Raw genomic sequence first — 57,671 nt, forward strand, 5'->3', positions numbered from 1 at the left:
ATCCGAAAATTCCCTGCGGTGCAGGAATAGGGTTTGTCCGGAAAGAGCCGCGGCTCTTTCTGGAAGTGTTCGATGTCGCCTCCGGCAAAGTCCTCTACCGCTACGAAGCAAAAGGAAACCCCCGCTGCCCGGAACAGGTACGGGAAAGCTCTGACGTATCCGCCTCTGCCCTTGCCGCATTCCGGAACATGATGAACGACTGGCACACCCACCTTGCCGACCCCGTGAAAGAACTTCTGCACTGCACCGACAGTGACGGCGCGTTCATCACCGAACTTGCCGCGATCAATGTTGTCATGACCATCAACAAACAGACCGGCCGCGAAGTGTACCGCATCATCGACGAGTTTCCCGAATACTGACAACATTTCCTGCAACCCGGTACCCGGCTGCTATCGACATAATTTTCATCTGTTCATCCCAACAATTGTACATCAATGGCCGTCGAAACTACAATGATGGGACTGTTTCTGCTGCTTGCCGCAACCCTTGTGGTACTGTTTATCAGCAGCAAAATTCATCTGCCGACGATCATCGGTTTTTTTGTGACAGGTATTCTTATCGGGCCGTCATGCCTGCATCTGTTCACCTATGACCAGGTCAGCCTGGTTGCCGAGTTCGGACTGATTCTTCTGATGTTTACGATAGGCCTTGAGATATCTCTCAAAAATCTTCTTGCAATGAAACGGCTTGTACTGATTGCCGGCGGAGTACAGATTCTTCTGACGACGTTTGTCGTGTGGCTGATTCTGAATGCGGCCGGTATCGCGTCGGGGACAGCGCTGCTGCTCGGGTTCATGGTGGCTTCCTCTTCGACGGCGATAGTACTGAACCTGTATCAGAACAACGGCCAGATCGATACCCGTCACGGAAAACTGATCCTGGCCATCCTGATCTGCCAGGATATTGCGGTCATTCCCATTATGCTTCTGCTTCCGGTTATTGCCGGGGTCGGCGGCAATGTAGTCTCCTCGCTGATGACGCTCGGAACAGATATTATAGCGCTGGTGGTGGTTCTGGGGATTGCCCTTGTGGTGGTTCCCCGCATTCTGGACGTCGTTGCCGCCCGCAGAAACCGGGAACTGTTCATCATCTCGGTGGTGACGATCTGTATCGGAGTTGCCTGGATTCTGTCACTTGCCGGTGTGTCAACGTCTCTTGGGGCATTCCTTGCGGGTGTGGCGATTGCCGGTTCTGAGTACAACCACGAGGTGCTCGGAATCATTATGCCGATCCGTGACCTGATGACGAGTGTGTTCTTCATCTCGGTCGGTATGATGCTGTCGGTCGCGTTCATGCTGGACCATATCCTGTTCATTCTGGCACTGGTTGCAGTGCTGTTCCTGGGAAAGATGGTGATTACCACTGCCGCGGGACTGCTTTCCGGAGCGGCAGCGGGTGCGGCAGTTATCGGCGGTGTGGGTCTTGCGCATATCGGTGAGTTTTCGTTTGTGCTGGGGGCGGCGGGAATGTCGCTCGGGCTGCTGAACGATACGATTTATCAGGTGTTTCTTGCGGTGGCGATTCTGTCGATGACGATTGCGCCGTTTGCGGTGGATGCTGCCCCGAAGGTGTCGCGGATGGTGATCTGTTCGCCGCTGGTCAGCCGCCGCTGTTCTCCCGGGACGGGAGAACAGGAGACGGCCGGGGAGACGGAGACAGAAGATGACCATGAGTATGTGATTGTGGTCGGGTTTGGTCCGGCAGGGAAGTACGTGGTCCGGGCACTGAAGCGGGTTGGCCGCGAGTATATTATTCTTGAGATGAATCCGGAGACGGTTGCAGCCGAACGGGCAAAAGGAGAGAACATTGCCTACGGCGATGCCTCGCTTGAACCGATTCTCCGGTATGCGGGAATTGAGCGGGCGAAGACGCTGGTAATTACGATTCCCGATTCCGCTGCGGTTCGGGGAATTGTGTCAGCCGCACGGCGGATGAATCCGCGGACAACGATTATTACGCGGACCCGCTACACGGGGGAGAGTCCGACGCTGTTTAAGATCGGGGTGGATGAGGTGATCGCAGACGAACGTGAGGCAGGTCTTGCGATGACGCGGCGGGTGTTTGCGAGCGAGAGTGTTCCGGCAAAGGATCTGGATCAGTATGTACGGGAGGTGCGTGCGGAGATCTTTTCGGAACGTGAAGAGGCGATGGCGCAGAAGGCGGAGGAGAGCCGGCTGCGGAGACTGTCGGCAACGCTTGAGCCTGCGGCAAAGACGGAGTTTGTGCATGTGCCGGTACATCCGGAGTCGGAATCGGCCGGAAAGGTTCTGTCCGATCTGCATCTGCGAAAACGGTTCCATGTATCGATTGTGTCGCTGCGTCGGGAGTCGGGGGAGGTCATCCTGACGCCGGACGGAACGACCGTCCTGCTGCCGCATGATATGGTGCTTCTGTCGGGAAGCCGCGAGGATGTTTCCGCAGTTCAGCGTCTGTTCGGGAAAAAGCAGGAGTAATCTGTGCGGTTTCCCTCCCGCAGATATTTTTGGGGATAATCATACAGTCGTTGTGGTAATTAATATTTTGCATCCTGTCCGGGAGTTTGGGAGAGGGGCGGACATATCCAGAATAATTATATGCTTTGAAGTACATTTTCATCGAATAACCCGTTTTGGGAGGAATATGAATATGGCCCCAAAAAAGAGACAGAAGGATTTACTGAAACTGTTTTCTGACATTACGCAGAAAACAAAGATTGTGGAGCCCATGAAGCAGCTTCACGGTACGCTGCGGGATCAGGATGCGGTTGAGCGTGAGATCGCTCTGATTATGCGGGAGATTCAGGAGCGTGGATTTTTTAAGACGAAACTGGAGCCGATTCAGCTGGCACGGCTGATTACGGCGTTCCATGCAGGCAAGAATGATACGGAGATTGCCCGCGAACTGGGCGATGAGAAGCTGTCAAAGACGGTTGCCCGCGCCCGCGTGCGGCTGAAGCTGTTCCGCGATCTTGATTTTAATATGCCGTTCGATCAGGCGCAGATGAAGACGCTGATGAGTACGGATAAGACGATGCGGGAGATTTCAGAAGAGCTCGGCATCAGTCCGACAACCCTTCGCGAGTACCGGCACGTAATTGAGCAGCGGGAGGATACGACGCTGGATCCGTATCTGGAACGTATCCGCGATGTGATGGAGGATCGGGATCTGACGGAGAAGATGGCGTCGGGTCTGCAGGAGGATACGCTCGGCGAGGCTATCGATGTCTCGGAGTCGGACAGTATCGAGATCAACTGATATTTTCTTTTTTTTTGCTGTCCGGCGGTTGATGCTTTTTTTCTTTCTGATGCAGAAAAATGCAACTCCTTCCGGATCAATTTGTATTTATACGGCGAAAGGGAAGTATATGATATGTATATCCGCTATATTGGTCATTCCTGTTTTTCGCTGGAAGGATCGAAGAAAGTTCTGATCGATCCCATGCCTGCCGAAGCCGCTGAGATTGCTGCGGATCTGGTGCTGGTGACCCACGGTCACGGAGATCATCTGGGGATCACGGTTGATCTGAAGAAACCCACGGTAGCAATTCATGAGCTTGCGCAGTATCTGTCGCGAAAAGGTGTTCCGGCAACCGGGATGAATCTCGGCGGGACGTGGGTGTCTGACGGGGTGAAGGTGACTATGGTTCCTGCTTTGCATTCCTCCTCGGTGACGGAGAATGATGTTGAGCTGTATATGGGAACTGCCGCCGGGCTCGTGGTGGAGATGGACGGGATTGTGGTGTATCATGCGGGCGATACGGCGCTGTTTTCGGATATGAAACTGATTCATGAGCTCTATCATCCGGACGTTGCGCTGCTGCCGGTCGGGGACCATTATACGATGGGACCTGCCGAGGCGATGATTGCTGCGGAGTGGGTCGGGGCACCGCTGGTGATTCCGATGCACTATAATACGTTCCCGGCAATTGCGCAGGATCTGACGGAGTTTAAGCATGCAATTGAGGCAACGACGTCGATGCGGGTGGATGTGGTGAATCCGGGCGACGGAGTCGAGGTCTCACCGCAGCAGTGAAACTCCCTGCGGCAGCTCTTTTTTTCTGTCGGGGACACTCTCAGCGTCCCCCGGTATTTCCAAACAGATTTATGTCCGTGTGTGTAATCTGAGATAAGAACCGGTCGTTTGTGGAGACGGACCGGCTGGTGTTGGGTATGGTGTCACTGGAGAGTTTGTTTCATCTGAAAGCCGAAAACACGACGGTATCCCGCGAAGTTACGGCAGGTCTCACGACCTTTTTTGCGATGGCCTACATTATTATTGTAAACCCTGCCATCCTGAGCGAAGCCGGGATGGAATGGGGAGCCGTGTTTCTGGCGACCATTCTTGCGGCGATTGCGGGCACCCTGATTATCGGGCTGTATGCGAATGTGCCTTTTGCCCAGGCGCCCGGCATGGGACTGAACACCTTTTTTGTGTACACGATCTGCTTTGTGCTGGGGTTCACCTGGCAGCAGGCATTATCGATGGTGTTTTTGTGTGGAATTCTGAATGTACTCATGACGGTAACGAGCGTCCGCAAACAGCTGATCATCTCTATTCCTCCGTCGCTTCAGGCAGCGATCGGGGGAGGAATCGGGGTGTTTGTGGCATATATCGGTCTCCTGAATGTAGGACTGATTGAGTTCTCGGCAGGTGTTCCTGCCCTCGCCTCCCTGCACCAGCCGGTTATCTGGGTGTTTCTGATCGGGTTTGCGGTGACGCTTCTGCTGCTGGTCAAGCAGGTGAAAGGGGCACTGCTGATCGGAATCGGGATTGCCGCGGTTGCCGGAATCCCGTTCGGGGTAACGGGGATTGGGGAAACGATCAGTTTCTCGGAGGCATGTGCGGCTCTGCCGTCCACGTTCGGGGTTATCTTTACCGATGCGGGGCTGGTCTCACTGTTTACGGATCCGACACGGCTGCCTCTGGTGCTGGTGACGGTTCTGGCGTTTGGTCTGTGTGATATGTTTGACACGATCGGGACACTGGTGGGTACGGGACGCAGGAGCGGGATCTTCTCGGATGAGGATATGCGGACAATGACGGAGAGCAAAGGGATGAAGAGTAAGATGGAACGGGCACTGTTTGCGGATGCGGCCGCAACGACGATCGGATCGGTGATGGGAACGTCAAATGTGATTACCTATGTGGAGAGTGCAACCGGAATTGCCGCGGGCGGACGAACAGGGCTGACGAGTGTGGTGGTTGCGGTCTGTTTTGGAGTGAGTACGTTTTTTGCGGGCGTGGTGAGTGCGGTGCCGCTTGCGGCGACATCACCTGTTCTGGTAATTGTAGGGATTATGATGGCGGCATCGTTTGCGGATGTGGCGTGGCGGGAGTTCGAGGTTGCGGCTCCGTGTTTTTTTACGGCGGTGTTTATGGCGCTGTGCTATAACATTTCGTACGGGATTGCGGCGGGTTTTCTGACGTACTGTCTGATCCGGATCTATAAGGGAGAGGCCCGGCAGGTGCACCCGCTGATGTGGATCTTTACGGGTCTGTTTGTGGTGAACTTTGTGATGCTAGCATTGATTTAAGGGCATCAGCTCCCGAGAAGAGCCCTTGGGGTCTCCGGCAAAAAAAAGAGTGTATGAGAGAAAAATTATTTCAGCAGAGCGATCGCTTCTGCGACGCTCTTGTTTTCCACCGTGATTGCATAAATCGCGTTGCAGAACTTCACGGCCTCGTCAAGAGATTTCTGGTGAATGTTTCTGCCGGTTGCGTTGCCGGATGCACCGCCGATGTGAATCTGGTCGTAGAGTTCGGCGAGGAATTTTTCTTCCGAGACCGATGAGCCTCCCGCACAGACGAGTTTTGTCCGGCCTGCTGCTTTGACTGCTTCCTGAAGAAGTTCTGCGGATGCGGCTCCTTCCTTCTTCGGTGCGTTCACTTTGACAAAGTCGCTGCCGAGACATGCGGCAACACCTGCTGCGCCTGCGATTAAGTGCGGGTCTTTTTCGTCCTTGACTGCTTTGCCGCGGGGGTAGATCCACAGAACGGTTACCATACCGTACTGGTGCGCTGTGTTGATCAGCTGGGCGGCTTCGGCCAGCATGTCTGCTTCCTCTTCGCTGCCGAGGTAGATCGTGTAGCCGATGCCGGCGATCTTAATGCCGCGGTCGGCGATCTCAGCAATCTGATCGACCGTCCACAGCTGGGGGCTGACCGGGTCCTTCTGGGATACGCCGACGAGGTGGGTCTTGGAGTTCATCTTGACAAGATAGGGAACCTCGGGGTAGTCCATGGCGTAGCGGGCGATAAGGCCCAGCTGGGCGGCAAGAACGCCGATCTTTGCCTTTGATGCAATGCGGAAAAGGTGTTCGGGGTCGGCGTCGTCAGCAGGGATGCCCGATCCGCAGAAGTCGTCGTTGAGATGCTCAATCTTCTGATCGCCTGCAAACAGCATCAGGCGGCCGGAACCTCCGGTGATCAGGTTGTAGTTTTCGGTGTATTGTTCCCGCATACATTCGGGAACGTCGAGCGGTACCTTCACATCAGTCATTGTGTATTAGTTGCCCTCTGAGATTGTTAAGGTTGCGAGTTTTCCGGCGTTGTACCGAAATTCGTTATGGACTCCGCATGATCATCATTGATCAAATTTTGGCCCGCGATTCGCACGGGCTCTGCCGTGCTCGCCGCTCCGCGGGAAGCCGCGAAACACGTGTGTCTCCGGACTGGATGGACAACGCCTCCTGCTGCGAAACCCTTATAGAGATCCCCGGCAGACATTCTCTCTGGAAAAATGCCGCCCGCATCCCCTCTCATCTACCTCAACAATGCTGCCACCAGCTGGCCCAAACCCTCCTGCGTGACCGAAGCGGTTGCCGCAGCTCTTGCTCTTCCTCCCTTCGGTTCCGGTCGGACGACCGGAACCGAAGGCCAGGATTACGCAACCCTCGCCCGCGAACGGCTCGCACATCTCCTCGGCGTCCCGGAACCCGGACACCTCATCTTCACCCACAACGCAACCGATTCGCTGAACATACTGATTCCGGGATTTCTTGCCGGTCACCCGGACAAACCTCACGTCCTCACCACCGCCCTTGACCACAACTCCGTACTTCGCCCCCTGCACGAATACGCCCGGGCCGGCCGCATCCGGCTTGATATCGTCCCGTTCACCAACGCCTGCGTCACTCCCGAAGCGGTGGAGGCCGCCATCCGGCCCGACACAAAACTCATGGTCATGACCCACGCAAGTAACGTACTCGGTTCTGTTCAGAACATCCGGGCAATCGGTGAACTCCTCCACGATCACGGCATCTTCTTCCTCGTGGACGGAGCACAGACGGCAGGCCACGTACCGGTAACGCTGCGGGATCTGCCGGTCGATGCCTTCGTGTTTACCGGTCACAAAGGACTCTTCGGCATTCCCGGCACCGGAGGATTCTATCTGCGGGACCCGGACGCAGTCGAACCCGTTCGGTTCGGAGGAACGGGAACCAACTCCGTCTCGCTGTATCAGCCTCGGGAAATGCCGGACAGATTTGAATCCGGAACGCACAACTACCCCGGTCTTGCAGCACTTGCCGCAGGGGTTGCGTTTCTGGAACAGGAAGGAATTTCTGCCGTCGCCGAAAAGGCAAAACGCCAGACGGCGGCCATCATTGCAGGTCTTGCGGACGCGGAAAACATCATCATCTACCACAAAACGCCCGACATCCCCGTAATAGCCGTAAACATTCAGGGGCTGGACAACGACGCGGCAGGATTCATCCTCGCCAGAGCCTATAATATTATTGTGCGGACCGGCCTCCACTGTGCCCCACTCGTACACAAAACAATCGATGACGGTCAGGGCTGTATCCGCCTGAGTCTGTCCTATTTTACTACGGATGCCGAGTGTGAATCGGCAGTAAACGCACTTTTGGAGGTGGCAGAACATGCGCATTCTTCGTTCCATTCAGCATAAGTACTGCGCGGACGGCTCGTTTATGAAAGAGTACCAGCTCAGCGAACCGGTAACCGCCGGATTTTTCCGGTATCTGGGTAACTTCGGAAAAGTGGAGTCGATGCCGGGTCTCGGCGGGGGATTTTATTCGTTCGAGCGGCCGGACTGGTTTTCGATCAAGGGGTTTGCGGGGGATACGACGGTCGAAGTCAGGTTTAAACCACAGTCGATGGATATGACGGGGGATTTTCTGTTCTTTTTGTTCTCGTCATATCATGAGGAGGGAGTGGATCTGACGGTTCTCAAGCGGCGGGAGCAGTCGCTTGCCGAACGGGTGCGGGTACATTTGTACGGGAAGTAAAACAAACCCATCATGACCGCCGCGATCCTTTCTCCACTCTCCGCAGCGCCGCCGTCATTCCGCTGCCGTACTGCATCGCCTTTTTTGGTTTCCACGCCAGATCCTCCGGAAGATACTTCGCCGCAACTTTGCGCAGCGCAATTTTTCGCAGATCGCCTGCGACCAGCTCATCCGCGGATAACCGCCGCGACGCCCGTACCACCCGCTCATCCATATAGGGCATCGAGTACCACACCCCGGAAATCCCGGCAGCTGTGGAATCACGGACACGCTGTGCCGCAAGCCCCGCAAAATCCGCATCCAGATCCGCACGGAGATCTACACTTCTGCCGTACCGGGAGTACCCGCCGAACAGCTCATCTGCTGCCTGACCGGTCAGAACCCGCTCCGCCCCGCAGGCTTTTGCGGTTCTGCCGATGAAGTACCCGGTCAGCGCAAGCTCCGTATCCATCCGCGACGCACCCGGCAGTGCCGCACGGACGAGCGGCAGCGCCTCGCAGAGATCCTCCTCCGTAATCTCGCAGACCGTAAGCGAAAGACCCAGCCGGTCGGCTGCATCCGCAGCAGCACAGAGATCATGCGACCCGGCAAACCCCACGGCAATGCAGGGAAGATCCGCAAAAACCGCAATCAGCGTTGAATCCACCCCGCCGGAAAGCGTGACGACCGAAGCTGTGCTTTGGTCGTCACACCGGAGACGGACAGCCTCCCGGATAGCATCTTCGAGCGGAAGATCCGGCACGTCCGGCACAATCCGCCACTCCTGTTCCGAAGAACGGATAACTCCCGGCGGAATATCTCCCGGCATGATACCGTACCGGTCGCGGGCAGTGAACCGATCGGTTCCAAGAACAAACTCACCCCCGCAGCGGCAGAGCCGCTCAGGGGTGAGTTCTGCAATCTCGTCGGCTCCGAGAACACGTCCCTGCTCCTCGACCCAGCCGCGGAACTGCATCAATACCCCCGCGAAAGAACTTCCAGCTCATCACGGATACAGCTGCGGATCATCTTCTCAAGGGCTTTGGGATCAAGCGGCTTTTCTGAACTCTGCTGTGCGGTAATCCGGGCATTCATCGCACGGATACCCTCACTCACCGTTTTCCCGTACTGTAAACAGAGGGCAATTGCATCCTCATCAACGCGGATAACTCTGGAAGGCATATGTGTACTTTCTTTCGGCGGTCAGAAGGGATATATGTTACAGATTGTAACATGCAGATCGGGAGGATGTTACAAATTGTAACGTAGTCGGAAAGGACTGTTACAAATTGTAACAGACAGGGGTGTCACTCTATGTTCAACATCTTCATTCCTTCTCCGACAATAGTACTTAGGCGGATCTGTGCAGCACCACGCAGCAGTACAGACGATAGAGCTGAAAACCCCAATGAACACCCATCGCTTACTATCCCTCTTCCCTCTCGGACTGATTACCGCCGCCGTACTCCTGAAAAACACCATCCTCGGAATCCTCGGCTGTCTGTTCCTGCTGGCACTCATCCTCTTTCTTCAGACCAAACGACAGTCACCCTGCCTTCCCCCGTTCCCCGCTCCCGCCGACCCTGTCGAACTCCGCCGGACAATCCTCCGGACCCTGAACGCCGGAAAATCCGGCAGCATCCCGGAAGAAAACCTGGACGCCGCAATTCAGACAGTTCTGCAAACCTGGACCCCCATCCGGGAAAAACACCCCCTCACCTGTCAAATAAGCAGACACCTGCGGCAGCCGCAGATCACCCTCATCCTCCCCGGCAAAAAAACCAACCCTCTCATTCTCCCTGAATCAGAGGAAACCTCTGGGGAACCCCTCTTCCAAACCGCCGCTCTTCTGGCATCCTACCAGTACCGCAACGGAGAAAACCGCCTGACACTCCGGCAGGCACGAAAAAAACCTGCCCCCTACCTCCCGCTGCTCTGCGCAGCCACTGCCGGCATAACAGCCGGACTCCTCTGCCGGTACGGCCTCCCTGCCGAAACCGTCTCCGATCTCCGGAATCTCATTCTCACCCCCTTGTTCGACACCTTTCTTGAAATACTGATTGTCATCGCCCTGCCGATGATCTTCCTCTCCCTCATCGTAAGCCTTGCCGGCTTTGGGACCATCGAACGATTCCGCACAATTGGCACCACCATACTTACCCGGTATCTCCTGCGAATCATCCTCGCACTCGGAATTGCCCTGGTACTCTGCCTGCCGTTTGTCCCCCTCTCCCTTGGAAGCGGCTTGTCGGGCGGAGGAGAATTTCAGTCCCTCTTCGGTCTGTTCCTCTCGATCATTCCGTCCAGTCTGTTCACCCCCTTCACCGACCGGCATCCGCTCCAGATCATCTTCCTTGCACTCCTGTTCGGCTATGTGATTCTCCTGATCCACCGATCGATTCCTGCCATAATTACCCTTCTGGACCAGGCAGATCATCTGATGCAGCAGGTCATGACAAAAATTGTTCTGGTTCTGCCGGTCTTCATCTTCCTGAGTATGTTCCGGCTCATTCTGACCGATCAGGATTTTGGCGGGCTTGGCCTGCTGGTTCTCCTTATCCTGATCTGTCATGTGATTCATCTGGCCGTTATGGGCGCTGAAGTGTCGATCCTCCGAAAAATTTCCCCCCTGACATTGATCCGAAAACTGTTCCCGTCCTTTCTGATCTCCCTAACAACTGCATCTTCCGCTGCGGTATTGCCGATAAATATGCGGGTGTGTCAGGACCAGTGCGGGATTTCCCGCAAACTGGCGGACTTTGGTGTCCCGCTCGGCACGGCATTTTCCCGTGCCGGTATTGCGACCGAGTATTTCTGTGTGAGCCTGTTTATGGCAGCGTATTTTGGCGTGCCTATCTCAATTTCCTGGCTGATTATTGCGGTGATCGTCGTGTTTCTTGTTTCGATTGCAGGGGTTCCGGTTCCGTGCGGGAATCTGATTAATTATCCGATTGTGTTTTCCCAGCTGGGTATTCCCCTGGATGCTATGGCGTTTGCCATTGTGATTGCCGTGGTTATGGATTATATGAATACTGTCGTGAATATGGTTGCGGTACCGATCGATATGATCCAGTCAGCGGCAAAGCTGGATATGCTGGATGAGGGAAGACTGAAGGCTGATCGATAACTCCGGTATTTTTCCGGTCACCGCTCCTCCCAAAAAAAGAAAAGTTAGAGAGTACAGTAGGTCACCAGCTTGCGGATCAGATTGTCCACCTGAACCTCTGCAAGGCCGATATATGCATCCGGATTCAGCAGACTCACCAGCTCCTCTGCTGAGACATACTTCACCACATCCTGTTTTGCCGAAAGAATATCGGCCAGCGGTTTTCCTGCCGCAAGCGCTTCCATGCTGCTTTCGCGGATAATTTCGTGGGCGTCCTGCCGCGGCATACCGCGGCGGGTCAGTTCGATCATCACCGACTCTGCGAGAGTGATGCCGTGCAGCATCAGAAGATTCCGGCGTACGTTCTCCTCTTTGATCACCAGGTTTTCCAGAACATTTGTCATCAGTTTCAGGCAGTGATCGCAGAGGATCGTGGCTTCAGGGAAGGTGATTCGTTCGCAGGAGGAGTTCGTCAGATCCCGCTCGTCCCAGAGCGTGTTGTTCAGCAGTGCGGGTTCTACCATTGCCCGGACAATCCGGGAAAGACCGCCGACCTGTTCACTCTTGATCGGGTTTCTCTTGTGCGGCATGGTGGAGGATCCCACCTGTTTTTTGCCGAACGCTTCTTCCACTTCGCCGATCTCGGTACGCTGCAGCGACCGGATTTCGATACCGATCTTGTCCAGTGTGGTTGCGATGTTTGCCAGCATGAAGATGTACTCTGCATACCGGTCCCGGGCAATGACCTGGCTGGACACGTCAACCGATCCGATCTCCAGATACTTCATCATCGCGGCCTGGACTTCGATTCCATGGTCACCCATTGCGGCCATGGTGCCAACCGCTCCTGTCATCTGACCGACCACCGCACGCGGACGAATCTCCCGCAGACGGTCGATGTGGCGGGCAACTTCCGATGCCCAGATTGCAAACCGCAGACCATAGGTTGTGGGAACTCCCTGCTGGCCGTGGGTTCTTGCGGCGCAGACGAGGCTTTTTGTTGTTCCGGCACGGTCCAGCAGAACGGATACGAGGGCAACGAGTTTCTTTTCCAGGGTGTCAAACGCATCCTTCAGCTGTAAGCCGGTTGCGGTGTCCAGAATATCATTCGAGGTTGCACCATAGTGAATCCAGCGCCCGGCATCACCACAGACTTCGGAGATTGCTTTGATCATCGCCATGGTGTCATGGTTGATCTCGGCTTCGATCTCTTTGGCACGTACGAGGGAGGCGGAAAGAGCGTTCTGTTCGATGACTTTTGCATCTTCAGCTGGGATCATCCCGATCTCTGCTTCAGCATGGGCAAGTGCAATCTCTGCACGGACAAGACAGGTAAAACGATGCTCTTCACTCCAGATGCTGCGCATCTCCGGAGTACCATACCGGTAATCGATCGGATGAATTGCCATAAGTGAGAAAAGTATTGGTGCTGGGGAGATATGAAAGGTCTTATTCGGCGAATGTCTGAAAAAATTTTGTCTGACGGGATCAGAGTATCCATCGTCAAAACCCTCATGATGCCTGATGTCTATTGAGTGTGCTGGCAATTGAAAAAGAATGCTGAATCTGATCTCTTGAGAAGGGTTTGGTTTTGAAACAGTTTTTGTTTCAAAACTCTGCGGAAATTATGGGTGTTCGTCTTCGTTCTGCCGCGTGGTATTGTTCAGGAGTTTTTTGATGACTGCATCCTGCTGTTCGATTCGTTCCTGCAGGAGCCGGATGCGGGCGTCTTTTTCTTCAAGAATCCGGTCAAGATAGGTGATACGTTCCTCACAGTGTTTTTGGGAGTTCTCCAGCAGCTCTTCACGCAAAACGAGTTCTTTTCGGATTGTTTCGATCTGCTGCTGCATCTGTGCAGGGTTTCCGTCAACGGACATCCAGTAATCTATGGCGCTGCGGACAAAGTCGATTTTTTTCCCGCCGTGCTGATCCATGTAGTTATAAAAATTCTGAATATATTCTGATCCCAGACGGAAGTTCAGCTTTTCGGGCGGATATTTCTTGCGAGTTTCTCCTTCCATCTTTGTCTCGTGTACTCATTTAGAACCGGAATCTATATCTCTGTGGGTGTTGCATACATTCTTATTGGTGTCTAAAATACACCCAATAAACCCCCATATATGTGTTTAGTGGTACGTCGATATGTTGCGAGAAACTGCCGGAAACGGAAAAATAATGCTGCAACTCCCAAAACAGGAAACATGCGGCAGGGAAGACAGCTATGCGTGATGCAGTTTCTTTACCCAAAAGTCTCCTCAGACTTATGCGTCCGAAGCAGTGGGTGAAGAACGGATTTATTTTTGCGCCGCTGTTGTTTTCGGGCAGTTTGTTTGATCCGGATCTGTTTCTCCTCTGCTGTGTCGGCTGTGTTTTGTTCAGTCTTGCGGCAAGCTGTGTCTATATTCTGAATGATGTTGTGGACAGGGAAAAGGATCGTCTGCATCCGAAGAAGTGCCGGAGGCCGATTGCGAGTGGGGCTGTTTCTGTTACGCAGGCATGTCTGCTTCTTGGCGTGCTCGTTGGTATTTCCTTTGCAGTGAGTCTGTACCTGAACATTTTGTTTGCGCTGGTGCTTGCGACCTACTTCTGTTTCAATCTCGCGTACTCGTTTGTGCTGAAGCACATTCCGATTGTGGACGTGATGAGTGTTGCAGCGATGTACGTATTCCGGATTGTTGCGGGAGCAGTGATTATCGGATGTTATACGATCTCACCGTGGATTATTGTGTGTACATTTTTTGTTTCTCTGCTGATTGCGGTACAGAAACGGAAAGGAGAACTTGCCGCGGTGACCTCCGGAAAAGCTGAAGGGAGAACGGTTTTGCAGAAGTACACGCCGTCACTTCTCCGCGATATGGCCGTCACCTTAGGGGCGGTAACGATTACGGCGTACTGTTTGTACACCTTCCAGTCACAGACATCCCACTATATGCTGCTGACGATTCCTTTTGTGATCTTTGGTCTTCTCCGGTATCAGTTCCTGACAGGGACTACGGATGTGGGAGAGACACCGGAGGAGATTGTGCTGAAGGATAAGCCCATGGTTGCGGATCTGGGGTTGTGGGTTCTGGTCTGTATCGGCATTTTGTATCTGGTGTGAGAATGGCTGAGTCCCTGCATGTGTATGATTTTGATAAGACGGTATATGCGGGAGACTGCAGTCTTGACTTCTGGAAGTTCTGTATGAGACATTCACCGAAGATTCTTGTGTATCTGCCGAAGACTCTCTGGACGTTGGGGCTGTATTTGTTGGGTCTCCGGAATAAGGTTCAGTTTAAGGAATCCTTCTTTGGATTTCTTGCCGGCATCCCGGATAGTGAGGAGATGATTCAAAGGTTTTGGATGGTTTCTGAGAGGAAACTGAAGCCGTGGTTTCTTTCCGGGATCGATCCCCGAACACTGATCATTTCTGCGTCACCAGAGTTTCTGCTGCGGTCCGTTTCGGAGAAGCTGGGTGTCCGGCTGATTGCATCAAAGGTTGATCCGAATTCCGGAAAATTTCTTTCGGAGAACTGTTACGGCGAGGAGAAACTGCGCAGATTTTCTGCGGAGTTCCCTGATGCGGTGATAGAAACGTTTTATTCGGATTCACCTTCGGATGCCCCGCTTGCCGCGTGCGCACAGCAGGCGTTCCGGGTTGTCGGTGAGGAAAAAATTTTGTGGGAGGAGTATCGTCCGAGTGGTTTTACGAAGATGAAGGAGACATTTCTGTCAAAAGATTTTCTCCTGTTTTTGTTCTGCGGCGGGATGGGAACGCTGGCAAATTTTGTGTGTTCTCTTGCCATCTCCACACAGATCAATCCAACGCTTGCTTATGTCGTCGGATATGGGCTGAGTCTGTTTGTAGCTTACAGCTTAAACGCCCGCCTCATCTTCCACACATCACTGAAGGCCTCCTCGTTTGGAAAGTTCGTCATCTCGTACATTCCGAACTTTCTGATCCTCTTTACCTTCGTTAGTATCTTTCTCAATATTTTTTTGTGGAACAAGATTATCGTCTATGCCCTCGCCGCAGTGTTGGGACTGCCGGTAACATTTGTTCTGGTGAAACTTTTTGCATTTCGGACATCCTCGCAAAGAGGAGGCTAAGAGAGAGTAGTATGTCAAAATATTTCATAACCGGAGGTGCCGGTTTTCTCGGCATCAATTTGACCAGATATCTGCTGGAGAAAGGACACGACGTAGTTTCGTATGACATCTTGCAGGAGTACGCCTACCCGGAAAAAGATAATCCTGCCGTTACGGTTGTTTGCGGTGATATCCGTGAGTATGATTCCCTGCGTCACGCGATGTCCGGCTGTGATGTGGTGGTCCATACGGCAGCCGCTCTTCCGTTGTACTCAAAGGAGGACATCAGAAGTACGGACATTGATGGAAGCAGAAATGTTCTCCTTGCCGCACAGGCGAACGGGATCAAACGTGTAATTCAGATCTCGTCAACTGCGGTGTACGGGATTCCGGATCACCACCCGCTTCTGGAAACAGATAAACTGGATGGTGTCGGGCCGTATGGTGTTGCAAAGATTGAGGCAGAGAAGACCTGTGCCGAGTTCCGCAAAGAAGGGATGATCGTTCCGATCATCCGTCCGAAGTCCTTTATCGGACCCGAACGTCTGGGTGTGTTTGTGCTCCTCTATGACTGGGCACAGGACGGCAGAAATTTTCCGATGATCGGAAGTGGAAACAACCGGTATCAGCTGCTTGACGTGTATGATCTCTGTGCGGCAATTTATCTGTGTGCCACGCTGGATGAGAAGATCGTGAATGATACCTTCAATATCGGTGCTGAGGAGTTTACCACGATGCGGGAGGACTATCAGGCTGTTCTGGATGAAGCCGGTTTTGGAAAACGGATCATCGGGTTTCCCAAGGCGCCGGTTATCTGGACCCTGCGGGCATTGGAGTTCCTGCATTTGTCTCCCCTGTACAAGTGGGTGTATGAGACCGCAGGCGAAGACTCATTTGTATCCATTGAGAAGGCAAAGCGGCAGCTTGGCTGGCAGCCGGTGTACTCGAACAAAGATGCACTGCTGCGGAACTATGCCTGGTACCTTGTGCATCAGGATGAGTTCAAGGGAAAGCAAGGAGTGTCGCACCGTGTACCCTGGAAACAGGGGATTCTCGGAGTGGTGAAGAGATTATTTTAATTGGAGTATTTTATGACCGAACATCTGCAACTAATAAAACAGTATCTTCTGAACAATAAATACACGGTTATCGTGTGTGTACTTACCCTCGTGGCCTTATTCCTCCGTTTGTTCCATTTAGGATACAACTCACTCTGGGGAGATGAGATCGCAACAGTCCATTTTGTTTCCAATGGGTTGGAGGGAGTTTGGAATGTGATGTACATTGACGGAAGACCCACACCCCCATTGTACTATACGCTGGAGTCCATTACTCTCTCTTTCCTCGGTCATGGTGAATTTGCGGTGAGATTACTTTCAGCGATCTTCGGGGCATTTTCTATTCCACTGATCTATCTCCTTGGAAAGGAACTTCTTGATCAACGAACCGGAACTCTTGCAGCGGGAATATTAACCGTTCTCATCTATCATATCTACTACTCTCAGGAAGCCAGATGCTACACAATGCTGCTCTTTCTCTTCCTGATTGCAACTCTCGCATATATTCGGGCAATGAAAACCAATCAGACAAAATACTGGGGAATCTTTGCGTTATTCTCTGCACTGATTGTCTGGACACATTTTATAGGGTCTATTGGTGTTGGGATCTTACTCCTCCATGCAATTCTTACTATCCTCCTGACCCGCCAGTATGGGAATATACGAAATTTCCTTTTCTCTATTCTGGGAATACTGCTCCTTGTGTCTCCCCTGTTCTTCGTTCTGGTACAAGTGGGCTCAGATATTCCTTCGGCTGCAAGTGTGTATGGGCTTGGCGTTTTCTTTTTGCCTCAGGCCCTTCTCAAGATGTTTAATCCCAGTATTAATACCTATACAATACTTGGAGGATTGTTTGTTGTTGCTGCACTGATCTGCTGGATTATCGGAATGCGGAATCTGTATAAGACAGATAAGAATGCCCTGCTTCTTGTCGGTATGGTGTGTATACTTCCGCTGGTTTTTGGTGAGATAGTCAACATTTTAGGTTTTGATGTATGGTACAATCATTTCATCTTCATTCTTCCCTTCTTCCTGATCGGAATTGCAAACTGTATTAATTTCAGTCCAAATCCCTCAACAAAAAAGATCTTAACCGTACTGGTACTTATCGGTGTTTTGTTGTATGTCATCTGCGGATTTCCGGGATATTATGCTACATATACGAAAGATGACTGGAAAGGTACCGCTGATTTTCTTTCTAATCAAACATTAGAAGGAGATCATATTTTTGGGGGTGCGACATACTATTATAACGCAACAGCAGATAAGACAAGTCAATACAGTTTATCACTGGAGACACTGCAATCCATGTTGCCACATGATACAAATAGTACTGTCTCTGCATATCTGGTCTTCTCCTTTGATCTTTCTGAACCCAATGTTACCGAAATAGCGTCAAGCGGGAGCCCCTATCTTGATAAAATCATTGCCAAGATAGATACTGCAGGAAAAGGAGATACAGAGTTGATCAACTGGATTCTACAAAACACGGAAGAAATCGCTACCTTCTCTTCCAAAAGTCCGTATCATGAAATACATGTCCATAAGGTAATGGTAACATAATTCTGAGCAGAGCCTATTCTCCTCAAAAAGTGACTGATGTGGTTCAATCCAGTCCGTACCTCCACCATATCAGATTATGACAGGTTATTTTTGGAAGATATATTTGATTTCTTTTTCACCGAACACACGTGCTATTTCCTGTGGAATATCGAATATATGACGTTACGTTGTTTGCCATCCACAAATTTTTTTCATTCCTTCTCTGACACAAACTCATATATACCATACACCACCACATATGAATTGCAAAAACCGGAAGTAAAATACTGTAAAAACCGGAAGTAAAATACTGCAAAAGTCGGAAGTTAGCCGCGCCCGTGCACCATCATGACACCCGAATATATCCCCAGAATTGCCGATATTCTTCTTAAAGAGTCCTTAGCATCCTCCGGAGCTGTCCTCATTGAAGGACCGAAATGGTGTGGAAAAACATGGACTGCAAAACATGCCGCAAAAAGTGTCCTCTACCTTCAGGACCCCGATAAAACCTCCTCCTATCTTCAGATAGCCGACACCAAACCCTCTCTCCTGCTTAAAGGGGAAACCCCGCGCCTCCTTGATGAATGGCAGATGGCTCCCGTTCTCTGGGATGCCGTCCGTTTCACCGTAGATCAGCGACAGAAAACCGGACAGTTCATCTTAACCGGCTCTGCATCCCCGCAGGATAATCTCGTCCAACATACAGGAACCGGCAGAATATCACGGATATTCATGCGGCCTATGAGCCTCTTTGAATCCGGAGAATCGAATGGTACCGTCTCCCTCTCTTCCCTCTTTGCCCGGGAACCCAATATTGACAGCATATCCTCCCTGAGCATCGAAGACCTTGCCGCAGCAATCACCCGCGGTGGCTGGCCTGCATCCGTAACCGGTCCGGAAGAAACCGCATTCAAACGTGCAATCGACTACAGCGAAGCAGTCATTAACCACGACATCTCAAAAGTTGACGGCGTGGAAAAAAATCCGGCACGTGTGCGCTCACTCCTGCGTTCACTTGCCCGCAACACTGCATCAATGGCCACCATAACAACGATAAAAAATGACATGGCTCTTGACGAAGCCGGCCTCTCGGAAAAAACCATCTCAGGATATCTCAGCGCTCTCAAACGTATCTTCGTCATCGAAGACCAGCCTGCCTGGAGTCCCGCACTCCTATCCCGGACAGCCATTCGGACATCGGCCAAACGGCATTTCATTGATCCCTCCATTGCAGCAGCAGTCCTCCGGGCAACACCAAAACGACTCCTTGAGGACTTCAACACCTTTGGCATTTTATTTGAATCGCTCTGCATCCGTGATCTTCGCATCTATGCATCTCTACTTGATGGCGAAATCTTCCACTATCATGACAGAAATGATCTGGAAGCGGACGCCATCATCCAACTCCATGACGGCAGATGGGGAGCAGTCGAGATAAAACTCGGTTCCCGATCCATTGACGAAGCGGCAAACAATCTGCATAAACTAAAAAATAAAATTGACACAGGAAAAATGCAGGAGCCGTCATTCTTACTCGTACTTACCGGAGGAGAATTTGCGTACCGCAGGGATGACGGCGTGTATATTGTTCCTATCGGGTGCCTGAAGCCCTGACCGCACCGTTATCAGGAGTGCTTGACCTTCACCACCTCATCTTCATGAGAAAACAGCGTACACCCTCCGGTATGGGAGAAGCTCCCGTACTCTTCCCCAATGCCGGAATCAGTGCAGTGATAAAATGCCTGCCGCGGGCATCGTTGAGATAGTATCGAAAAACCGTACGAGCCATGGAGAAAATCCATACCTCCAGATATCTGTTCAGGTCCATCGACAGTTCACCGTCGGGAACTGATTTTTGTGTAGGTTATGTGTTCCCGCCATCCGGGATTCATCGTAAACCGTCCGGGTGCATACTCCACCGCATACCGGAGAGCTCCGTCTACAAACTCCTTCCCCCGCTCGACCGCCGCCGCCACCGGATACCCGAGCGCAATATACGAAGCAATTGCGGATGCAAAACAGCATCCCGAACCATGCACATCAGGAAACGGATACACATTCCCGGACAGCAGCCGCATCCCGTCCCGGTCCAGAAACACATCCACCCCTTTGCGGAACGCCGCGTGTCCGCCTTTGAGAACAACCGCCCCGGCCCCGCGGTCAAGGAACCAGCCGGCCGCATCCTCCATCGACGCTGCATCCGTAATCGCAATACCCGACAAACTCTCCGCCTCCGGAATGTTCGGCGTCACCACGCTTGCCCGCGGAACCAGCTCCTCCACCAGCGCCGCAGCGCCGGAATCATCCGTCAGCCGGTACTCGCGGGTCGCAATGAGAACAGGATCGACCACCAGCGGAACCCCGTCCGGCAGTGCCCCGGCAACCGCCCGGACCGTAGGAGCGTTCCCGAGCATCCCCGTCTTATAACAGGCGATCGGAAAATCCTCCTCCAGCGTCTTGATCTGGTTCTGCACAAACACAGGATCAACCTCCGCAATCGCCCGCACATGATTCGCATTCTGCGCGGTAAGCGCCGCAACAACCGTCATACCCCACACCCCGCAGGCAGTCATCGTCTTCAGATCGATCTGTAACCCAGCCCCCGCCGAAGGGTCTGAACCGGCAACTGATGCGGCAAATGCAATTCTCTTGAGATTTTCCCCCATAACAGTATCTATGGAGCGGGAAACATAAGAGGACTTGCATCCCGCCCAACCGGCTATCTTTATTGTCTGGCATCTCGCAAATTATGTATGGATGTTGAGGGCTATGTCCGCCGCAGCCTGCACAAAGAGATCCCCGAAGAAGAGATCCGGCAAAGGCTGCAGGAACGCATTCTCGAAATAAAAAATATTGACGAAACCTACGCCGCAGAACTTGCCCGTGCAGTCATCGACGAGGTGAAAACAACCGAGGGCCTCGCAGGCGATCTGTTCACGTACGAACATGCGGGTGTTACCATGGGAGAGTTTGGTGTGGGATCGCGGGGTTCGGGAGATTTTTATGCGCACCGGAAAATAGCCGAGGTCATCGGCAAAACCTCGGCGGACGTGGGCGTAGACCAGATGGATGACGGAGGCGTCGTGCGGGCGAACGGAACGTATGTCATCACCACCGTGGACGGCATGCACTCACGGCTTTCGGACTTTCCGTTCCTCGCGGGATTTCACGCAACACGGGCAACACTCCGCGACGTGTACGTGATGGGTGCACGGCCTGTCGGCCTCATCTCGGATGTCCACATCGCCGATGACGGCGACGTGGCAAAACTGTTCGACTACACGGCAGGCATTACTACAGTATCGGACGCTCTGCATGTACCGCTGATTGCCGGATCCACACTCCGCATCGGCGGCGATATGGTACTTGGCGACCGGATGACCGGGTGTGTGGGCGTGGGGGGGGGGGGGGGGCGTCCCCCCCCACGTCACCGCCCGTAAAGCCACCGCCCCGGGCGATGTTCTGCTGATGACCGAAGGTTCAGGCGGCGGAACAATTGCGACCGCCGCCCTCTACTCCGGCAACGCGGACGTCGTGGAAGAGACGATTAATCTCCACTTCCTCAAAGCCTGCGACGCCCTGATCAACTCCCCGGTCTTCCCGCACATTCACGCCATGACGGATGTAACGAACGGCGGTCTTCGCGGAGATGTGTTTGAGATGGCAGAGACCGCAAAGTGTACGGTCGTCGTCGATGATGCGCCGCTGCGGGGACTGGTTGCCCCGAAGGTTCTCGCACTGCTTGACAAACTCGGCATCGATTATCTCGGCGTAAGTCTTGACGCTCTCCTGGTGGTTGCCCCGCCCGAGTATGTGGATGAGATCATCGCGGTCGTCGCAAAAGCAGGCGTCAGAATGGAGAAGATAGGATTCGTCCGGGAAGGCCCCGGCGTCTCCCGCCTCATCCGGAACGGTACGGAAGGAGAGTTTATGCCGAAGTTCCGCGAAGCCCCCTACACGCCGCTGAAAAAAGTGGTAGACAGACCCGGCCGGGAGTTTGACGAGATGAAAAAAGGCATCGACCGTGCGGCAGCCGCCGCACGGGCGAAGAAGGATCGGGTCCTTGCAAAACTCCGGTAACTCCCGCAAAAATATTTTTTAACGTTTTCGTACCGGAATCGGTATCATCTCCGATCAGCAATGCAGACGGGACGAGAGGTTACCTCAGCAGTATTGTTCATGATTTTGACAGATCTTTTTTCAGCACCAGGACGAAATCTTCGTCTGGCGTGTTCTTCCGAGTGACAAATACGGCAGCGCCCGTTTCATCACGACACCGCAGCTGCGGAGAACAGCAGTGTCCCGTACACTCCGGGCTTTTCGTGTCTGCACAATCGCCTCGGCACTGACAGCACCGATACCGGGAACCCGCAGAAGCTCGGATTTGTCCGCAGTGTCAGGATTTATGAGCGGAAGATTCTGGGCGAGGAGGACTTTGGGGTCAGTGTTCAACAGCATTCCCTCCTCATCAAATGCAGGAGTCAGCTCCTTTTGGGTGTAGCCGTACAACCGAAGGAGTGCATCCATCTGATACCAGCGGTTTGCCCGCCAGACCGGCGTGTTCTCATGGGTCTCAAGGGGTGTGTTTGAAATCGCATAGAACGCCGAGTAGTACACCCTTGCAGGATGATACTTTTTATAGGAGGTTGCAACCGTCTCAAAGATATCCCTATCCGTCTCACCCGCTGCTCCCACCACGAACTGAGTGGAGTGGCGGTCCGGCATAATCTCGGCCAGCCACCGATGGCGGGTCAGGAGATCCGACTGGTAATTTTTTACCGTGGCAAGTTCCGCAAGATAGGAGGAGTTCGGAGCTTCCAGATTGATACTCAGGCGTGTTGCATACTTCGCAAGTTCGGTAATGTCGGATCGTTTTGCTCCCGGCAGTACCTTCAGATGCAGGTAACCGCGGTAACCGGAGGAACGAATCAGCCGGGCGGTCTCGATCAGGTTTTCCATGCCGAGATCCACATCACCGCGGGGAATCCCGGTGCTGAGCAGAAGACCGCCGACGCGTCCCTCATTATGCAGGGCAAGAAATCCGCGGGCAAGTTCCTGGGGTGTGAAATGTATGCCGTTCTTTTTTCCGCAGACACCGCAGTAGGCACAGTCAAAGGAACAGGTTCCCTCCAGAAGTATCCGCATAATTTTGCAGCATTTTCCCGAACCTTCGTTGCGGCCGGTCTGATCAAAGAACGTGGTACTGGTTGCCCGCTCGATCTTCTGCATCAACTCCGACATTACACATTATTGTCAGCAGGAGGACACTTAAACCCCCGACTGCGCGGTGTGAAAGTGCCCTGCCTCAGACACTCGGCAACTTCATTACCCCGCACTCACTAACATAACAGGTATCAATCATTCTGAGGTAATATCATATGGCAAATCTGAAAGGATCCAAAACCGAGGCAAATCTCCAGACTGCATTTGCCGGCGAGTCCCAGGCAAGAAACAAGTATAACTACTACGCATCCAAGGCACGCAAGGATGGGTATGAGCAGATTGCCGAGCTCTTTGAAGAGACTGCAAACAACGAAAAAGAGCACGCAAAGATCTGGTTCAAACTCCTGCACGGCGGAGCTGTCCCCGACACCCTGACCAATCTTGCCGACGCTGCCGCAGGCGAGAACTATGAGTGGACCAACATGTATGCAGGCTTTGCAAAGGAAGCACACGCGGAAGGTTTTGAGGACATCGCCAGACTCTTTGAGATGGTTGCTGCAATCGAAAAGCACCATGAGGAGCGGTACCTCAAACTTCTGGCCAACATCAAAGAGGGCATCGTATTCTCCCGTGACGGTGATGCAATCTGGCAGTGCGGCAACTGCGGTCACCTGGTTATCGGAAAGGCAGCTCCTGAAGTCTGCCCGGTCTGTGACCACCCGAAGGCATACTTCCGGATTGAAGTCCGGAACTACTAACCTCTTTTTTGAAGAATTTTGTATGATCCAGTACATCTGCAGTATCTGCGGCAGACACTCCGTTTAACGATCTGGCAGAGTCCGGAATCTGTCCGGGGAGAATGCAATTGAGATCAAGATCGGTCAGGGAACAAAACCGGTATGGGTGGTCATCTGCCGGGCACAAAGGTTACGGAGGAGATCGCCCGCATCCGGGGTAAGCCGGTCGGGCAGGATATTGCAAGCCCGTCCCGTTTTCCCTGCATCACCATGCCTGCGGATCTGAAGAAACTGATTGACGAATGACGGAACCGCTGCGGAGGAAGACCGATCGGCGTGAAGATTGCGGCCGGCCATAACGAGGAGGATCTGGCAACAACCAGCAGCGAGATATCCGGTCATACGGATATCCGGCACACCTGATTTTTTTCATCCAAACCGGACCCCCGCCAAACGCCAACCCTCATCTATCATCACAGCCTATACTATTCCAGTATGACGCACGGAGCCTCCGTCAAAAATATGATGAGCTTAATGGCATCCCGTATCGATGCCATTGCCCAGATGATCGCGGGCGGCGAGATTGATGCATTTCTTGCCGCAATTCTGGATGCAAAACGTATCTACGTGATGGGTGCGGGTCGGTCCGGCCTGGTGGCAAAGTCCTTTGCCATGCGGCTGATGCATATGGGCATGACCTCGTATGTGGTCGGGGAGACGATCACTCCCGCTATCGGCGAAGGCGATCTGATCGTTGCTTTCTCCGGGTCGGGCAACACGAAGACAATCGGTGACATTGCCGAGACGGCAAAAAATCTCGGTGTCAAAGTTGCGCTGATCTCGTCAAACCCGGACTCCCGCATCGGAAAGATTGCCGACTATATCATCAGGATTGAGACGCAGCGGGACCCGGTTTCCTGCGACGCCCACGAGTATGAGATCCGCCAGATGCTGGGCGAACACCGTTCGTTTGCCCCGCTTGGAACGATCTTTGAGACCACCTCATTGATCTTCGGTGATGCGGTTATCTCCACATTAATGGATATGACCAAGACCGAAGAGAGCGATCTGAAGCGCCGCCACACCAATATTGAGTAACATGACGCAGTTTGCAAAACGTGTGCAGGCCATCGACATCTCCGGCATCAGAAAGATGTTTGAGGGAGCGGGACCGGATGCCATCAACATGGGTCTCGGGCAGCCCGACTTTGACACGCCGGAAAATATCAAGGCCGCAGCCGTTGCGGCCCTTGCGGCGGGAAAGACGGGATACACGAACAATGCCGGAATCGATGAACTGCGGGAAGCGGTCGCGGCGAAGCTGGTTCGCGAAAACAGCATTCCCTGCAAAGCAGGGAATGTAATCATCACGGCAGGCGGGTCCGGGGCGCTGAACATTGCGGTTCAGTCCCTCGTGGAGGACGGCGCAAAAGTTGTCTTCAATGATCCGGGATTTGTTTCGTACGGGGCACTGACAACACTTGCGGGCGGCGTTCCCGTTCCGGTCCGGCTCGGTTCCGATCTGCATCTGGATGTCGAGGCACTCAAAGAACAGTTCTCGGATCCGAAGACGAAGGTGTTTGTGCTGAACAATCCGGCAAACCCGACCGGGATGGTCGAGTCGCCGGAGACCGTCCGGGCAGTTGTAGAGTCGGCTGCGGATGCAGGGGTTACCGTTATCAGTGATGAGGTGTACGAGAAGTTCTGTTACGGGGATACGAAGTTCGTGAGTGCCGCAACCTTTGGCGATAACGTGATTACGATCAATGCAACGAGCAAGACGTATGCGATGACCGGATGGCGGATCGGGTTCCTTGCAGCAAGCGAGGAGATCATTCATGAAGTGGTAAAGGTGCAGCAGTACACGCTTGCCTGTCCGACCTCGATTGCCCAGTATGCGGCACTTGAGGCGTACACGGGACCGCAGGATTCGGTTGCGGCAATGAAGGCGGAGTATGAGGCACGCCGCGATCTTCTGATTGCAGGACTGCACAAGATGGGAGTTTCAGTGAACCGCCCGGACGGTGCGTTTTATGCGTTCCCGCAGATGGATGCGGACCTTGTCAGGAGAGTTGTGGATGCGGGCGTCATCATCACGCCCGGCACTGCCTTCGGCAGTGCGGGTGCAGGTTACGCCAGAATGAGTTACGCAACTTCGCAGGAAAATATCAAAGAAGCCCTTGCCCGGATGGCAAAGGTTATCGGGTGAATTATTATGGAAATAGCAGAAATCAGTGCATTATTACAGAAGCTGTCAAATGCCCACGGCATTTCCGGTTTTGAGTCGTCGGTTGCAAAGATCATCAGGGACGAGGTCGCACCCTATGTGGATGAGATCAAAACTGATAAGATGGGAAATCTTGTTGCGGTAAAGAAGGGCGATGATTTTTCAATCATGCTCGCAGCCCATATGGATGAGATCGGCCTGATGGTTCAGTACGTGGACGAGCACGGATTTATCCGGTTTATTGCGGTCGGCGGATGGTTTAATCCGGTTCTGGTGTCCCAGCGGGTTCTTCTGCACGGTGAAAAGGGAATCGTTCCGGGAGTTCTCGGCATGAAACCCCCGCACGTGATGAGTGACGAGGACCGTAAGAAGCCGGTAAGTCTTGCGGATATGTTCATCGATGTCGGGGCGACGAGTCCAGAAGAGGTTGAGGCTCTGGGTATTGAGATCGGAACACCGATTACGATCGATCGGGAGTTTGTGCCGCTTGCGGGAACATGTGTGACCGGCAAAGCGTTCGATAACCGTGCAGGCTGTGCGATGCTGATCGGTGCTCTCCGCGAGATGCAGACGAAACACACCGTGTATGCGGTGTTCACGGTTCAGGAGGAGGTCGGGCTGAAGGGTGCGAAGACGAGTTCGTTTGCGCTGAACCCGGACGTAGCTATCGCGACTGATGTGACGATCCCCGGAGACTCGCCGGGTATTGAACGCCGCAAGGCGCCGGTCTTTATGGGCAAAGGTCCTGTCGTGGTGGCGGTGTCTGCTTCAGGCCGCGGTCATATTGCGGATCCGCGGATCGTTTCCTGGCTGACGAAGACGGCGAAGAAGTTTGATATTCCGGTACAGGTGGAGATCGGCGACGGCGGGAATACGGATGCGTCTGCGATCAACTTTGAACGCGGCGGAATTCCAAGTGTGCCGGTCTCGGTTCCGGCACGGTATATTCATTCGCCGGTCGAGGTTATCGATCTGAAGGATGTGCAGGCGGGGATTGCGCTGCTTGCAAAAGCTGTCGGCACGAAGCCGAAGCTGAACTAATTTTTTTCTTTTTTTTGCAGGATCGGGAATCTGATCCGATTTTCACCGGAAAAATCCGGAAAGTCATCTCCGTGAAACGGACTCTCTGAAAAGCAAATCCCGGTTCCCGCCACATCAGAGGATTCATGAAGAACGGGACAGTCCCTTTTCAGCACAAACAATTATCTATTATTCTGGCTTAGTATATGTATCATGGAAGATTGTTGGGATGGAACAGGTACTGTTGAAACACCGTATTTGATTCAGTCGGCGGAAGATCTGCTGAAATTTGCGGAAGCGGTAAACTCCGGCATCTCGTATGCGGGAACCCATTTTCTCCTGACCGCGGATTTGGATCTTGACGGGAAGGTCTGGCAGCCGATCGGGGATCATGACCGGGAGTTTCCGTTCTCCGGCAGGTTTGACGGCGGGGGACATACAGTTCGCGGAGTGGCAGTATCTACCGAGAAAACGGACTGCGGATTCTTCGGCCAGGTGACGGGTGTTTCCCGTGCCGAACGTGCTGAAGTTGCCAATCTTACGGTGTCCGGCACCATCCGCGGGGAAAAAGCGGTTGGCGGGATTGTCGGATTTCTGCGGGGGGCAAATGTATCAGGCTGTACCTTTTCGGGCACAGTCACGGGAGACGCAGTTGTCGGAGGAATAGTCGGATCTGTTGTCGCAGGGATCGTGAGCAGATGCCGGGTGCATGGGGATATTTCAGGAAAACATGCCGGCGGGATTGCAGGACAGGGGAAGTACAGTACGATCTCCAACAGTTATTTTCTGGGGAATGTGGCAACCCCGCAAACGTATGCCGGAGGCATTGGCGGAAACCTGACCGGTATGACGATTGAGTACTGCTATGCAGCGGGAACTGTTTCCGGAGATAATTACGTTGGCGGGATTGCCGGGTTTGCGGAACAGGGGCGTTGGAAAGGTGTCCTGTCCCTGATGCAGTCAGTGAGCTGTCCGTCTCCGATGTGCGGCAGAATTGCCGGGATGATTCGCCGGGTAACGACACTGGACTGTCTGGCGTGGATGGGGATGAAAAATCCGGAAGGGAGATTTTCACAGTACGTTACAAATAATGGCGGGGATATTTCTTATTACCTGTTGTGGAACGGGTTTGAAAAGGGAGTGGGGCCCTGGAAGGGATGGGATCCTGCGATATGGAAGATCGATCCGGCATTTTCGTCCTACCGGCTGCCGGTACTGACAGGGCAGGAGCAGGAACCGGAAGGGGATTTTTCCTATCTTGCAGTAGATCTCCATAAGACGGACGCGAAAAAAACGTCGTGACCTGTTTTTCGGCAGTGCCGCAATCCAAACCCTTACTATTTTCCGGCGGCAACCATTTTTCCATGACAAAGTATCTGTGCATGACCTGCGGTTATCTGTATGACGAAGAAAAAGGTGCAGCCCCGGATGTTCCGGCAGGAACTCCGTTTGACAAAATCCCGGATACCTGGGTCTGTCCCATGTGCGGCGCATCGAAAAAATTCTTTTCAAAAAGAGGATAAGAACCCCTTATCCTTGTAACCCGACCATCTCTTTTGTGACACGACGCCGCGGCGAAACAAGCACTGCCGCTGCAAACACCACTGCAAACAGCATTGCCGAAAACGGTGCGACCGGCAGATTATACGTAAACGAAAGAAACGTCCCGCACAAACTGATCGCTGCCGCAATCACGGGGGAGGCGATCATCATCTGTTTCAGCGTTCCGCAGAACTGATATGCAATCGCCGCGGGCGCAACCAGCCATACATACAGCAGAAGCCCGCCCACAATCGGGAGCGTCAGCGCAACCATCAGCGCAATCATAAACAGCACCGCATACATCATGGGTTTGGTGCGGATACCGGTAATCTCCGCAATCTTACGGTGAAAGATCATCGCCGAGATCTCTTTGTAAAATACCGCGACAAACAGAATCACGATCACCATGATCGCAAGCAGACCGTAAATCTCCTCACGGTAGAGTGAGATCACACTGCCGAACAAAAGCGACGTCGCACCCGAACCTATTCCAAGCTGCTGCATCCACGCATAGAAAAAGATCGCAACCGCCATCATCGATCCGAACAGAACGCCGAGCGTCGTATCAATGGGCATCCGCGATTTATCTGACAGGGGACCCAGAACACAGGCCAGCAGGAAACTGCCGATAAGGGCGGCAATGGTCATCTCAATGCCGAAGAACATCCCGACCGCCGCACCGGCAAACGCCCCGTGCGCCATCGTAAACCCGATCGATGAGATCTTCATCTGCGTAATCAGAACCGCAAGAACCGCACAGCCGATTGAAGCAAACAGCATCGCCTCGGTCGCGTGGCAGACCATGTTGTTGGGGATCAGAAACTCAAGCATGCGTCTCCTCCGAAGTACGGCGAACCGTATCCTGTACCTGTTCCGGCGGGATAACGTTGTTCAGCACAATTCCGCCGTCCTTCATCACCACCACCCGCACATCGCGGGCCGGCAGGGCGTCAAATGCATGGGAAACGATCACCACCGTTACCCCCGCGTCCGCAATCCCGCAGAGCACGTCGCAGACGTGCTCGCGGGTTGCCAGATCGAGGTTGCTGAACGGTTCGTCCAGCAAAAGAACGTCCGGCTTTTTCACCAGATTGTGGGCAATCAGTACCTTCTGCTGCTGACCTCCGGAGAGTTTGCCGATATGGCTGGTACGAAGATCGGTAATTCCCATTCGTTCCAGCGATCGTTCAACCGCAGCAAAATCTTCAGCGCCCGGACGCTTGCAGAAGCCAAGCAGACCGTATCGTCCCATCAGCAGAACCTCGTCCACGGTGAACGGCGTATAGGGATCGAAGTCGAAGTTCTGAATCACGTATCCGAGTTTCTTTCGCATCTGCGGTCCCTGACGGACTGCGTCAAAGCCGCAGACCGAAACGGTACCGGAGACGACGGGCAGCAGTCCTGCAATAGTTTCGAGGAGCGTGGTCTTGCCCGCCCCGTTCGGCCCGCCGACGATCACAAACTCGCCGCGGCCGATCGAAAGATCGATATCGTGAATCACGGGATGGGCAGCACCTTCGTACGTCGTCGTCACGCCGTCCAACCGGATGATCGGCTCATCCATTCAGAGTTCCTCAACGACGAACAGCTCCTCGTCCGGCATGGAGTACATGGCCTCGGCAAAGTTTTCGAGGGCGAGTTCCTTGTCCACACCATCGAACTCGGCACGCCGCGCAAGGTACGATCCCTGTTTGAGAAGAATTGCCCCGCCGTCCGCATGCCGGAACATGACGGAGATGTACGGGGAGACGGACAGTTCGATGTTGCGTTTGCCGTATGTGCAGCCTGATCCGATCTGAACGCCGTCAATGAGGCAGGATTCCGGCGTCTGACCGGAACAGTAGACGGTCGCGAAGAGGGCAAAGGGGTTGTTGTCAAAGTGTTTGAGGGCGAACCTTCCCATGCGGTAACCGAGAACGATAAAGGGACCGAGATGTCCGTGGAACTTTGCCAGCTCTTCCACCGAGTACTCGCGGGGAAGCTCCATGTATCTGCAGGACTCATGCCATTTCATATGACATGATTTCTTTTTATGCGTTATAAAGTATGCAGAAGTTATATTTTCGTAGTAAAAAGAGGGAAGTCAGATTCTCCGGCAGAGGAGGGCTGCACCAAAGATTCCCGCAACTATCGCGAGAACTCCGAGCGGAGTCTGGGTGGGTACAGGCGTTGCGTCTGCCGAAGACAGGGAGAGGATCAGATTTTTGTTGTAGGCATAGTAATCAAGAATGCTGTCCACGTTCTCTGCCGATTTGGGGAGGTTTAAGAAGATCACCCGTTCGCAGGGAACGCCTGCATCTTTGAGCGCTTCGTGCACCCCGATTCCCATGTCAGGTCCGGCAACGATGTTTTCAATGACGATGATTTTACCAATCGAAGCGTTCTCTGCGATCGCTTTGTACTTTGCCGGGTCAGCGTGGATGTCATCGATGAGGTCCTTGACAGTTGTGGGCTGGGGGTAGGAGTCGATGCAGTTCATGCCGAGCCAGTTGACCGCCTGATTTTTGATCCGGAAGTGGCAGAGGATCGGAATGTCGGCGAGCGTGTCCTTCTCGGCAGCGGAGAGTTGTGTTGCGGCGGCAACTTTGGTGAGATAGGTCTGCAGGTTGTCCTGATAGACGGAGGCGTTGACCGGGTCGGCGGTGCCGAGAAGGTAGGCGACGGTCTCGCTGTATCCCCGAAGAGCGGCCGGGTTGTCGTAGGTGACGGTTGCATTCGGAACGGCTTCTTTGCTGACGTTACTCAGGAGCAGCCAGTTGGTGTCTTCACCGAAGTTTTTCGTGCGGAACTCGGTTACTTTGGTGATGACGGCACCGTCCATGCTTCCTCCCTGACCAAGGAATACGTCAGCGGTTTTGATGAATTCGCTGTTCTGCTGGAGGAGTGCGTCGATGGTATCGCCGGAGATGTGAACTGCGGCGGGAGGGGCAACGTACATGACGGTAACTGCGTCGCCGCCAATCTCGTCCGCAACGTTCCAGAGGTTTGGCATGGTTGTTACAACATTCAGCGCCGCAGCTCCCGGCACAAGCAGACCGAGAAGGAGCAGCATCACAAGAAGAGCCACCGATTTTTTCATACGTAGTGATGGGCACACCAGAGATATAAATGTATCAGACTTATTTTGAAACTTGTAATACGTTTGACAATGGATTTTTTGGCTGTGAATGATTTTCCCGTACAGCAGAGTAAATACCGGAGAAAAACAATCTGTATCCATGACCTACCGGCTTCAGGCAGTAACACTGCGGACGGATAATTCTTTGGAAGGAATGGAACGCATCGCCGCCGTCTGGCGGGATATTGTCAGCGGGAAACTGCCGCTGATGGCCGATAATGACGGCGTGATGCAAAGCGGACTCTCATCGGTTTCGCGGTACAGCAACTATGCAGAGGAGGAACGGGGACGGTATGATCTGACAATCATGACCGTTCCGGCAGAGTTCTTTGCGGAGATGGAGGAGAAGGTACAGGCAGGACTATACAAAAAATATGAGACAAGAGATGCGTGCGGCGATGTCGGCATCTGTGTAAAAGCCGCGTGGAATGCGGTCTGGACTGATCAGCAGAACGGCAGTCTCCGTCGTGCGTTCACTGAGGATTATGAAAGCACGGTGCCTCCGGCATTCACGAAGGACGGACAGGCGCACTGTTATCTGTACATCGCCGTGCGGTAAAAAAATTATACTCCTTTCCGATACAGGCTGTAGGAGTAGACGAACGGAATGCCCGCGACAAGGATCATGAGGATCACCAGTACCGGCAGGAACCAGACAGCAGGCAGGAATGCACAGAGAAGCAGCAGAACACCGCCAAAAATCCAGAGGTAGCCGGCGAGATGATGGGTTCTGTTCCAGTTCTCCTCACTGTTGAGCGTCCAGGGGAGACGGATGCCCACCGTATAACTCTGTTTTGACTTCGGCAGATAGTTCCCGATTGCAATCAGCAGGACGCCGAGAAAAATCGGTACGATAACCTGAACCGGAATTTCTACGCCCATACTGGCAAACAGCGTAACCGGCATGAGGATCAGCGTCAGCACGGGGATGATCCATTTGGAAAGAAGCACCAGCGTTTTTGAAGCGTTTTCAATCTTCGGGTCAGTCCGCAGACCAAACTGCAGAAACAGGTTCAAGCCGCACATGAGAAACGGAAGTCCGAAGACACCGATAGCTTTCGGTACGTAGCCGTTCGGCTCTCCCGCGGCATCCCAGTGAATAATCAGCTGGTCGGGCAGCTGGTCCCAGAGCAGAAGGCCGAAAATGATCGGCAGCAGGCAGACGACGGAGGTCGCAAGAGCAGTAACATTGTTTTGTTTCATTTGGGTTGTTCCTCCCGGAACTGGGCGAACCAGAACATCACCTCTTCGAAGACGGAGATGTTGAGTTCATAGTAGATGAAATTTTTTTCTTTGTGTTCCCGTATGAGGTCAGCCTTCTTCAGCTGCGCAAGATGATAGGAGATGGTGGCGTTCGTCATCGTAAAGCGGCCGGCAATCTCTCCGGCGGAGAGTTTGCCGTCTTTGAGCATAACGAGAATCTCCCGCCGCACGGGATCGGCGAGGGCTTTGAAGGTTTCCGGAAATCCCATTCCTCATCCCTATATTCTGTTGCCCGATCTATTTAGATGTTTTTCTAAATAGTTCAAACAGACCTCAGGATCCCTGACAGGCATGGTATCGCAGGATTTTTGCCGCATAAAAAAAGAATGTCAGACCATCTGTTCAGGCGAGCCCTGCATGTACTCGCGGCAGACAGTCGTTGCGTAGTGGCCGGGCGGAAGCGTGAACCGGAGCGTGACATCCGTTCCCGAAATTTCCGAGGCGACCTCGGTTCTGAGAACGATCTTTCGGTGGGCACCGTCGAAGTTTGTTCCGGTAAAGGCGGATGCGTTTGCGAAGCTCTGCATTGAGACACCGTCCTTCTCCATCAGGGCAAACATCTCCTCTTCCAGGGGTCCGGGCGTTACCGGCAGTGTTGCGCCGGGCATCCATGCAGCGACCGCACACCGACCGCGTTTCATGTGCTGGCGTGCAGTTGGAAGATTCTTTTCGGTGACGGTATCGATACGGTCGTTGGCGAAGATGAGATGTTCGCCCACGTTCGCATCACTGAGCGGGACGCCCGCCGCACAGCGTGCGGAGAGTGCCATGTTAAAGAGCCAGGACTGATAGGCCGAGACGAACATCGAGAGAAGCTTCGGCGGCATGGCCCGGAGTGCTGCGCCATACTCGCCGGGATGTTTTGCAAGGGAGTCGAGCATGATGCGTTCGTAGGAGAGTTTTGCCGGGAGGTCGTGCAGGGCGGCTTTGGCGTCGCCGGTCTCGGCGAACGCCGTCCGGGCAGCTTTGACCTCGTCGGATTCGTGAGGGAAAGCGTCGCCGACATAGATCTTCACTGCGTCCTCATACTCGCCGCGGAGAATGTGGAGGCCGACGCGGTGTGTGACCGGTTTTAATGCGCCGAATCGCTGGATTCCGTAATAGTTGGGGATGCCGGAGGAGAGAATATCGGCGGTGATTGCGGCGGTTCGTTCGGCGAGGCCTTCGGAGTCGCAGCTGCGAAGCGTGATTGCAAACCGGTTTCCTTCGAGATTGCCGAGACCGAGGTTGAACTGGTGGTGCGTGACGGGTTCTAAGACGATGTCTTTGAGGGAGACTTTTGCCAGGTCCTCCTCGGTGACGTCGTAGAGGGAGATGTACTGGGTTGTTACGGCATTGCGATCCTTGGTTCCTCCCCATCCGAGTCGTTTGGGGCTGATGGCGAGCCGTTTTGCGATCTCCCGCATGGCGTGCTGGTGTTCCCAGGAGGTTTTGGTGAGCTTTGCGATAAGGTAGGGGCCGGTTCCGGTAAAGGCGACCGGCAGTTCTTCGACGATGAAGTCCTGCGGGGTGCTACGGAGAACGCCGCCGATTCCCCGGGTGTCGGTTGCGTAGTAGGTCATGCCGAGGGACTGTTCGAGGGGATACGTGGAGGGTTTCATGGTTCAGAGAAGCGGGAGGCTGCCGGTGACTTTGTCGATGAGTTCGGCTTTTGCGGGACCGATGCCAAGGGCGGTAACGGTTCCGGGCGGTATTTCGGTGTAGCCTGCGTCGATAATGAGGGAGACGGGGAGTCCCTGTATTTCAGCGGTTGCTTTGAGTTCGTAGAGTGAGCGTTCGCCCTGGACTTTGAGGGCGACTTTTTTCTGGCCTTCCCGCATCCAGGCTTTTTTGTCGAGGAGGGAGGCTTTTTCAAAGGCGCCGATCGAGGCATGGGCTGCCTGGGCGCACATTTTGCCGCAGCTGAGTTTGAGGTCGGTCCGCAGGATGAGGCATTGTTTGTATTTGAAGACGTCTTCGCCGCCGGTCATGTGTGGGGATGTATTGGGCGGTAAAGAGGATAAAGAGAACGGGATGAATGAGGGGAGGTCAGAGCACTGCATCCGTCCAGAGTTCACACTGGCGGATAACCGTATTTACCGCATCCTCCATTCCTTCCGGCGGGTAATGATGTTCTTTGAGCAGACGTTTTACCAACCGCCGCATCCCTGCCCGTGCCGTCTCTTTTTTCTGCCAGTCGATGGTTTTGTTTTTCCGCAGGAGATCCGTCAGTTCGCGGGTAATTGCAATCAGTTCCTCATTTTCGTAGAAGTCTTTGACTGCCGCAGGTTTGGTCAGGGCATCATAGAATGCAGTTTCTTCAACCGTCAGTCCGAGCTTTTCTCCTGCGGCATGGGCAGAGATCATGTCCTTTGCCATGCCGAGAAGTTCTTCGATGACCTGTTCGTTGGTAAGCATGCCTTTCAGATACGAACTCATTGCACGGGAGAGAAGTTCGGAGAATCGTTCTGACTGTACAAGATTTGTCCGCTGGTAGACGGAGATCTGATCCGCCAGCAGTCTCTTCAGCAGTTCGACTGCGAGATTTTTCTCTTTCATCTTCGCAATGTCTTCAAGGAATTTTGGATCGAAGAGGGAGAACTCCTGCTTGATATCCGAGAAGAGGTTGATGACTCCTTCGCTTTGGATGCTCTGTTTCAGAAGTTCGTTGATACGGGCATTGAGTTCCCGAAGGGAAAGCTGTCCTTTGCTTTCAACGCGGGTCAGTAGTGTTCTGACTGCCTCGAAGTAGGCGGCAAGGAGCCGTTCATCCTGATGTAAGAGACTGCGGCAGAGCGAGAGAGCCTGCCGGAGAGCGAGGGATTCTTTGATGAAGATCTTTTTTGTTTCTTCCCGGGCCGGTGCGGAGAGGAAGTCCACACCTCCGCTGATGGCCCGCGCCCGATCGAGATCAGTACCTTGGGAAAAGCCGGAGTAGTCGTATCCGTGCAGAAGGTCGCGGCAGACTTCGAGTTTTTCATCAAACTTGGGTTTGGCAACTTTGCTGATGTCGGTGTCTCCGTAGTTGTGCCGGTCGCGGCGGGTGTAGTCGTGCATCGCCTGACGGAGATCGCGTGCGATTCCGACATAGTCTACCACGAGTCCTCCTTCTTTGTCGCCGAAGACGCGGTTGACCCGGGCGATTGCCTGCATGAGGTTGTGGCCGCTCATGGGTTTGTAGACGTACATGGTGGCGAGCGAGGGGACATCAAAGCCGGTGAGCCACATGTCGACAACGATTGCGATCTTCAGGGGGTCGGTGTTGTCCTTGAACTTTTTCGCCATCTCGTCACGGTACGCTTTGGTGCCGATAACCTGCCGCCACTCTTCGGGGTCGTTGTTTGCGGAGGTCATGACAACGCCGATCTTTTCCTGCCATGCGGGGCGGAGGTCGAGGATTTTGTGGTAGATCTTCATGGCAATGTCGCGGGAGTAGGCGACGATCATTGCTTTGCCGGTGAGTTCATACTGCCGGTTTGTTTCGTAGTGGGCTACAATGTCTGAACAGAGGGCGTCGATGGTCTGCGGGGCTGCGAGGATGCTTTCAAGTTTACTGAGTTCGTGTTTGCTTTTCTCGATGATGTACTCGGGGGCTTCTTCTGCAACGATGTCGTACTCTAAATCGATCTGATGGAGAATAGTCTCGTTTAAGTGGAGGTTGATGACCCGGCTTTCGTAGTAGACGGGGCGGGTTGCGCCATCTTCCACGGACTGGGTCATGTCGTAGATGTCGATGTAGTCACCGAAGATTTCGCGGGTGCTTCTATCTTTGGAGGAGATGGGGGTTCCGGTAAAGCCGATGTAGGTTGCGTTCGGGAGGCTGTCACGGATCTTTCGTGCGGTGCCGACCGAGATTTTTCCGGTTGTTGCGTTGATTTTTTCTTCGAGTCCGTACTGGCTGCGGTGTGCTTCGTCGGCGATGACGATGATGTTTCGCCGCAGGGAGAGCGGGTCGTCAGACTCTTCGAACTTCTGCATGGTGGTGAAGATGATGCCGTTTGCTTTCCGTCCGGCGAGGAGCTGTCTGAGGTCGGTGCGGCTTTCGGCCTGGATGGGGGTCTGACGGAGGTAGTCTTTGCAGTTGGAAAACTGGCTGAAGAGCTGGTTGTCGAGGTCGTTTCGGTCGGTGATGACGACGATGGTAGGACTTTCGAGGGCGGTCTGGAGCAGTTTTGCGTAGAAGACCATGGAGAGGGATTTTCCGCTGCCCTGTGTGTGCCAGAAGACGCCACCTTTTCCGTCGGTTTTTGTGGCGGTCTTGGTGGATTCAACGGCTTTTCGGACGGCGAAGTACTGGTGGTAGGCTGCGAGTATTTTGGTGTCGCTGTCTTCGGTCCGGGAGTAGCAGATGAAGTTTTTGAGGATGTCGATGAGGCGGTTTTTTTCCAGGATTCCTTCGAAGAGTACGTCGAATGCGGCGATTGAGGTGTTTTCGTAGTTGCCGTCGGTGGTTTTCCATTCCATGTACCGGTCTTCTTTGGCGGTGATGGTTCCGGCTTTGGAGGTGGCCTGGTCGCTCATGATGCAGAGGGCGTTGTAGATAAAGAGGGAGGGGATGTCATGGAGGTAGTTGCGGAGCTGGCGGTAGGCTTCGGAGACGTCGGTGTTTTCGCGGGATGGTGATTTGAGTTCGATGACGATTACGGGGATGCCGTTTACGAAGATGACGATGTCGGGGCGTTTTTCTGCGTTGTCGATGACCGTCCACTGGTTTATGACGGTGAAGGTGTTGTTTTCCGGGTTGTGGTGGTCGATGAGCCGGATGAGATCGGATCGTTCTTCACGACCGTCGAAGTATTTTACGGGGATACCGTTCTGGAGGTAGTCGGTTGCGATGATGTTTTTGTGGGTGAGGGTTGCGGCGTCGATGGTTTTGAGTCGGGTTACTGCTTCGGTGACGGCGGCGGCGGGTTTTTTGGGGTTGATTTTTTGGAGGGAGGGGAGGAGGTCGTCTTCGTAGAGGGGGTTGTGATAGTCGCGGGGGATGTCCGGGCCGTAGCGGTAGGTGTAGCCGAGGCTCTGGATGAGTTCAAGGACGGCGTTTTCGAAGTTGGCTTCGGTGAAGGACATGGATTATTTTTATTTTTGTTACTGATTTTATGCGGCAAGTTGCGGTATGATTGTTTCGAGGTTCTCATATGATATGGGCAGGATATCACAGGTATTACATACATCCTCGACGCCTCTGCTGAGTGGTTTGCTTGAACTGATGATTACATAGAGCCGGGAGTTTCTTACCTCCCGGATGTCATTCCATCTGAATGCCAGTGCCTCTATCTGTTGCAGCGTGAGGTTATTATATGTCTGTATGAGTCTTTCCGGGGTTGTTTCATCAGGGGAGGGTGGGATCACCATTTCAAATGAGTGCGTCATCCCTGATTTACCTGTGAGGGAGACTTTTGTGTTGAATCTGATTTTGTGTCTGGTGAGCCAGAGCTTCACATCTTCGGTGAACATCTGTCCGACGTTTTGTTTTGAGGTATAGGAAAGATCGTTTACAGCAAGGATTGCCTGTATGAGGTTGTGCTTTTTTTGGGGATAGGTTTGTTTGGAGGTGATTACCTGTAGTTCATTTTCTTCACTGAGATTGACACCAAGTCCTGAGAGTATTTCTTCAAGGAGTTCCTGACGTTTGTCTGTGTCCAGTCTGCATCCACATGATTCAAGGTCGTTAATGGTATATCCCCCATCACTGAGAAGGTATCCCTGTTCACTGAGTTTTTTGAGATAAATCTGGATGCAGTCGTTGTTCCGGTCAAGGAAAGGTGTAGTAATTTCCTGATAGTCCCCGACATCCCTGATTGTAATCTGTTCACCAAACCAAGTGGTGTAGGATTGCAACAATGTATCTATGTCTGCTGCCATTGGTCTGCTCCACGTTGGATTTCCGGTTTTTTTATGATCGTACAGAAACTCATGAATTCGTCCAGCGTTTTCCAGGGGTCTTCAGGGGAGGTGAATGAGGTGTTTTCGAGAGTTTGTGCAAACCTGAGACTGTATCCTTCGCGATAGGTATGAAGATGCGGTCCAACGATGCGTTCTCCATCCGGATTTATGTGGACAAGGCTGGACCCTATATCGATACGTGCAAGGAGGATGTTGGTACTTTTGACCCGCAGTTGATCGGATACTTTGTAGAAGTCGTATTTACCGGGGGTGACAGTGAGATAAAACAGTTCTGATCTGTCAATGGCGATTATGGGGACTTCGAGACGACATCCGGCATCCGGGTATGTGTGGAGGTGATCATTAACACGTTGTTTGGGCAGGTAAAGGAGGGTGTCTGCGTTGCTTTGTGAAACCAGCTGTTCATATGGTGGTTCAGGTTCACTTACACAGAGTGTCTGCCCGGAGTCAATCTGATAGAGAGTATCCTCATGCTGCATTGTACCTATTTTCCTCCGGAACCCAAGTCTGTTTAATTATGTTCTGAGTGATAATAAGTGTTTCTTTGATTGTGTGATTCGATTTTATGTACCGAGTGCTGGATTTTCACATATGATGGTGTCCTGTTCGATGATGGGGCGGAGAATAGGACTGATCCATTTTCTGCTGACGAGATCAATTTTTCTACCGAATGTCTGTTCGAGGTGATCATGCAGGCCGGTAAGGTTGGCTAGGGTTGCAAGGTTGGCAAGTTGCTTTTCCAGGCTGAAAGGTGTAGAGGATGTCGATGTCCGATTCAGGTGTGTCTTCACCCTGACTGACGGATCCGAAGATGCCAATCTCGGCGATGTCGTAGGATTTTCGGAGGCAGGGGAGTTCCTGTTCAATAGTTTTCAGGATGTATGATTTGATGCTGATGTATGGTTCGTCCATGCGATTTTCCTCCGGAAATGGTATGTATGAGGTATTTGTACTGGGAGGGTATTAGGGTTTCTCTCAGAGAGGAGTTATGATATCTAACGATAATTCATTCATCCTGCAGATCATGACAAGGAAAAACAATGGATTGATGATAAAAACTTAATTTAGATTATTTTTCATAAACAGGCGTATATATAATAACTACAATAAGAAATGGTAATTCGTATTCAATAAATATAATGACACATTATTTCAATTAATATGGAAAAAAACAACGTACATTTCGATGAAAAAAGAACTCAGGCAATATAAATCTGCCTAGATGATTTTTATGCGAATATCTCAGTAAAAATAACATATTTTACTTAGTATCCATATTCTGTTCTGCACATTCTGATTTCTTAAGATCCTCGATTACTTTATTCATGATGATATTTGACCACCCTCTGCTGCCATTTTTGTCAGTTTTTCCTGATGATATTAAATAATGTGCAATCTCAGATCTAATAGTACTGATCACTGATTCCTTTTTATACCAATCCACAACCATGTTCTTTTCAAAAATCAGATAAACATCCGGTTCCAAAGAACCATCGGGTAGCCATTCCTTTAAAATGTTGTGAATCACCGTCTCCGCATCAATATCAAATGGATTACAATAATGAACCGCATCCTCCAAAGAATTATCTATCTCATCTTGCTTAGTTACATTTGCTAAGCAAATTTTAGAGAAAGTCTCACCCATTCCAATAGAGGGCTTCTGATACTGCGATGAGATATATTTCATTTGATGTTCTAACTCAGGGAAAAGAGAAGATTCATTTATACCATATAAATCAAGTTCCTGTAGTATTCTTTCCTTACTATCGGCAGGAATTTGAAAAGTTAGTGATGTGAATTCATCTCTCAGATTACTTTCCGCTTTTTGCAGTATTCTTTTCCCGATATCTCCCTCACCGTGTATATTGATGGACCCAGGAAGAAGAAATGCGCCATTTTGTCGAATTAATCTTTGATTACTAAAATTTGAAATGACAAAGTAATTACCTTGTAACACACGAATAAATAATTCATATTCATTTTTTTCATAATATTTTGCATCACTTGGTGTTACTACGGTGTTCTCCACTAGTTTTGTGAGACACTCTTTAATGGTCAGATTTTTGTCAAAATCCATTTCTGCAATGGAGGACAATATTTTTACTTCCGAGCTGTCAAAACCATGTCCATAATCCCTGTGTGAATACACAATTCCATCACATGGCGTCATCTCATAGATTGTTTTTTCCTTATCCGACCTCGGCATACGAATTATATTTTCATGTGATTGGCAAGCGAAGTAAAGAGCAACCATAGGATTTAGTGTTACATCCAATAATCTCGTGCTTAGCCCATAATGCTGCAATTTCGTCAGCCGTTCGAATGATGTTCTGTATTCCCTAAACTCAGCTGGATTTCGGGAATAAGCCATAGTTATCATTTGAGATTCAGATGGAAGTAGCCCATTACGAAAAATACTTGGTCGAATATCCCATGAGATATTTTCTTGTCCTCGAAAGAAAAATCGTTGTCTATCATCCTCAAACGGAGTCTTTACGTCTTTTTTCGAAAAATTTTGAGTATCTTTTAATGTGCTGGACTCATCAATATCATCAAATATTTTTTCGCGCATTTTCGAAATTTCTTGGAGATAGTTGGTCAGAGTCTCTATTACAATAATTTTTTTGCCTTGGGACATTGATAAACTATTTTCGTACACGATTATGCCACCTTAAGTTGACAATTCATTATTCTTTGTAATAATTCAGATCTTAAATTATTCAAATCGGAGTTTTCCTTCGAATTCACACATATATATTTAAAAATTACATCACAAATAAAATAATATTTTGTTAAAAGTTCGTCTGACGGTCTAGCCACAAAATAATTGCCAAAACATGCATTTTGAACCCTCTGTCTCCCAGAAGATCCAACCATGCTTGCAATACAATGCTTTCTGAAATTGGAATCACGTGCCAAACAGTACACAAAAGGAGTACGAATATTCCCAGTACCTCGTAAAACGATGAACTCAGTGGATCCAAATCCTATTTCATCATCTATCAAAAAGTCAACGATAGCCGTTTTTCCATTTTCCAAGCATGGAGTTATTCTTGCAAACAAAATATCACCATTTTGAAATTTAGATCCACCACCATTCCATTCTTTTGAAGAAATCTCTGACACAGAGCAGGAATCAATAGGCAAACTGGACATATCAACAAAACTCGCATGTTCGCCTTTAGGTAACATGAGTTTAGGATTTACAATTAGTAGATTACTTATCGGTATTGCAATCCACCCCTCCGGTATCTCCCCCATCTCGCTTTCGATCATCCGCCCCCCGGAGCTTTTGTAGGGCTTCCCTTCGTCATTCGGGAACTCGAACTCCACGAACCATCGATGGAACAACGCCCGGGCGATCTCCTCCAGCACTTTATTCATGCGGGTGTTGATCTCGATCTTGTCGTCGAGCGAGGAAAGGATGGCGGCGATCTTCTTTTGGATGGGGAGAGGAGGTAAAATCACAGGATAATTCATAATTGCTTTTTTATCCCCTCGTGGCATTTTTGTACCTTTGGAAGTCTTTGTGGCATAATCAAAGAAGTCATCTGTTGAAAGAAGATAGTAAAGATATTTACTATCACACGTGGTGTTAGCCCTGATCACTAAAACATCATTAGAACAACCACCCATAGAATGAGCAAGCCATATTTTCTTAAAATATGGACGAATGTTTGAGATGAGTATATCATTTTGTTGATAAGATGGGACGACGTTTACATTTGGTAATTTTGTGGCTGGAATCATACCTCCTCTGTCTGCCACCAAATTTTCTGTTGAAATATATGTGTCTATAGTAAGATCTAACACGTTTACTCGATCAGTCACATATGAAGCTATGTCACAAAGGGAACATTTTATCCAGTCACTCATTGTTCCCTCCAATAACCCAATCCATTTTTTGCACTGCGCTAATCAATATTCCAGAACGAGAGAACTCCATCACCGCACCTCAAACCCGATACTCGCCAGCTGCTTTCTGATCTCCTCCTCAGCCTTCCGGCTCTCCGCAAACAACTCTGACAACTCCCCCGTCAGCCGTGCCATCTTCTCCTCAAACGGCTCGCCGTCCTCCTCCACATCCGCAACCCCCACATACCGTCCCGGCGTCAGAACAAAATCCTGCTTCGCAATATCCTCCGTGGACACCACCGCACAGAACCCTTTCTCATCCTCAAGTGTCCCCTCCTCGAACCGGGAAAACGCACCCGCGATTTTATCGATATCCTCAGCCGTCAGCTCACGGAGCTTCCGGGAAACCATCGTCCCAAGACCCCGTGCATCCACAAACAGCGTCTTCCCCTGCTGCCGCTTATCCCGCTCGATAAACCACAGCGAAACCGGAATCTGCGTCGTATAAAACAACTGCGGCGGCATCGCAACAACCGCCGCCACCAGATCCGCCTCCACAATTCTTCTCCGGATCTCCCCTTCCCCTCCCGACTGCGAAGAAAGCGACCCGTTCGCAAGAACCAGACCCATCCGCCCCTTCGGTGCAAGATGATGAATCATATGCTGCATCCACGCAAAGTTCGCATTCCCCGCCGGAGGCACCCCGAACTTCCACCGCACATCATCTTTGAGCTTATCCGCACCCCAGTTCGACAGATTAAACGGAGGATTTGCCAGAATAAAATCCGCCCGCAGTGAAGGATGCAGATCATTGAAGAACGTATCCGCCGCAAACCCGCCAAGATCCGCCTCAATCCCCCGAATCGCCAGATTCATCTGCGCCATCTTCCACGTCGTCGGATTCGCATCCTGCCCGTACACCGAAATATCATTAATCCGCCCCGAATGCTCCTCCACAAACTTCGCCGACTGCACAAACATTCCCCCGCTTCCGCAGCAGGGATCATACACCCGCCCCTCAAACGGCTGCAAAACTGCCACAAGCGTTCTCACCACCGACGCAGGCGTATAAAACTCCCCGGCCAGCTTCCCCTCCTGCTCCGCGAAATTCTTCAGACAGTACTCATACGTCCGCCCCAGAATATCCTTGCTCGCCCCGTGCTCCGCCATCGAAATATTCGTAAACAGATCCACCACCTCGCCAAGCCGCCGCTTATCCAGCTCCGGTCTCGCAAAATTCTTCGGCAGCACATCCTTCAGCCGCTTATTCTCCCGCTCAATCGCCCGCATCGCCGCATCAATCACCACACCGATCTCCTCCGTATGGGCCGCCGCCGCAATCACCTCCCATCGTGCCTCGGACGGAACATAGAAAATACCCTCGGACAGATACTCATCATGATCCTCCTCAAACCCTTCACCCTCAGAGACCAGCGCCTGATACTTCACCGAAAACGTATCAGAAATATACTTCAAAAAAATCAAACCCAGAATAACATGCTTGTACTCCGCAGCATCCATATTCCCGCGAAGAATACACGCCGCATCCCATATCTTCTGCTCAAAACCAATATCCGCAGTATTTTTTTCAGCCATACCTTCCACTCCGTCGCAAATTCTGCGAACAATAAATCAATTATGGAATATCCCTCCACATAAAATCATCGTTATTCTCCCCTTGCTGTAATGTCCAGAAATTATTTCCCCGATCACCGCACGATATGAAAAACAGGCCATGGCCCTCGATTGAAGAAACCTCACGCAGCCAAAAATACCCGTACGATCGCAGCAACACAATGGCAAAATAACAATGCAGAGACAGATCCGGCATGACTCTCCCCTATCAACCCTCACGGGACTGGGGACATGTGTATTGATCTGCTATTCCGCAACGAGACAATGGTAGAGGATGTAAGATCGGTTTTGTACTTCGTTGCCAATCTCCGAAACACCGTACACTCCGGCAAGAATCAGCCAGCGTATGAAAACCACGTTTGCCGCAGATATCCTGCTTGAAATCTATGCGGACCGTACAACTCTGAAACGCACCGAGAAAACGACGGGTGAATCATGTTTCAACAGCAGGGGTGTCAGTCCGTGTTCAACAGGATAATCTTTCCTCTGGTCGTTTAGATTATAGGTAGGATGAGGAATGGCACCTTTATGCTACATTGGCTATGAAGAGGGAGAATGACCCGTGGTGTTAATTGAGATCATTATAATCCTCATGATACCTGTCCCGCTATTTCTCATCGCTGCAAAACTCATATCCAGATACGGAGTCGATGAGTCTCTGTTTCGTATTGTTGATTACTCCACCCCTGGGCACGGTCTTGTGACTTTGTTTGGTGTGTTTGGTACTGTCGGGATCATCCTGATAGATGCTGAAATTCTCACGCTCACTATGGCTCTTGGTGAATATCTTCCCGAACCATGGACTTGGGAAGTACCATTCTCGATATGGCTCATACCATGGTCTGTAGCTCTGCTAATCACGATGCGAGCGATCGGGGGATATCTGTTGAAATATTTTAAAGGTGAACTATGATGCAAAAACTACTCTCTGTATTGGGGATGATCGTATTGATCTCCTCAATTGAGTACCCTGTGTGCGCAAATTCCACAAATAAATCCATTGTATCTGAATAACGCCAACATTGGTGATTCGAACATCACGATGGGAAAATGTGAAAAATGACTGAACGAGAAAGATTCTAGATCTTGATTGAGTTAGGATTGGTAATCGTTTTGTATATTCCACAGGCTCATTCGATAAGAGGTGAGTGTATTCCGGGATGATGCCCCCCTATGAGATCAAAAAGGAATGGGAAAAATTTCTGCGGGCATATCAGGCGATTCATGACTTCGAACCGAAAGGAGAAAACATCCGCCACAATTCTGATCGTTTTTCCTCCCGATGACGGTTTGATCAATCTCTTCATAACCTGCCAAAGACAGATCACTCATCCATGTCCCGCACGACGCTCCTCCCGATTCTCTTCACCGTCATCGGTTTTGCTGCGGCTATCGTCTTCCTCGGCACTGCCGCAGCAGTCATCGAAACGGACGGCCTCTCGGTCGTCTCGCACGGTCTTCATATCATTCCGCAGTATCCCGCAGAGGTCACGGAAAAAATAGAAACGATCATAGAAGAGAACTACCGCCACTCGCCGTTTCAGGAACCAAAGCATGGAGAAAGCGATGTCGTCTCCACCAGACTGTTCGGCACCGTAATCACCATGCAGTATGCAGCTCCGGTAAACCTCACGTGGTCCTTTTTCCAAAACGGCGAAGAATACACCTGGAGTTTGGTGAATACTGCATCAGCGATGGCCGTCCCCTGTCCCGGAGGAAAACGGATAACAGCAGAGCGAATCGACATACTGATCCCGGACAACGTTACTCCGGAGATCATGGACGTATCGTACTTCGCCCTGATCCACACGACCGGGCGGCCGGAACCGTACAGAATAGCCGTCGAACGCGAACAGGTGAACGAACTGTTGGCGCTGATCGGCATGGACCCCCTGCCGGAAAGTCTGCTGCCCTGATGCCGCGGAAGATACCGGTACCCTAGGAACATGCCGCCTGACAGAGTACATCATACATTTTATCAACACAATCAACCCACTCTATCACAAAGAAGGAGAAATAAATGGGAGAAGCTGAAATATTCATCTGTCCTCACTGCGGCAGGGAAATCTGGATTTCGGAAGGACTGGGCTTTGCAGACTGTCCCGAAACCGTATTCACCTGCCAAAACGGCGAATACCCCAACCTCCAAGAACGCATGGAATCACCCGCCTATCAGCAGACACGGGAACTCCTCAACGCAGGAGCTTCCCCGGCAGACATCGGTGAAAACCCCCGCAAAAACCGGTATGGACAGAACCGCTACATCTGCCCGCACTGCCACATTCTCCAAAGCCGCTTCACCATCACCCTGCAACTGCCGGACGGAACACTATTCACCCCCAAATATCACTGCGAACACTGCAACGCACCGCTCCGCCTGTATACCCGACGCAGCAGAAAACAAACCCTCCTTCACTGCAAAAACTGCAACACCACCTTCGACATACACGCAGAAAACATCACCCGCATGATAGCATGGGTTGACTAAACCCTCCCCTCCAGCTTTGCCAAAAGCGTACACGCCGCACACAACCGGTTCTCCGTCGGCTCCCCGCACCGCTCGCAGACACCCATCCTCCGTACCTCCCCGCGGACCGGACCCAGCTTTGCCAGCAACTTCTCCTGCCCCTCCACAATCGCGAGCAGCGTACCCGGATATCGATGCTCCAGCAGCCCCAGCTCGCTCCGCACGCCCGCCCGCAGCGCATACCGCGTATACGGACACTCCGGAAGACGCGTCAGCAGATGATTCACCATCCCATAGGCAACCGTCGCCCGTTCCGTACACCGGCAGAGCGGCTTAATGCGGGGAACGAACAGCTCGCCCGCATTCGTCTGGTAATTCTCCGTAACCCTTCGGAGATCCCCGCGAAGATAATTCATCAGAACAGACTGCGCCTCATCATCCATGCAGTGGCCGGTCGCAATCCGATCCGCACCCGCCTCACGGGCCGCCATATTCAGCGCACGTCTGCGCAGCGTCCCGCAGACCGAACACGCCCGTTCCGGAGACACCGCGAGCAGTTCATCCAGCGTCTTCCCGCAGACATCCGCAAACGAAAGAATGCGGTGCTCCACACCAAGCCGCTTCACCAGCGTTTCCGCCGCACGAATCGTCTCGTCCCGGTAATCGGCAATACCCTCATCGACCGTAACCGCCACAAACTCCGCATCCAAATCCAGCTTCGCCAGAACCGACAGCAGAACCGTACTGTCCTTCCCGCCGGAAAGCCCGATCGCCACCCGCGAATCTGCCGGAATCATCCCGTAGCGGGAAATCGTATCCGCGACGAGATGCTCATACCACGCCGAAAAATGTTCCCCGCAAAGTACAGCACCGCTCGCCGCATCCCGCCAGACCGCCCGCTTCCCGCAGTGATCACAAACCGCCATCACTTACCCGCCGTGTACGATAGACGTAGTCGCAAGAACCTGATCATCCGTGACAACATCATCTGCAAGCAGCAGCTCGCCCCCGCAGGTTGCCAGAATCTCATACGGATTCAATCCCAGCCCGATGAGAATCTCCTCAACCGTCCCGGCAGGAGCAGACGCTGTCGTCCCGTCCGGAAGATGCACCAGAACCATTACAGAAGTATTGGTGTTTTTGAAATAAAGCAATCACCCTCATACCAGAGGACACAGACCACAACGAAAAACCAGATTTGCAGGGTATGACCCAAACGTTGTCATTTTCAGAATAATTATAATTTGGGCCCTCTAGTTAACTGAATTTACTGAACATACCCCCTGTCAGTCTGTGTTCAACAGTATTATCTTATTTTCAGACATAAATAATGGATACATAATTTGTTTATAGCTACATGAAAAATTTTGGGAAAATCACTACAAATTGCTTGAAATGTAGACGTCAGGTTAAATTCCGTAATATTGATAGTACAAAAAATCAGGTCTGCGGTTTTGTAGATCTACTACTGGTAACCTGCGGAGGTGAATCAGTCGTGTCTTAAATTCGCTATTAACACGAAGTAAACAGGTAGCAAATTGGAATAGATAGTTGAATAACAATCGAACAAAACCACATAATTAATAAGATTATGAGAATTAATTACTTGGTTTTAGTTTTAATCCATGATCGGAGGTTAAAATGAATAAAACACTTTGTCGGATTGGGTATGTGTTATTAGCAGTACTGATGCTAACATCATTCTTCCCATCTGTGATGGCCGAAACCACGAACGAATCTACATTTGAGCAAACAACCATACTTACTGAAGAACTCAGGAATATGCCTATCGATGAGAAATCAATAATAGAATCGACAGACATCTCTCTGGATAGGCAAGTAGATAGAGATCAGGAATTGAAAAATCCCGGGGTCTTTGTTCCATATTTCATCGAATGTGGTCCTGAAATCATTTCATTAATCTCAAGTGGAGTAGTTATTGCCCAATTGGATGTTGGTATTTGGGGCAAGTCAGTTCAAGAATTTATTGACAGATGGATTAAAATATGGGGCATTCAACTAATTATTGTAGAAAAAATTGGGGAAAAGACAGTCTATTCTCTCAGTCCAGATGCGATTGGAACTCAAGTTGAGGATACATTTGATGATATCTGTCTGTGGATTCAAAACACGGCAGATGGTACAGATTATAAATATCTCTGGAAACAGGAGAGCAGGGATGTGCTTAAAAAAGCATTCGAGGAATATAACTATTGCAAAACTGAAAAAGAGAGAGAAAGATGCAAAATTTATTTCAAAGCAGATTTCACGGGAAAAACGAAAATTGATTACCTTGGGATGAACCTTCTGGAAGCTACAGATTATATGAAACAGTTCATGACCACAAGCAGTAGAGACAGAAATGTCTATACTGTATGTGAGGATGCATCAATAGCACTGTGCAAAAGCGTATCAATTAGCCTTGGGTATGGGGGATATGCAGTGAAAGGAAAAGATTCTGAAATTCTAAATAGGAAAGAAGGGATTGCTCATCACTATCATCCAGCTATGATGGTGGATAATAAAGAACGACAGCTTGCCAAGGGTAGCTATTCGCCCCACTGCTCCTACATGGTGATATGGAATCCCATGAAAAGTACAACTTTAACCTTACGTAATAATTGAGTATTTAAAATCATATTTGATTAATGATTGTTATACATATCATATGTATTACATTGTGATTTAATACACTTACATCATCATCGTGTTCGGGATACGAATCACTGTAAGTTTCGTATCCCGCTACAATTTTTAAGTAAAAAGACAAAGAGATGATCCATATGGCAGATGAAACAGAACAGGAACGGGAAATTACTTCCGAAGATGTCAGTATTTTTTTGAACAGCATTGACAAAAACTGGCAGGAAAAACGAAACAAACTCAATCAGCATGATGAGTATCTCATGGATGCCATAGTGAAAAAATTCCTCCCTGCGATCAACGGATATATGAAAGAAAGAAACCGAAAAATCGATGAAGATGAAGCGTACTTACTCAGCAGACTCATAGATGCGTTTCTGAGTACTGTCGACGCAGACTGGGAACTAGACAATAGAAACTTTCACGAACACGAAGCCTACTTAGTCAATGAAGCAAAGGAATTTTTGCAGGCTCTCCGGTATCGGGGAATTTTTCCCAACCCCTGTGAGGTTCAGGGAGAATTACCAAGAGATGAATCAGGTCGTATAGACTTTCTGATAGTTTTCCTCGAAGCCCTTCGGGAGAAAGGCTGGTGGAATGAAGAAGCAGACGAAGACGATATCTATGATGTGAACATCCCGAAACGATCCTATTACTACGGGCGGCAATCCGATAACTTTGACATCGTACGTTTTCTTACCTCTCACCTCCATTATAAGGGATCGCCCGTATCCCTCAATGGATTCCTGCATGATTCATACACCCACGGCTCAGAATCCTGGACTGAACGTGACCGGGGTCTCCTTATGAGATCATTGGCGAAACTGGAACAGGCAGGCAAAATTGAAGTAAAAATTAATCTTACCGAAGCTGATCCATTCTTCACGAAACAGAACGAAGAGAGATGAGAAGCGAACATCTCTTTTTTCCCAGATTTACACCCGGCAAAAGTATTTTTCAAGATTTCACAAGGTACAGCAGGTCCCCGCAGCATATTCCCTGAAGATATCTGCCGATGTCACCCCCCTACGGTGCAGTATCCCGCAACTCTTTATCACCAGCCGTAAAAGAAGTACCCGCAATGAAAAACCTGGTCATTAAGGGTGCCCGCCAGCACAACCTGCAGAATATCACCCTGGAACTCCCGCGTGACAAATTAATCGTCGTCACCGGGGTCTCCGGATCCGGCAAATCCACCCTTGCCTTTGACACCATCTACGCCGAAGGACAGCGGCGGTATGTCGAATCCCTCTCCTCATACGCCCGTCAGTTCCTCGGCATCATGAACAAACCGGATGTTGACAGCATCGAAGGACTCTCCCCCGCAATATCCATCGAACAGAAAACCACCTCCAAAAATCCCCGATCCACGGTCGGAACCGTCACCGAGATCTACGACTACCTGCGTCTTCTCTACGCAAGAATCGGTGTTCCCTACTGCCCCAAACACCACGTCAGAATCGAATCCCGGACGCCCGAACAGATAGCAGACGCCATCACTGCCGAGTTCCCCGCGGGTACCATGATCACCATCTTTGCTCCTGTCATCCGCAAGAAAAAAGGAACCTACGAACAACTCTTCCGTGACCTCAACGCAGACGGATTCACCCGGGTACGGGTGGACGGCGAGATTCACCGAACCGACGACGAGATCAAACTCGCCCGCTACGTCATGCACAACATCGACATCGTCGTTGACCGGCTCGACCCTGCCGACCGCAGCCGTCTCGTCGAAGCGATCGAAACCGCACTCAAACGTGCCGAAGACGGACTCGTCTATGCAGCTGCCGCCGGAAAACCGGACGCCGTGTACTCCGCACGCATGGCATGCCCGATCTGCGGCCTCTCGTTTGAAGAACTTCAGCCCCGCATGTTCTCCTTTAACAGCCCGTTCGGCGCATGCCCGACCTGTAACGGTCTCGGTATCCAGATGAAGTTCGACCCGGAGTTAATCATCCCCGACAAAACCAAATCCATCGCGGACGGGGCGGTTGCCATCTACCGGAACTTCCTCGACGGCTACCGCGTCCAATATCTGGACGCCGTCGCCAAACATCTCGGCTTTACCATGATGACGCCGATTGAGGAACTCACCGAAGAGCAGTACAACGGTCTCATGTACGGAACGGACGACACGCTCAAGTTCACCATGGCCTCGAAAAACGCCGAGTGGTCACATCACGGCCAGTGGGAAGGCCTGCTGCCGCAAACCGAACGGCTCTACCGCGAAACCAAATCCGAGTACCGCAAAGAGGAACTCGAAAAGTTCATGCGGGTACTTCCCTGCCCCGAATGCCACGGAAAGCGACTTAAGGATCACGTGCTCGCCGTGAAGATCAACGAAAAGTCCATCGCGGACATTACGGATCTCTCCATCGACGATCTGATCGAGTTCTTCAACACCCTGCCGCTCTCCGAAAAGGAGACCGAGATTGCAAAACTCATCCTCCGCGAGATTCATTCCCGGCTTGCCTTCCTGCAGCAGGTCGGTCTCGGTTACCTCACCCTCTCCCGCAGTGCCGGAAGTCTCTCCGGCGGCGAGGCGCAGCGTATCCGGCTTGCGACGCAGATAGGATCGAATCTGATGGGCGTGTTGTACATCCTCGACGAACCGTCAATCGGTCTGCACCAGCGCGATAACCAGAAACTGATCGCAACGCTCAAACATCTCCGCGATATCGGCAACACGCTGATTGTGGTGGAGCATGACGAGGACACGATTCGTGCTGCCGATTACGTCGTCGATATCGGTCCGGGCGCCGGAGTACACGGCGGACATGTGGTCGCCGAAGGAACGCCCGACGAGGTCGCATCAACGCCTGAGTCAATTACGGGACAGTATCTCTCAGGCGTTCAGACGATCCCCGTTCCAACAGAGCGGCGGCCTGCGAAAAAGTTCATCCGAATCAACGGCTGCCACGAAAACAATCTGAAGAACATCAACGCAAAAATTCCGATGCAGACCTTCACGGTCGTGACAGGCGTGTCGGGTTCCGGCAAGTCCACGCTGATCTACGATACCCTCTATCAGGCGCTGATGAAAGAGATCAACAACTCCCGCGTGACGCCGGGAGCATACAAGGAACTGATCTTTGAGTCGGAGATAGACAAAGTGATCGTGATCGATCAGTCACCGATCGGCAGAACGCCGCGATCAAACCCGGCCACCTACACGAAGGTGTTCGATGACATCCGCAGACTGTTCGCCGAGACGAAGGAAGCAAAACTTCGCGGATATGATCCGGGACGGTTCTCGTTCAACCTGAAGGGCGGACGCTGCGAGGCATGTTCGGGCGACGGTGTGATCAAGATCGAGATGAACTTCCTGCCGGATGTGTACATCGAGTGCGAGGAGTGTAAAGGTACCCGCTATAACGCGGAGACCCTGGAGGTGAAGTACAAGGGCAAATCGATTGCGGATGTACTGAACATGAGCGTGGACGAGGCGCTGGAGTTGTTTGAGCACGTGCCCAATATCCGTGCGAAGCTCCAGACGCTGGCGGATGTGGGTCTCGGTTATATCAAGCTCGGCCAGAGTTCGACGACGCTTTCCGGCGGCGAGGCGCAGCGGATTAAGCTGACCCGCGAGCTGGCGAAACGGGCGACCGGAAAGACGGTGTATCTTCTGGACGAGCCGACAACCGGTCTGCACTTCCATGATGTGAAGAAGCTGATCGGTGTCCTTGACAGTCTTGTTGCGAAGGGCAACACGGTCGTTGTGATCGAGCACAATCTGGATGTTATCAAGTGTGCGGACTATCTCATCGATCTGGGACCGGAGGGCGGCAAGGCGGGCGGCAAGATCATCGCGGAAGGAACGCCCGAAGAGGTGGCAAAGGTGAAGAAGAGCTACACGGGACAGTTCCTGAAAAAGATGCTGAAATAAAAAAATCAATGGCACCAGACCCTGAATCTGGTCTCATTCTTTTTTAGTAATACGGCTTTCCGGTCAGATACCGGTAGAGCACCATGTACTTTATCGCCGACCGCGGGTAATCGGACTGGACTTCATAGTAGGTTCCGTTTTTGCAGGAGAAGAGAATCTTCATCTGGAGCGAAAAGGCAAATCCCGCCATATCCGAAAACAGAAACACCCGGGCTTCCTCCCCTTCCCCGAACTCGAACCGGTCGGTGAACAGGGCAAACCGTCCGGTTGCCAGATGTTCCGCCGCCCCGTCTTTTATCCGGTACAGCCGCTGATCATGATCAGCAACGATCGGAGTATCCGCCGGAGTTTGCAAAAGTTCCGGCAGCTGTTCGGCCAGATATCCCCGCTGCCATTTGTCCCAGTCGGCAACGTTGTCGAACGGGGCATGGTGATCCCCTTCGCCTGCGAAGAGACCATACTCGTTGTACCGGACGGAGAAACCGCAGTCACAGAAGAAACGGTCATCTTTGCTGTGCAGTTTCGCAATCCCGCGGCAGTGCGGACAGACGTAGAGCACCGTTTCCAGATCCTCGGCAAGCCGGGTTCCCGGATACTTGGCGGGCCGGATTTTCTGATCATTGAACGCATTTACATACAGATCGCGGCGGATTGCCTCGTTGATCTCGTCAACCGTCATCTCCGCAAGCTGCTCGCGGGTATACTCGGCGACGAACTTTCCATACATGGGGCCTTTCCGCTTCACTGCCGCCCAGCGGGGACTGCGGAGGTATCCTCCGTGAATTTGGTAGGTGACAAGACCCGCCCCGCTTTCTTTTACGAGTTTTCCAGTGGCAGGGGAGATGAAGGCGGTTTCTCCGTTGATGGACCGCACACCTTCGGGCGACATCCAGACATTCGCTCCAGCTGCAAGGGTAGCCTTGATGACTTCGACGACCTCGGTTGCCGGAACACCTTTTCGGCGGATGATGGGGTGTACGAAAAAGTTTGCGATCATTCTCAGCCAGCGTTTGCGGAACAGATGTTCGCCGGCAACGAAGAACATGTGGCGGGGACAGGGTACGCCGATCAGCAGGTGATCCCAGAGGGTGGTGTGGTTGCAGAAGATGAGATATGTTGGACTTTTCGGGTTACAGATCTCGTACCGGTAGGATAGACCATACCGGACGAAGGGGGTTACACAAAATCTGGCAAATTTATAGACGGTCCGATACCACAGCAGGTGTTTCATGTATGCAAATGCTCCCCGATTGCCCTCGAAAATTAGGGATTCTCTCATCTATTTACCGTAAGAGATATTGAGTGTAACGATTAGCAGTACGATCCGTCATAGAGACCGGAGAGGGATACAGGAAAGTAAAAAAAGAGATGTTATGCGGTTGCCCGTCTGACCAGGTCAAAGGCAACTTCCCCGGCTTTTTGCAGAATTTCTTCGGCGCCGGGGATGACTCCTTCATGCATGAGGACCGCTCCATTACAGATGGTGGTGTCAACGGCAAGGCCGCCGGTTGCGTAGACTGCGTTGGAGGTGGTGTTAAATGCCGGGACGTTCGTCGGGTTTCTGCCGACAAGGATGAGGTCGGCAAGGTATCCGGGTGCGATGATTCCGGCGTTGATGCCAAGAGCTTTTGCACCGTTCCGGGAGGCGACGGCAAGAGCTTCGTCTGCGGGCATGAGAGTGGGATCGTTCCAGAAGAACTTCTGAAGGAGCGCTGCGGTTTTCATTTCGGCGAACATGTCGAGGTCGTTGTTGGAGGAGGCGCCGTCCGTTCCGAGAGCGACGTTGACGCCCGCGGCTTTCATCTCCGGGTAGGGAAGCGCCCGGCCAACGGTGAGTTTCATGTTGCTTACGGGGTTGTGGACTGCGGTGACTCCGCGGTCGGCGAACAAACGAATGTCCTCGGCATCAAGCCAGCAGCAGTGGGCGGCGATGCAGCGTTCGGAGAGGACGCCGCAGTGATCCAGCCAGGGGACGACCCGCATGCCGTGGGCTTTGATGCAGTCGGGGTTTTCGTCGGTTTCGTCGACGTGGATGTGCAGGGGAATGTTTTCTGTTCGGGAGAACTCGGCGCACCAGCGAAGGCCTTCTTCGGAGACGGTGTAGATGGCGTGGGGGGAGACGCCCGGCATGATGCGGGGGTTGTTCCGGGCTTTGAGTGCGGCGACGGTTTTTTCCATGACGGAACATTCGGATTCGAATTTGGCGTGGTCGCCGCCGTCGATCATGCAGTAGGAGAGGCAGGCGCGGATGCCTGCTTCGTCCACGGCGTCGGCGACGTTGTTCATCATGAAGTACATGTCGTTGAAGGTGGTGGTTCCGGTACGGATCATTTCGAGGCAGGCGAGTTTTGCGCCCCAGTAGATGTCGTTTTCGGTGAGGTGGGCTTCGGTCGGCCAGATTTTGGTGGAGAGCCATTCAAAGAGGGGCATGTCGTCGGAGTAGCCGCGAAGGAGGCCCATGGGGGAGTGAGTGTGCATGTTGACCATGCCGGGAAGGGCTGCTGCGCCGTTTCCGTCGATGATGAACTCGGCGTCGTGGTCGGTGATCTTTTCGGCGACGCTGCCGATCCGGCCTGTGCCGTCGAGGTAGATCTCGGCGGGTTTGTTGTTGAGGGTTACGTTTCTGATGAGGATGGGTACGGTTTTTCCAAAGATGTCGGGTTCTGTCATGCGAGTTTCTCCACGATTTCTGTTACGAGTTTGCTGATGCGTTCGCCGTTCTGTTGGGCGACGGCGATGATTTCGTTGTAGTCAGGGGCGTCTGCCCCGCCGATGCCGTTTGCGTAGTTGTCTACGGTGCAGAGGGCGGCGACAGGAATGCCGAGTTCGTTTGCGAGGGTGAGTTCGCTTGCGATGGTCATGCCGACAATGTCGGTGTGTTCTGCGAAGGAGGCGATCTCGGCACGGGTTTCAAACCGGGGGCCGTGCGCCTGGAGGTAGGTTCCGGGGACGGCGTCGGGGATGAGGTCATGCAGGGTCCGGCGAAGTCCTGCATCCAGTACGGGGGGGACATGATGGATGTCGTTGTTATGCAGGGTGGGGATGTCCCAGGGGCAGTAGTAGTCGTCGGGGATGACGATTGTTCCCGGCCGAATGTGTTCTTTCATGCCGCCGGTGCTTCCAATGAGGATGAGCCGGTCAACGCCGAGAATTTTGCAGGCGGCGAGGTGCGCCCGGTGATTGACGTTGTGCGGCGGGGTGGTGTTCTGGTGGCGAGGGATGAAGATGAATTTTCCTGCGTGCACGTCGGTTTTGCCGAAGGGTGTGGCCACTGTTTTTGGTTGGAGGAGTGGGAGTTTTGCTGCGAGGAGCGCGGTTCCGCCTATGATGCCTAACATTTCCGGTGTACTGTTTTTCGGGAGGAGTTATAAAGAGGCGGGTCTGTCCGTGGAGGTTGAATCAATATCTATTTATTTGTGCTGTGCGAATTTATTAGAGCACAATTCATTTGGGCCGGTAGATCAGTGGTAGATCGCGTCCTTGGCATGGACGAGGCCGCGGGTTCAATTCCCGCCCGGTCCATCTTTCTTTTGGGTTTTTTTGATAACTTGGTGATTACTGATTACTGACATCATCCGGGTTTTTGAAAAAAGGAGTGGCCAGAATCATTTTCCTTCTCCGGACAGTCCACTAATTTATATACTAATAAAGAGAGATAGATAACACAAGAGAATATATCCCGATCAATCTCATGATGAGAGAGACGGGGGCATCTCATTTTTTAAAAATACTGATGACGTCAGTAATCAGTAATCAACGAGCAATCAAATACCTGGGGAGAGTACGGTCTCTTTCTGCCAAGAAAAAAACTGTCTGAAAACCCGTAACCTTCATTATCTCTCCCTCACCACACAACACAGACAAAAGGAAACCACCCATGAAAATACAAACCCCCTCCCGTCTGCATATCGTCTTAATCGACCTCAACGGGTCGTACGACAGAATCGACGGCGGCATCGGCTTAACCCTCGCCGACCCGCACTTCATCCTCGAAGCAGTCCCCGCAGACAAAGAGAACACCATTGCGTTCACCCAAACCGCCGGCGGCAGTCCCGCAGAACGGGAATCCTGCATCAGCAAAATAACCGCCGCCGCAGAAAAAGCAGCTGCCCGCTACGCCCCAGGCACCGGCTACCACTTCACCGTTCACCAGCTCTATCCTGCCCACTCCGGCCTCGGGTCCGGCACCCAGATCTCCTTAGCCGCCGCAAAACTCATCGCCGAACTGGCTGGTTATCACCCTGC

At 52.0% G+C, this 57,671-nt stretch carries 53 protein-coding genes, 1 tRNA gene and 3 pseudogenes (2 of these 57 only partly in view); 30 read left to right on the forward strand and 27 right to left on the reverse strand.

Annotated features, from left to right (window positions below):
- The 5 genes from O0S09_RS03775 to O0S09_RS03795 all read left to right on the forward strand — a co-directional run.
- On the forward strand, positions 1-362 hold the 3' portion of the coding sequence (locus O0S09_RS03775; RefSeq protein ID WP_268922615.1) for a hypothetical protein. 469 nt of this gene lie to the left of the window's left edge; only the last 362 of its 831 coding nucleotides appear in the window; the start codon falls outside the window, past its left edge; it ends in the stop codon at positions 360-362.
- Positions 363-437: 75 nt separating this feature from the next.
- Entirely contained in the window at positions 438-2,456 is a 2,019-nt protein-coding gene (locus O0S09_RS03780; protein ID WP_268922616.1) for a monovalent cation:proton antiporter family protein, read from the forward strand.
- A 172-nt stretch (positions 2,457-2,628) separates the two neighbouring features.
- Positions 2,629-3,237 (forward strand): response regulator receiver protein, encoded by a 609-nt coding sequence (locus tag O0S09_RS03785; protein WP_268922617.1) that lies wholly within the window; start codon positions 2,629-2,631, stop codon positions 3,235-3,237.
- A gap of 114 nt (positions 3,238-3,351) precedes the next feature.
- Positions 3,352-4,014 (forward strand): metal-dependent hydrolase, encoded by a 663-nt coding sequence (locus O0S09_RS03790; protein ID WP_268922618.1) that lies wholly within the window; start codon positions 3,352-3,354, stop codon positions 4,012-4,014.
- Between the two features lie 137 nt (positions 4,015-4,151).
- Complete coding sequence (locus O0S09_RS03795) at positions 4,152-5,516, forward strand: NCS2 family permease (RefSeq protein ID WP_268922619.1); 1,365 nt, start codon at positions 4,152-4,154, stop codon at positions 5,514-5,516.
- A 65-nt stretch (positions 5,517-5,581) separates the two neighbouring features.
- Here the strand turns inward: O0S09_RS03795 and O0S09_RS03800 are convergent, their stop codons facing one another.
- Positions 5,582-6,481, reverse strand: coding sequence for a beta/alpha barrel domain-containing protein (locus O0S09_RS03800; RefSeq protein ID WP_268922620.1), 900 nt, complete (start codon positions 6,479-6,481; stop codon positions 5,582-5,584).
- 240 nt (positions 6,482-6,721) lie between these two features.
- Between O0S09_RS03800 and O0S09_RS03805 the strand changes: the two genes are divergently transcribed.
- Both O0S09_RS03805 and O0S09_RS03810 read left to right on the forward strand, forming a co-directional pair.
- Positions 6,722-7,891 (forward strand): aminotransferase class V-fold PLP-dependent enzyme, encoded by a 1,170-nt coding sequence (locus O0S09_RS03805; protein WP_268922621.1) that lies wholly within the window; start codon positions 6,722-6,724, stop codon positions 7,889-7,891.
- On the forward strand, positions 7,863-8,231 hold the full coding sequence (locus tag O0S09_RS03810) for a hypothetical protein (protein WP_268922622.1): 369 nt from the start codon (positions 7,863-7,865) through the stop codon (positions 8,229-8,231). The genes O0S09_RS03805 and O0S09_RS03810 overlap by 29 nt, the downstream gene beginning before the upstream one ends.
- A gap of 10 nt (positions 8,232-8,241) precedes the next feature.
- On the opposite strand, the gene O0S09_RS03815 is transcribed toward O0S09_RS03810, so the two are convergent.
- Together O0S09_RS03815 and O0S09_RS03820 are read right to left on the reverse strand one after the other, a co-directional pair.
- Positions 8,242-9,186 (reverse strand): asparagine synthase C-terminal domain-containing protein, encoded by a 945-nt coding sequence (locus O0S09_RS03815; protein ID WP_268922623.1) that lies wholly within the window; start codon positions 9,184-9,186, stop codon positions 8,242-8,244.
- Positions 9,186-9,392 (reverse strand): hypothetical protein, encoded by a 207-nt coding sequence (locus tag O0S09_RS03820; RefSeq protein WP_268922624.1) that lies wholly within the window; start codon positions 9,390-9,392, stop codon positions 9,186-9,188. The genes O0S09_RS03815 and O0S09_RS03820 overlap by 1 nt, the downstream gene beginning before the upstream one ends.
- A gap of 226 nt (positions 9,393-9,618) precedes the next feature.
- On the opposite strand from O0S09_RS03820, the gene O0S09_RS03825 reads away from it, so the two are divergent.
- On the forward strand, positions 9,619-11,337 hold the full coding sequence (locus tag O0S09_RS03825) for a dicarboxylate/amino acid:cation symporter (protein ID WP_268922625.1): 1,719 nt from the start codon (positions 9,619-9,621) through the stop codon (positions 11,335-11,337).
- Between the two features lie 44 nt (positions 11,338-11,381).
- On the opposite strand, the gene purB is transcribed toward O0S09_RS03825, so the two are convergent.
- Positions 11,382-12,725 carry an adenylosuccinate lyase gene (gene purB / locus O0S09_RS03830; protein WP_268922626.1) on the reverse strand — a complete coding sequence of 448 codons (1,344 nt, stop codon included), beginning with the start codon at positions 12,723-12,725 and terminating at the stop codon, positions 11,382-11,384.
- A gap of 216 nt (positions 12,726-12,941) precedes the next feature.
- Entirely contained in the window at positions 12,942-13,337 is a 396-nt protein-coding gene (locus O0S09_RS03835) for a hypothetical protein (RefSeq protein ID WP_268922627.1), read from the reverse strand.
- Between the two features lie 194 nt (positions 13,338-13,531).
- Between O0S09_RS03835 and O0S09_RS03840 the strand changes: the two are divergent.
- The 5 genes and pseudogenes from O0S09_RS03840 to O0S09_RS03860 form a co-directional block, all read left to right on the forward strand.
- Positions 13,532-14,416 (forward strand): annotated as a pseudogene (locus O0S09_RS03840) (decaprenyl-phosphate phosphoribosyltransferase); the annotation flags it as partial.
- 2 nt (positions 14,417-14,418) lie between these two features.
- Positions 14,419-15,405 (forward strand): haloacid dehalogenase-like hydrolase, encoded by a 987-nt coding sequence (locus O0S09_RS03845; protein ID WP_268922628.1) that lies wholly within the window; start codon positions 14,419-14,421, stop codon positions 15,403-15,405.
- 11 nt (positions 15,406-15,416) lie between these two features.
- Positions 15,417-16,463 (forward strand): NAD-dependent epimerase/dehydratase family protein, encoded by a 1,047-nt coding sequence (locus O0S09_RS03850; protein ID WP_268922629.1) that lies wholly within the window; start codon positions 15,417-15,419, stop codon positions 16,461-16,463.
- Between the two features lie 12 nt (positions 16,464-16,475).
- On the forward strand, positions 16,476-18,005 hold the full coding sequence (locus O0S09_RS03855) for a glycosyltransferase family 39 protein (protein ID WP_268922630.1): 1,530 nt from the start codon (positions 16,476-16,478) through the stop codon (positions 18,003-18,005).
- Positions 18,006-18,332: 327 nt separating this feature from the next.
- Positions 18,333-19,598, forward strand: a complete 1,266-nt coding sequence (locus O0S09_RS03860) for an ATP-binding protein (protein ID WP_268922631.1) — start codon at positions 18,333-18,335, stop codon at positions 19,596-19,598.
- A 221-nt stretch (positions 19,599-19,819) separates the two neighbouring features.
- On the opposite strand, the gene thiD is transcribed toward O0S09_RS03860, so the two are convergent.
- Entirely contained in the window at positions 19,820-20,650 is an 831-nt protein-coding gene (thiD, locus tag O0S09_RS03865; protein WP_268922632.1) for a bifunctional hydroxymethylpyrimidine kinase/phosphomethylpyrimidine kinase, read from the reverse strand.
- 87 nt (positions 20,651-20,737) lie between these two features.
- Here thiD and O0S09_RS03870 point away from each other — a divergent pair.
- Positions 20,738-22,064: pseudogene (locus O0S09_RS03870) on the forward strand (AIR synthase-related protein).
- A gap of 120 nt (positions 22,065-22,184) precedes the next feature.
- On the opposite strand, the gene O0S09_RS03875 reads toward O0S09_RS03870, so the two are convergent.
- Entirely contained in the window at positions 22,185-23,225 is a 1,041-nt protein-coding gene (locus O0S09_RS03875) for a radical SAM protein (RefSeq protein WP_268922633.1), read from the reverse strand.
- Positions 23,226-23,362: 137 nt separating this feature from the next.
- On the opposite strand from O0S09_RS03875, the gene rbr reads away from it, so the two are divergent.
- The 7 genes and pseudogenes from rbr to O0S09_RS03910 all read left to right on the forward strand — a co-directional run bounded on the left by rbr (position 23,363) and on the right by O0S09_RS03910 (position 28,654).
- Positions 23,363-23,905, forward strand: coding sequence for a rubrerythrin (gene rbr, locus O0S09_RS03880; RefSeq protein ID WP_268922635.1), 543 nt, complete (start codon positions 23,363-23,365; stop codon positions 23,903-23,905).
- Between the two features lie 138 nt (positions 23,906-24,043).
- Positions 24,044-24,190, forward strand: a pseudogene (locus O0S09_RS03885) (glutamate synthase-related protein); the annotation flags it as partial.
- A gap of 189 nt (positions 24,191-24,379) precedes the next feature.
- Positions 24,380-24,982 (forward strand): 6-phospho-3-hexuloisomerase, encoded by a 603-nt coding sequence (gene hxlB / locus O0S09_RS03890; protein WP_268922637.1) that lies wholly within the window; start codon positions 24,380-24,382, stop codon positions 24,980-24,982.
- Position 24,983: 1 nt separating this feature from the next.
- Positions 24,984-26,093, forward strand: coding sequence for a pyridoxal phosphate-dependent aminotransferase (locus tag O0S09_RS03895; RefSeq protein ID WP_268922638.1), 1,110 nt, complete (start codon positions 24,984-24,986; stop codon positions 26,091-26,093).
- A 6-nt stretch (positions 26,094-26,099) separates the two neighbouring features.
- Positions 26,100-27,152, forward strand: a complete 1,053-nt coding sequence (locus tag O0S09_RS03900) for a M42 family metallopeptidase (protein WP_268922640.1) — start codon at positions 26,100-26,102, stop codon at positions 27,150-27,152.
- Positions 27,153-27,344: 192 nt separating this feature from the next.
- Positions 27,345-28,433 carry a GLUG motif-containing protein gene (locus O0S09_RS03905; protein ID WP_268922641.1) on the forward strand — a complete coding sequence of 363 codons (1,089 nt, stop codon included), beginning with the start codon at positions 27,345-27,347 and terminating at the stop codon, positions 28,431-28,433.
- 62 nt (positions 28,434-28,495) lie between these two features.
- On the forward strand, positions 28,496-28,654 hold the full coding sequence (locus tag O0S09_RS03910) for a rubredoxin (protein ID WP_268922642.1): 159 nt from the start codon (positions 28,496-28,498) through the stop codon (positions 28,652-28,654).
- Positions 28,655-28,661: 7 nt separating this feature from the next.
- Here the strand turns inward: O0S09_RS03910 and O0S09_RS03915 are convergent, their stop codons facing one another.
- The 4 genes from O0S09_RS03915 to O0S09_RS03930 form a co-directional block, all read right to left on the reverse strand.
- Complete coding sequence (locus O0S09_RS03915) at positions 28,662-29,504, reverse strand: metal ABC transporter permease (RefSeq protein ID WP_268922643.1); 843 nt, start codon at positions 29,502-29,504, stop codon at positions 28,662-28,664.
- Positions 29,497-30,237, reverse strand: coding sequence for a metal ABC transporter ATP-binding protein (locus O0S09_RS03920; RefSeq protein WP_268922644.1), 741 nt, complete (start codon positions 30,235-30,237; stop codon positions 29,497-29,499). Before O0S09_RS03920 ends, O0S09_RS03915 begins: the two co-directional genes overlap by 8 nt.
- Positions 30,238-30,687 (reverse strand): formylmethanofuran dehydrogenase subunit E family protein, encoded by a 450-nt coding sequence (locus O0S09_RS03925; protein WP_268922646.1) that lies wholly within the window; start codon positions 30,685-30,687, stop codon positions 30,238-30,240.
- A 69-nt stretch (positions 30,688-30,756) separates the two neighbouring features.
- The gene (locus O0S09_RS03930) at positions 30,757-31,752 is read right to left on the reverse strand and encodes a metal ABC transporter solute-binding protein, Zn/Mn family (protein ID WP_268922647.1); all 996 of its coding nucleotides are present in this window, start codon (positions 31,750-31,752) and stop codon (positions 30,757-30,759) included.
- Between the two features lie 139 nt (positions 31,753-31,891).
- On the opposite strand from O0S09_RS03930, the gene O0S09_RS03935 reads away from it, so the two are divergent.
- Positions 31,892-32,350, forward strand: a complete 459-nt coding sequence (locus O0S09_RS03935) for a hypothetical protein (protein ID WP_268922648.1) — start codon at positions 31,892-31,894, stop codon at positions 32,348-32,350.
- Between the two features lie 5 nt (positions 32,351-32,355).
- On the opposite strand, the gene O0S09_RS03940 is transcribed toward O0S09_RS03935, so the two are convergent.
- From O0S09_RS03940 to O0S09_RS03990, 11 genes are all read right to left on the reverse strand, one after another.
- Positions 32,356-32,994 (reverse strand): SdpI family protein, encoded by a 639-nt coding sequence (locus tag O0S09_RS03940; RefSeq protein ID WP_268922649.1) that lies wholly within the window; start codon positions 32,992-32,994, stop codon positions 32,356-32,358.
- On the reverse strand, positions 32,991-33,263 hold the full coding sequence (locus tag O0S09_RS03945) for an autorepressor SdpR family transcription factor (protein WP_268922650.1): 273 nt from the start codon (positions 33,261-33,263) through the stop codon (positions 32,991-32,993). The genes O0S09_RS03940 and O0S09_RS03945 overlap by 4 nt, the downstream gene beginning before the upstream one ends.
- 120 nt (positions 33,264-33,383) lie before the next feature.
- Complete coding sequence (truD, locus tag O0S09_RS03950) at positions 33,384-34,655, reverse strand: tRNA pseudouridine(13) synthase TruD (protein WP_268922651.1); 1,272 nt, start codon at positions 34,653-34,655, stop codon at positions 33,384-33,386.
- Positions 34,656-34,658: 3 nt separating this feature from the next.
- On the reverse strand, positions 34,659-35,024 hold the full coding sequence (gene pth2, locus O0S09_RS03955; protein ID WP_268922652.1) for a peptidyl-tRNA hydrolase Pth2: 366 nt from the start codon (positions 35,022-35,024) through the stop codon (positions 34,659-34,661).
- A gap of 58 nt (positions 35,025-35,082) precedes the next feature.
- Complete coding sequence (locus O0S09_RS03960; RefSeq protein ID WP_268922653.1) at positions 35,083-38,103, reverse strand: type I restriction endonuclease subunit R; 3,021 nt, start codon at positions 38,101-38,103, stop codon at positions 35,083-35,085.
- Between the two features lie 27 nt (positions 38,104-38,130).
- A complete protein-coding gene (locus O0S09_RS03965) occupies positions 38,131-38,898 on the reverse strand; it encodes a DUF1828 domain-containing protein (RefSeq protein ID WP_268922654.1) in 768 nt (255 codons plus the stop codon).
- Positions 38,883-39,419, reverse strand: a complete 537-nt coding sequence (locus O0S09_RS03970) for a DUF6978 family protein (RefSeq protein ID WP_268922655.1) — start codon at positions 39,417-39,419, stop codon at positions 38,883-38,885. Before O0S09_RS03970 ends, O0S09_RS03965 begins: the two co-directional genes overlap by 16 nt.
- Before the next feature lie 208 nt (positions 39,420-39,627).
- Complete coding sequence (locus O0S09_RS03975; protein WP_268922656.1) at positions 39,628-39,852, reverse strand: nucleotidyltransferase family protein; 225 nt, start codon at positions 39,850-39,852, stop codon at positions 39,628-39,630.
- Positions 39,853-40,201: 349 nt separating this feature from the next.
- A complete protein-coding gene (locus tag O0S09_RS03980; protein WP_268922657.1) occupies positions 40,202-41,599 on the reverse strand; it encodes an FRG domain-containing protein in 1,398 nt (465 codons plus the stop codon).
- 2 nt (positions 41,600-41,601) lie between these two features.
- Positions 41,602-42,816 carry a restriction endonuclease subunit S gene (locus O0S09_RS03985; RefSeq protein ID WP_268922658.1) on the reverse strand — a complete coding sequence of 405 codons (1,215 nt, stop codon included), beginning with the start codon at positions 42,814-42,816 and terminating at the stop codon, positions 41,602-41,604.
- A 69-nt stretch (positions 42,817-42,885) separates the two neighbouring features.
- The gene (locus O0S09_RS03990; RefSeq protein WP_268922659.1) at positions 42,886-44,391 is read right to left on the reverse strand and encodes a type I restriction-modification system subunit M; all 1,506 of its coding nucleotides are present in this window, start codon (positions 44,389-44,391) and stop codon (positions 42,886-42,888) included.
- A 601-nt stretch (positions 44,392-44,992) separates the two neighbouring features.
- Here O0S09_RS03990 and O0S09_RS03995 point away from each other — a divergent pair.
- The 3 genes from O0S09_RS03995 (at position 44,993) to O0S09_RS04005 (ending at position 46,918) form a co-directional block, all read left to right on the forward strand.
- Positions 44,993-45,343, forward strand: a complete 351-nt coding sequence (locus O0S09_RS03995; RefSeq protein WP_268922660.1) for a hypothetical protein — start codon at positions 44,993-44,995, stop codon at positions 45,341-45,343.
- 421 nt (positions 45,344-45,764) lie between these two features.
- A complete protein-coding gene (locus tag O0S09_RS04000) occupies positions 45,765-46,346 on the forward strand; it encodes a hypothetical protein (RefSeq protein ID WP_268922661.1) in 582 nt (193 codons plus the stop codon).
- 104 nt (positions 46,347-46,450) lie between these two features.
- Entirely contained in the window at positions 46,451-46,918 is a 468-nt protein-coding gene (locus O0S09_RS04005; protein ID WP_268922662.1) for a hypothetical protein, read from the forward strand.
- Here the strand turns inward: O0S09_RS04005 and O0S09_RS04010 are convergent.
- Both O0S09_RS04010 and O0S09_RS04015 read right to left on the reverse strand, forming a co-directional pair.
- Positions 46,915-47,823, reverse strand: a complete 909-nt coding sequence (locus tag O0S09_RS04010; protein ID WP_268922663.1) for a TIGR00269 family protein — start codon at positions 47,821-47,823, stop codon at positions 46,915-46,917. The two genes, O0S09_RS04005 and O0S09_RS04010, sit on opposite strands and share 4 nt — an antisense overlap.
- Before the next feature lie 3 nt (positions 47,824-47,826).
- Positions 47,827-48,018: a hypothetical protein gene (locus tag O0S09_RS04015; RefSeq protein ID WP_268922664.1), complete on the reverse strand. Its 192-nt coding sequence runs from the start codon at positions 48,016-48,018 to the stop codon at positions 47,827-47,829.
- A gap of 520 nt (positions 48,019-48,538) precedes the next feature.
- Here O0S09_RS04015 and O0S09_RS04020 point away from each other — a divergent pair.
- From O0S09_RS04020 to uvrA, 3 genes are all read left to right on the forward strand, one after another.
- A complete protein-coding gene (locus O0S09_RS04020; RefSeq protein WP_268922665.1) occupies positions 48,539-49,522 on the forward strand; it encodes a hypothetical protein in 984 nt (327 codons plus the stop codon).
- 158 nt (positions 49,523-49,680) lie between these two features.
- Entirely contained in the window at positions 49,681-50,448 is a 768-nt protein-coding gene (locus O0S09_RS04025) for a hypothetical protein (protein WP_268922666.1), read from the forward strand.
- Positions 50,449-50,621: 173 nt separating this feature from the next.
- Positions 50,622-53,426: an excinuclease ABC subunit UvrA gene (uvrA, locus tag O0S09_RS04030; protein ID WP_268922728.1), complete on the forward strand. Its 2,805-nt coding sequence runs from the start codon at positions 50,622-50,624 to the stop codon at positions 53,424-53,426.
- A gap of 43 nt (positions 53,427-53,469) precedes the next feature.
- Here the strand turns inward: uvrA and O0S09_RS04035 are convergent, their stop codons facing one another.
- The 3 genes from O0S09_RS04035 to O0S09_RS04045 form a co-directional block, all read right to left on the reverse strand.
- Complete coding sequence (locus O0S09_RS04035; protein WP_268922667.1) at positions 53,470-54,657, reverse strand: lysophospholipid acyltransferase family protein; 1,188 nt, start codon at positions 54,655-54,657, stop codon at positions 53,470-53,472.
- A gap of 140 nt (positions 54,658-54,797) precedes the next feature.
- Positions 54,798-56,096: an amidohydrolase gene (locus tag O0S09_RS04040; RefSeq protein ID WP_268922668.1), complete on the reverse strand. Its 1,299-nt coding sequence runs from the start codon at positions 56,094-56,096 to the stop codon at positions 54,798-54,800.
- Positions 56,093-56,764 carry an MTAP family purine nucleoside phosphorylase gene (locus O0S09_RS04045; RefSeq protein WP_268922669.1) on the reverse strand — a complete coding sequence of 224 codons (672 nt, stop codon included), beginning with the start codon at positions 56,762-56,764 and terminating at the stop codon, positions 56,093-56,095. Before O0S09_RS04045 ends, O0S09_RS04040 begins: the two co-directional genes overlap by 4 nt.
- A gap of 112 nt (positions 56,765-56,876) precedes the next feature.
- Between O0S09_RS04045 and O0S09_RS04050 the strand changes: the two genes are divergently transcribed.
- Positions 56,877-56,948, forward strand: a tRNA-Ala gene (locus tag O0S09_RS04050).
- Between the two features lie 355 nt (positions 56,949-57,303).
- On the forward strand, positions 57,304-57,671 hold the beginning of the coding sequence (locus O0S09_RS04055) for a beta-ribofuranosylaminobenzene 5'-phosphate synthase (protein WP_268922670.1). 619 nt of this gene lie beyond the right edge of the window; 368 of the gene's 987 nt are visible here — the first part of the coding sequence; the start codon lies at positions 57,304-57,306; its stop codon lies off the right edge, out of view.

The organism is Methanocorpusculum vombati (assembly GCF_026891935.1).
In the GTDB taxonomy this organism is placed as follows: Archaea; Halobacteriota; Methanomicrobia; order Methanomicrobiales; family Methanocorpusculaceae; genus Methanocorpusculum; species Methanocorpusculum vombati.

Coding starts and splice junctions, on each gene's coding strand:
- uvrA (WP_268922728.1), top strand. CDS start 50,622: ATGAAAAACCTGGTCATTAAGGGTGCCCGCCAGCACAACCTGCAGAAT.
- O0S09_RS03875 (WP_268922633.1), bottom strand. CDS start 23,225: ATGTCGGAGTTGATGCAGAAGATCGAGCGGGCAACCAGTACCACGTTC.
- O0S09_RS03935 (WP_268922648.1), top strand. CDS start 31,892: ATGACCTACCGGCTTCAGGCAGTAACACTGCGGACGGATAATTCTTTG.
- O0S09_RS03975 (WP_268922656.1), bottom strand. CDS start 39,852: ATGGACGAACCATACATCAGCATCAAATCATACATCCTGAAAACTATT.
- O0S09_RS03860 (WP_268922631.1), top strand. CDS start 18,333: ATGACACCCGAATATATCCCCAGAATTGCCGATATTCTTCTTAAAGAG.
- O0S09_RS04045 (WP_268922669.1), bottom strand. CDS start 56,764: ATGTTAGGCATCATAGGCGGAACCGCGCTCCTCGCAGCAAAACTCCCA.
- O0S09_RS04025 (WP_268922666.1), top strand. CDS start 49,681: ATGGCAGATGAAACAGAACAGGAACGGGAAATTACTTCCGAAGATGTC.
- O0S09_RS03920 (WP_268922644.1), bottom strand. CDS start 30,237: ATGGATGAGCCGATCATCCGGTTGGACGGCGTGACGACGACGTACGAA.
- O0S09_RS03945 (WP_268922650.1), bottom strand. CDS start 33,263: ATGGGATTTCCGGAAACCTTCAAAGCCCTCGCCGATCCCGTGCGGCGG.
- pth2 (WP_268922652.1), bottom strand. CDS start 35,024: ATGACCGGCGGCGAAGACGTCTTCAAATACAAACAATGCCTCATCCTG.
- O0S09_RS03970 (WP_268922655.1), bottom strand. CDS start 39,419: ATGCAGCATGAGGATACTCTCTATCAGATTGACTCCGGGCAGACACTC.
- O0S09_RS04010 (WP_268922663.1), bottom strand. CDS start 47,823: ATGGCGGTTTGTGATCACTGCGGGAAGCGGGCGGTCTGGCGGGATGCG.
- O0S09_RS03965 (WP_268922654.1), bottom strand. CDS start 38,898: ATGGCAGCAGACATAGATACATTGTTGCAATCCTACACCACTTGGTTT.
- O0S09_RS04000 (WP_268922661.1), top strand. CDS start 45,765: ATGTCCCGCACGACGCTCCTCCCGATTCTCTTCACCGTCATCGGTTTT.
- O0S09_RS04020 (WP_268922665.1), top strand. CDS start 48,539: ATGAATAAAACACTTTGTCGGATTGGGTATGTGTTATTAGCAGTACTG.
- O0S09_RS03895 (WP_268922638.1), top strand. CDS start 24,984: ATGACGCAGTTTGCAAAACGTGTGCAGGCCATCGACATCTCCGGCATC.
- O0S09_RS04040 (WP_268922668.1), bottom strand. CDS start 56,096: ATGACAGAACCCGACATCTTTGGAAAAACCGTACCCATCCTCATCAGA.
- O0S09_RS03850 (WP_268922629.1), top strand. CDS start 15,417: ATGTCAAAATATTTCATAACCGGAGGTGCCGGTTTTCTCGGCATCAAT.
- O0S09_RS03800 (WP_268922620.1), bottom strand. CDS start 6,481: ATGACTGATGTGAAGGTACCGCTCGACGTTCCCGAATGTATGCGGGAA.
- O0S09_RS04005 (WP_268922662.1), top strand. CDS start 46,451: ATGGGAGAAGCTGAAATATTCATCTGTCCTCACTGCGGCAGGGAAATC.
- O0S09_RS03940 (WP_268922649.1), bottom strand. CDS start 32,994: ATGAAACAAAACAATGTTACTGCTCTTGCGACCTCCGTCGTCTGCCTG.
- O0S09_RS03990 (WP_268922659.1), bottom strand. CDS start 44,391: ATGGCTGAAAAAAATACTGCGGATATTGGTTTTGAGCAGAAGATATGG.
- O0S09_RS03915 (WP_268922643.1), bottom strand. CDS start 29,504: ATGCTTGAGTTTCTGATCCCCAACAACATGGTCTGCCACGCGACCGAG.
- O0S09_RS03825 (WP_268922625.1), top strand. CDS start 9,619: ATGAACACCCATCGCTTACTATCCCTCTTCCCTCTCGGACTGATTACC.
- O0S09_RS03805 (WP_268922621.1), top strand. CDS start 6,722: ATGCCGCCCGCATCCCCTCTCATCTACCTCAACAATGCTGCCACCAGC.
- hxlB (WP_268922637.1), top strand. CDS start 24,380: ATGACGCACGGAGCCTCCGTCAAAAATATGATGAGCTTAATGGCATCC.
- O0S09_RS03855 (WP_268922630.1), top strand. CDS start 16,476: ATGACCGAACATCTGCAACTAATAAAACAGTATCTTCTGAACAATAAA.
- thiD (WP_268922632.1), bottom strand. CDS start 20,650: ATGGGGGAAAATCTCAAGAGAATTGCATTTGCCGCATCAGTTGCCGGT.
- O0S09_RS03815 (WP_268922623.1), bottom strand. CDS start 9,186: ATGCAGTTCCGCGGCTGGGTCGAGGAGCAGGGACGTGTTCTCGGAGCC.
- O0S09_RS03900 (WP_268922640.1), top strand. CDS start 26,100: ATGGAAATAGCAGAAATCAGTGCATTATTACAGAAGCTGTCAAATGCC.
- O0S09_RS03930 (WP_268922647.1), bottom strand. CDS start 31,752: ATGAAAAAATCGGTGGCTCTTCTTGTGATGCTGCTCCTTCTCGGTCTG.
- O0S09_RS03810 (WP_268922622.1), top strand. CDS start 7,863: ATGCGCATTCTTCGTTCCATTCAGCATAAGTACTGCGCGGACGGCTCG.
- rbr (WP_268922635.1), top strand. CDS start 23,363: ATGGCAAATCTGAAAGGATCCAAAACCGAGGCAAATCTCCAGACTGCA.
- O0S09_RS04035 (WP_268922667.1), bottom strand. CDS start 54,657: ATGAAACACCTGCTGTGGTATCGGACCGTCTATAAATTTGCCAGATTT.
- O0S09_RS03835 (WP_268922627.1), bottom strand. CDS start 13,337: ATGGAAGGAGAAACTCGCAAGAAATATCCGCCCGAAAAGCTGAACTTC.
- O0S09_RS03960 (WP_268922653.1), bottom strand. CDS start 38,103: ATGTCCTTCACCGAAGCCAACTTCGAAAACGCCGTCCTTGAACTCATC.
- O0S09_RS03795 (WP_268922619.1), top strand. CDS start 4,152: ATGGTGTCACTGGAGAGTTTGTTTCATCTGAAAGCCGAAAACACGACG.
- O0S09_RS03910 (WP_268922642.1), top strand. CDS start 28,496: ATGACAAAGTATCTGTGCATGACCTGCGGTTATCTGTATGACGAAGAA.
- truD (WP_268922651.1), bottom strand. CDS start 34,655: ATGAAACCCTCCACGTATCCCCTCGAACAGTCCCTCGGCATGACCTAC.
- O0S09_RS03905 (WP_268922641.1), top strand. CDS start 27,345: ATGGAAGATTGTTGGGATGGAACAGGTACTGTTGAAACACCGTATTTG.
- O0S09_RS03785 (WP_268922617.1), top strand. CDS start 2,629: ATGGCCCCAAAAAAGAGACAGAAGGATTTACTGAAACTGTTTTCTGAC.
- O0S09_RS03780 (WP_268922616.1), top strand. CDS start 438: ATGGCCGTCGAAACTACAATGATGGGACTGTTTCTGCTGCTTGCCGCA.
- O0S09_RS04015 (WP_268922664.1), bottom strand. CDS start 48,018: ATGGTTCTGGTGCATCTTCCGGACGGGACGACAGCGTCTGCTCCTGCC.
- O0S09_RS03985 (WP_268922658.1), bottom strand. CDS start 42,816: ATGAGTGACTGGATAAAATGTTCCCTTTGTGACATAGCTTCATATGTG.
- O0S09_RS03820 (WP_268922624.1), bottom strand. CDS start 9,392: ATGCCTTCCAGAGTTATCCGCGTTGATGAGGATGCAATTGCCCTCTGT.
- O0S09_RS03845 (WP_268922628.1), top strand. CDS start 14,419: ATGGCTGAGTCCCTGCATGTGTATGATTTTGATAAGACGGTATATGCG.
- purB (WP_268922626.1), bottom strand. CDS start 12,725: ATGGCAATTCATCCGATCGATTACCGGTATGGTACTCCGGAGATGCGC.
- O0S09_RS03925 (WP_268922646.1), bottom strand. CDS start 30,687: ATGAAATGGCATGAGTCCTGCAGATACATGGAGCTTCCCCGCGAGTAC.
- O0S09_RS03790 (WP_268922618.1), top strand. CDS start 3,352: ATGTATATCCGCTATATTGGTCATTCCTGTTTTTCGCTGGAAGGATCG.